The sequence below is a fragment of the Streptomyces sp. NPDC020299 genome (genome assembly GCF_044387825.1).
GTDB lineage: Bacteria > Actinomycetota > Actinomycetes > Streptomycetales > Streptomycetaceae > Streptomyces.
Genome location: NZ_JBIRWL010000017.1, coordinates 191,048 through 244,211, shown reverse-complemented (window position 1 = coordinate 244,211; position 53,164 = coordinate 191,048). Strand labels below are relative to the sequence as shown.

51 protein-coding genes (1 of these 51 only partly in view) are annotated in these 53,164 nt (G+C 71.4%); 24 read left to right on the top strand and 27 right to left on the bottom strand.

Features of this window, described 5'->3' with window-relative positions:
- Positions 1-222 precede the first annotated feature (222 nt).
- The 3 genes from ACH45E_RS35485 to ACH45E_RS35475 all read right to left on the bottom strand — a co-directional run bounded on the left by ACH45E_RS35485 (position 223) and on the right by ACH45E_RS35475 (position 1,936).
- The gene (locus tag ACH45E_RS35485; protein ID WP_361447401.1) at positions 223-1,047 is read right to left on the bottom strand and encodes a purine-nucleoside phosphorylase; all 825 of its coding nucleotides are present in this window, start codon (positions 1,045-1,047) and stop codon (positions 223-225) included.
- 112 nt (positions 1,048-1,159) lie between these two features.
- Positions 1,160-1,444, bottom strand: coding sequence for a hypothetical protein (locus tag ACH45E_RS35480; RefSeq protein WP_361447403.1), 285 nt, complete (start codon positions 1,442-1,444; stop codon positions 1,160-1,162).
- A gap of 51 nt (positions 1,445-1,495) precedes the next feature.
- On the bottom strand, positions 1,496-1,936 hold the full coding sequence (locus ACH45E_RS35475; protein ID WP_361447405.1) for a gamma-glutamylcyclotransferase: 441 nt from the start codon (positions 1,934-1,936) through the stop codon (positions 1,496-1,498).
- Between the two features lie 107 nt (positions 1,937-2,043).
- Here ACH45E_RS35475 and ACH45E_RS35470 point away from each other — a divergent pair, with 107 nt between their 5' ends.
- Together ACH45E_RS35470 and ACH45E_RS35465 are read left to right on the top strand one after the other, a co-directional pair.
- Positions 2,044-3,492, top strand: a complete 1,449-nt coding sequence (locus ACH45E_RS35470) for an NAD(P)H-quinone dehydrogenase (RefSeq protein ID WP_361447406.1) — start codon at positions 2,044-2,046, stop codon at positions 3,490-3,492.
- A 202-nt stretch (positions 3,493-3,694) separates the two neighbouring features.
- The gene (locus tag ACH45E_RS35465) at positions 3,695-4,615 is read left to right on the top strand and encodes a DeoR/GlpR family DNA-binding transcription regulator (RefSeq protein ID WP_399042223.1); all 921 of its coding nucleotides are present in this window, start codon (positions 3,695-3,697) and stop codon (positions 4,613-4,615) included.
- A gap of 405 nt (positions 4,616-5,020) precedes the next feature.
- Here the strand turns inward: ACH45E_RS35465 and ACH45E_RS35460 are convergent, their stop codons facing one another.
- Together ACH45E_RS35460 and ACH45E_RS35455 are read right to left on the bottom strand one after the other, a co-directional pair.
- Positions 5,021-5,566: a helix-turn-helix domain-containing protein gene (locus ACH45E_RS35460; RefSeq protein WP_361447788.1), complete on the bottom strand. Its 546-nt coding sequence runs from the start codon at positions 5,564-5,566 to the stop codon at positions 5,021-5,023.
- 328 nt (positions 5,567-5,894) lie between these two features.
- On the bottom strand, positions 5,895-7,667 hold the full coding sequence (locus tag ACH45E_RS35455) for a biotin carboxylase N-terminal domain-containing protein (protein ID WP_361447410.1): 1,773 nt from the start codon (positions 7,665-7,667) through the stop codon (positions 5,895-5,897).
- A 374-nt stretch (positions 7,668-8,041) separates the two neighbouring features.
- Here ACH45E_RS35455 and ACH45E_RS35450 point away from each other — a divergent pair, with 374 nt between their 5' ends.
- Positions 8,042-8,599 carry a hypothetical protein gene (locus ACH45E_RS35450; RefSeq protein ID WP_361447412.1) on the top strand — a complete coding sequence of 186 codons (558 nt, stop codon included), beginning with the start codon at positions 8,042-8,044 and terminating at the stop codon, positions 8,597-8,599.
- Here ACH45E_RS35450 and ACH45E_RS35445 read toward each other — a convergent pair.
- The 4 genes from ACH45E_RS35445 to ACH45E_RS35430 all read right to left on the bottom strand — a co-directional run bounded on the left by ACH45E_RS35445 (position 8,571) and on the right by ACH45E_RS35430 (position 11,449).
- Positions 8,571-9,188 carry a nucleoside triphosphate pyrophosphatase gene (locus ACH45E_RS35445; RefSeq protein ID WP_361447414.1) on the bottom strand — a complete coding sequence of 206 codons (618 nt, stop codon included), beginning with the start codon at positions 9,186-9,188 and terminating at the stop codon, positions 8,571-8,573. The two genes, ACH45E_RS35450 and ACH45E_RS35445, sit on opposite strands and share 29 nt — an antisense overlap.
- A gap of 221 nt (positions 9,189-9,409) precedes the next feature.
- Positions 9,410-9,538: a morphogenic membrane protein MmpB gene (mmpB, locus tag ACH45E_RS35440; protein WP_361447416.1), complete on the bottom strand. Its 129-nt coding sequence runs from the start codon at positions 9,536-9,538 to the stop codon at positions 9,410-9,412.
- A gap of 81 nt (positions 9,539-9,619) precedes the next feature.
- Positions 9,620-9,829, bottom strand: a complete 210-nt coding sequence (locus ACH45E_RS35435) for an acyl-CoA carboxylase epsilon subunit (RefSeq protein ID WP_361447418.1) — start codon at positions 9,827-9,829, stop codon at positions 9,620-9,622.
- A 9-nt stretch (positions 9,830-9,838) separates the two neighbouring features.
- The gene (locus tag ACH45E_RS35430) at positions 9,839-11,449 is read right to left on the bottom strand and encodes an acyl-CoA carboxylase subunit beta (RefSeq protein ID WP_361447420.1); all 1,611 of its coding nucleotides are present in this window, start codon (positions 11,447-11,449) and stop codon (positions 9,839-9,841) included.
- 110 nt (positions 11,450-11,559) lie between these two features.
- Between ACH45E_RS35430 and ACH45E_RS35425 the strand changes: the two genes are divergently transcribed.
- Both ACH45E_RS35425 and ACH45E_RS35420 read left to right on the top strand, forming a co-directional pair.
- Complete coding sequence (locus ACH45E_RS35425) at positions 11,560-12,420, top strand: biotin--[acetyl-CoA-carboxylase] ligase (RefSeq protein WP_361447422.1); 861 nt, start codon at positions 11,560-11,562, stop codon at positions 12,418-12,420.
- A 220-nt stretch (positions 12,421-12,640) separates the two neighbouring features.
- A complete protein-coding gene (locus tag ACH45E_RS35420) occupies positions 12,641-13,768 on the top strand; it encodes an adenylate/guanylate cyclase domain-containing protein (protein ID WP_361447424.1) in 1,128 nt (375 codons plus the stop codon).
- A gap of 367 nt (positions 13,769-14,135) precedes the next feature.
- Here the strand turns inward: ACH45E_RS35420 and ACH45E_RS35415 are convergent, their stop codons facing one another.
- Positions 14,136-14,720 (bottom strand): hypothetical protein, encoded by a 585-nt coding sequence (locus ACH45E_RS35415; RefSeq protein WP_361447426.1) that lies wholly within the window; start codon positions 14,718-14,720, stop codon positions 14,136-14,138.
- Positions 14,721-14,917: 197 nt separating this feature from the next.
- Between ACH45E_RS35415 and ACH45E_RS35410 the strand changes: the two genes are divergently transcribed.
- The 3 genes from ACH45E_RS35410 (at position 14,918) to hutH (ending at position 18,683) form a co-directional block, all read left to right on the top strand.
- Positions 14,918-15,712, top strand: coding sequence for an enoyl-CoA hydratase-related protein (locus ACH45E_RS35410; RefSeq protein ID WP_361447428.1), 795 nt, complete (start codon positions 14,918-14,920; stop codon positions 15,710-15,712).
- A 38-nt stretch (positions 15,713-15,750) separates the two neighbouring features.
- A complete protein-coding gene (locus tag ACH45E_RS35405; protein WP_361447430.1) occupies positions 15,751-16,893 on the top strand; it encodes a GGDEF domain-containing protein in 1,143 nt (380 codons plus the stop codon).
- A 251-nt stretch (positions 16,894-17,144) separates the two neighbouring features.
- Positions 17,145-18,683, top strand: coding sequence for a histidine ammonia-lyase (hutH, locus tag ACH45E_RS35400; protein ID WP_361447791.1), 1,539 nt, complete (start codon positions 17,145-17,147; stop codon positions 18,681-18,683).
- A gap of 57 nt (positions 18,684-18,740) precedes the next feature.
- On the opposite strand, the gene ACH45E_RS35395 is transcribed toward hutH, so the two are convergent.
- Together ACH45E_RS35395 and ACH45E_RS35390 are read right to left on the bottom strand one after the other, a co-directional pair.
- Positions 18,741-19,541 carry a hypothetical protein gene (locus ACH45E_RS35395; protein ID WP_361447432.1) on the bottom strand — a complete coding sequence of 267 codons (801 nt, stop codon included), beginning with the start codon at positions 19,539-19,541 and terminating at the stop codon, positions 18,741-18,743.
- 41 nt (positions 19,542-19,582) lie between these two features.
- Positions 19,583-19,900, bottom strand: coding sequence for a hypothetical protein (locus ACH45E_RS35390; protein ID WP_361447434.1), 318 nt, complete (start codon positions 19,898-19,900; stop codon positions 19,583-19,585).
- 110 nt (positions 19,901-20,010) lie between these two features.
- Between ACH45E_RS35390 and ACH45E_RS35385 the strand changes: the two genes are divergently transcribed.
- The 6 genes from ACH45E_RS35385 (at position 20,011) to ACH45E_RS35360 (ending at position 28,689) form a co-directional block, all read left to right on the top strand.
- The gene (locus tag ACH45E_RS35385; RefSeq protein WP_361447436.1) at positions 20,011-20,397 is read left to right on the top strand and encodes a hypothetical protein; all 387 of its coding nucleotides are present in this window, start codon (positions 20,011-20,013) and stop codon (positions 20,395-20,397) included.
- 227 nt (positions 20,398-20,624) lie between these two features.
- The gene (locus ACH45E_RS35380) at positions 20,625-21,875 is read left to right on the top strand and encodes an Ig-like domain-containing protein (RefSeq protein WP_361447438.1); all 1,251 of its coding nucleotides are present in this window, start codon (positions 20,625-20,627) and stop codon (positions 21,873-21,875) included.
- Between the two features lie 196 nt (positions 21,876-22,071).
- Positions 22,072-23,547 carry an ABC transporter permease gene (locus ACH45E_RS35375; RefSeq protein WP_361447440.1) on the top strand — a complete coding sequence of 492 codons (1,476 nt, stop codon included), beginning with the start codon at positions 22,072-22,074 and terminating at the stop codon, positions 23,545-23,547.
- A gap of 40 nt (positions 23,548-23,587) precedes the next feature.
- Complete coding sequence (locus tag ACH45E_RS35370; protein ID WP_361447442.1) at positions 23,588-24,271, top strand: ABC transporter ATP-binding protein; 684 nt, start codon at positions 23,588-23,590, stop codon at positions 24,269-24,271.
- Positions 24,272-24,517: 246 nt separating this feature from the next.
- Positions 24,518-27,826, top strand: coding sequence for a S8 family peptidase (locus tag ACH45E_RS35365; protein WP_399042210.1), 3,309 nt, complete (start codon positions 24,518-24,520; stop codon positions 27,824-27,826).
- A gap of 92 nt (positions 27,827-27,918) precedes the next feature.
- Entirely contained in the window at positions 27,919-28,689 is a 771-nt protein-coding gene (locus ACH45E_RS35360) for an antibiotic biosynthesis monooxygenase (RefSeq protein ID WP_361447444.1), read from the top strand.
- Positions 28,690-28,712: 23 nt separating this feature from the next.
- Here the strand turns inward: ACH45E_RS35360 and ACH45E_RS35355 are convergent, their stop codons facing one another.
- A complete protein-coding gene (locus ACH45E_RS35355; RefSeq protein ID WP_361447446.1) occupies positions 28,713-29,624 on the bottom strand; it encodes a helix-turn-helix transcriptional regulator in 912 nt (303 codons plus the stop codon).
- A gap of 117 nt (positions 29,625-29,741) precedes the next feature.
- On the opposite strand from ACH45E_RS35355, the gene ACH45E_RS35350 reads away from it, so the two are divergent.
- Entirely contained in the window at positions 29,742-30,782 is a 1,041-nt protein-coding gene (locus tag ACH45E_RS35350; protein WP_361447448.1) for an NAD(P)-dependent alcohol dehydrogenase, read from the top strand.
- Positions 30,783-30,816: 34 nt separating this feature from the next.
- Here ACH45E_RS35350 and ACH45E_RS35345 read toward each other — a convergent pair whose 3' ends face one another.
- Positions 30,817-32,094, bottom strand: a complete 1,278-nt coding sequence (locus tag ACH45E_RS35345) for a GNAT family N-acetyltransferase (protein ID WP_361447450.1) — start codon at positions 32,092-32,094, stop codon at positions 30,817-30,819.
- Positions 32,095-32,253: 159 nt separating this feature from the next.
- Here ACH45E_RS35345 and ACH45E_RS35340 point away from each other — a divergent pair, with 159 nt between their 5' ends.
- Complete coding sequence (locus tag ACH45E_RS35340) at positions 32,254-32,448, top strand: hypothetical protein (protein ID WP_361447452.1); 195 nt, start codon at positions 32,254-32,256, stop codon at positions 32,446-32,448.
- Here ACH45E_RS35340 and ACH45E_RS35335 read toward each other — a convergent pair.
- From ACH45E_RS35335 to ACH45E_RS35325, 3 genes are all read right to left on the bottom strand, one after another.
- Entirely contained in the window at positions 32,418-33,524 is a 1,107-nt protein-coding gene (locus ACH45E_RS35335; RefSeq protein WP_361447454.1) for a serine hydrolase domain-containing protein, read from the bottom strand. The two genes, ACH45E_RS35340 and ACH45E_RS35335, sit on opposite strands and share 31 nt — an antisense overlap.
- Positions 33,525-33,579: 55 nt before the next feature.
- The gene (msrA, locus tag ACH45E_RS35330) at positions 33,580-34,245 is read right to left on the bottom strand and encodes a peptide-methionine (S)-S-oxide reductase MsrA (protein ID WP_361447456.1); all 666 of its coding nucleotides are present in this window, start codon (positions 34,243-34,245) and stop codon (positions 33,580-33,582) included.
- A gap of 94 nt (positions 34,246-34,339) precedes the next feature.
- Positions 34,340-35,458, bottom strand: a complete 1,119-nt coding sequence (locus tag ACH45E_RS35325; RefSeq protein ID WP_361447458.1) for a hypothetical protein — start codon at positions 35,456-35,458, stop codon at positions 34,340-34,342.
- A 130-nt stretch (positions 35,459-35,588) separates the two neighbouring features.
- Here ACH45E_RS35325 and ACH45E_RS35320 point away from each other — a divergent pair, with 130 nt between their 5' ends.
- On the top strand, positions 35,589-36,743 hold the full coding sequence (locus ACH45E_RS35320) for a cystathionine gamma-synthase (protein ID WP_361447460.1): 1,155 nt from the start codon (positions 35,589-35,591) through the stop codon (positions 36,741-36,743).
- A 33-nt stretch (positions 36,744-36,776) separates the two neighbouring features.
- On the opposite strand, the gene ACH45E_RS35315 is transcribed toward ACH45E_RS35320, so the two are convergent.
- The 3 genes from ACH45E_RS35315 to ACH45E_RS35305 form a co-directional block, all read right to left on the bottom strand.
- Positions 36,777-37,025 (bottom strand): hypothetical protein, encoded by a 249-nt coding sequence (locus ACH45E_RS35315; protein ID WP_361447462.1) that lies wholly within the window; start codon positions 37,023-37,025, stop codon positions 36,777-36,779.
- Entirely contained in the window at positions 37,022-37,525 is a 504-nt protein-coding gene (locus ACH45E_RS35310; RefSeq protein ID WP_361447464.1) for a sigma factor-like helix-turn-helix DNA-binding protein, read from the bottom strand. Before ACH45E_RS35310 ends, ACH45E_RS35315 begins: the two co-directional genes overlap by 4 nt.
- A gap of 116 nt (positions 37,526-37,641) precedes the next feature.
- Positions 37,642-38,142 (bottom strand): MarR family transcriptional regulator, encoded by a 501-nt coding sequence (locus ACH45E_RS35305; protein WP_361447466.1) that lies wholly within the window; start codon positions 38,140-38,142, stop codon positions 37,642-37,644.
- A gap of 163 nt (positions 38,143-38,305) precedes the next feature.
- Between ACH45E_RS35305 and ilvA the strand changes: the two genes are divergently transcribed.
- The 3 genes from ilvA (at position 38,306) to ACH45E_RS35290 (ending at position 41,539) form a co-directional block, all read left to right on the top strand.
- On the top strand, positions 38,306-39,535 hold the full coding sequence (gene ilvA, locus ACH45E_RS35300; protein WP_361447468.1) for a threonine ammonia-lyase: 1,230 nt from the start codon (positions 38,306-38,308) through the stop codon (positions 39,533-39,535).
- 112 nt (positions 39,536-39,647) lie between these two features.
- Positions 39,648-40,685 (top strand): ATP-binding cassette domain-containing protein, encoded by a 1,038-nt coding sequence (locus tag ACH45E_RS35295; protein ID WP_361447470.1) that lies wholly within the window; start codon positions 39,648-39,650, stop codon positions 40,683-40,685.
- Positions 40,682-41,539: an ABC transporter permease gene (locus ACH45E_RS35290; RefSeq protein WP_361447473.1), complete on the top strand. Its 858-nt coding sequence runs from the start codon at positions 40,682-40,684 to the stop codon at positions 41,537-41,539. Before ACH45E_RS35295 ends, ACH45E_RS35290 begins: the two co-directional genes overlap by 4 nt.
- Before the next feature lie 85 nt (positions 41,540-41,624).
- On the opposite strand, the gene greA is transcribed toward ACH45E_RS35290, so the two are convergent.
- Both greA and ACH45E_RS35280 read right to left on the bottom strand, forming a co-directional pair.
- Positions 41,625-42,125 carry a transcription elongation factor GreA gene (gene greA / locus ACH45E_RS35285; RefSeq protein WP_361447475.1) on the bottom strand — a complete coding sequence of 167 codons (501 nt, stop codon included), beginning with the start codon at positions 42,123-42,125 and terminating at the stop codon, positions 41,625-41,627.
- 169 nt (positions 42,126-42,294) lie between these two features.
- Entirely contained in the window at positions 42,295-42,693 is a 399-nt protein-coding gene (locus tag ACH45E_RS35280; protein ID WP_361447477.1) for a DUF4307 domain-containing protein, read from the bottom strand.
- 158 nt (positions 42,694-42,851) lie between these two features.
- Between ACH45E_RS35280 and mca the strand changes: the two genes are divergently transcribed.
- Together mca and ACH45E_RS35270 are read left to right on the top strand one after the other, a co-directional pair.
- Positions 42,852-43,733 (top strand): mycothiol conjugate amidase Mca, encoded by an 882-nt coding sequence (mca, locus tag ACH45E_RS35275; protein ID WP_361447479.1) that lies wholly within the window; start codon positions 42,852-42,854, stop codon positions 43,731-43,733.
- 1 nt (position 43,734) lies between these two features.
- Positions 43,735-43,989, top strand: coding sequence for a hypothetical protein (locus tag ACH45E_RS35270; RefSeq protein ID WP_361447481.1), 255 nt, complete (start codon positions 43,735-43,737; stop codon positions 43,987-43,989).
- A 6-nt stretch (positions 43,990-43,995) separates the two neighbouring features.
- On the opposite strand, the gene ACH45E_RS35265 is transcribed toward ACH45E_RS35270, so the two are convergent.
- Positions 43,996-47,193: a tetratricopeptide repeat protein gene (locus ACH45E_RS35265; RefSeq protein ID WP_361447483.1), complete on the bottom strand. Its 3,198-nt coding sequence runs from the start codon at positions 47,191-47,193 to the stop codon at positions 43,996-43,998.
- 32 nt (positions 47,194-47,225) lie between these two features.
- Positions 47,226-47,624, bottom strand: a complete 399-nt coding sequence (locus tag ACH45E_RS35260) for a hypothetical protein (protein WP_361447485.1) — start codon at positions 47,622-47,624, stop codon at positions 47,226-47,228.
- A 98-nt stretch (positions 47,625-47,722) separates the two neighbouring features.
- Here ACH45E_RS35260 and ACH45E_RS35255 point away from each other — a divergent pair, with 98 nt between their 5' ends.
- Together ACH45E_RS35255 and ACH45E_RS35250 are read left to right on the top strand one after the other, a co-directional pair.
- Positions 47,723-48,301, top strand: coding sequence for a helix-turn-helix domain-containing protein (locus tag ACH45E_RS35255; protein ID WP_361447487.1), 579 nt, complete (start codon positions 47,723-47,725; stop codon positions 48,299-48,301).
- Positions 48,282-50,330, top strand: a complete 2,049-nt coding sequence (locus ACH45E_RS35250) for a thioredoxin domain-containing protein (protein ID WP_361447489.1) — start codon at positions 48,282-48,284, stop codon at positions 50,328-50,330. Before ACH45E_RS35255 ends, ACH45E_RS35250 begins: the two co-directional genes overlap by 20 nt.
- On the opposite strand, the gene ACH45E_RS35245 is transcribed toward ACH45E_RS35250, so the two are convergent.
- The 3 genes in view from ACH45E_RS35245 to ACH45E_RS35235 are tightly spaced (at most 33 nt apart) and all read right to left on the bottom strand, a layout consistent with a single transcriptional unit that may run on beyond the window.
- Entirely contained in the window at positions 50,327-51,058 is a 732-nt protein-coding gene (locus ACH45E_RS35245) for a Mut7-C RNAse domain-containing protein (RefSeq protein ID WP_361447491.1), read from the bottom strand. The genes ACH45E_RS35250 and ACH45E_RS35245 overlap by 4 nt on opposite strands.
- A gap of 33 nt (positions 51,059-51,091) precedes the next feature.
- Complete coding sequence (locus ACH45E_RS35240; protein WP_361447493.1) at positions 51,092-51,727, bottom strand: TetR family transcriptional regulator; 636 nt, start codon at positions 51,725-51,727, stop codon at positions 51,092-51,094.
- Between the two features lie 2 nt (positions 51,728-51,729).
- Positions 51,730-53,164, bottom strand: the 3' portion of a protein-coding gene (locus tag ACH45E_RS35235) for an MFS transporter (RefSeq protein ID WP_399042199.1). 395 nt of this gene lie beyond the right edge of the window; only the last 1,435 of its 1,830 coding nucleotides appear in the window; the start codon falls outside the window, past its right edge; it ends in the stop codon at positions 51,730-51,732.

The following is a 53,164-nucleotide window of genomic DNA, read 5'->3' as shown; positions in this document are numbered from 1 at the left end:
GCGAAGCCCCCGCCGGGGTGCGGGGGCGGAGCCCCGCGAGGGGTGCAGGGGACGCAGTCCCCGCCGGGGTCTGGGGCGGAGCCCCAGGGTGGGGCGACCTTCCAGTTGGCCGTCATGGGTGGGTGGGTGGGAAACCCCGGGGTCCAGGGGCGCAGGCCCCTGGCGGGGTCTGGGGCGGAGCCCCAGGGCAAGCCCCCGCCCCGCAGGCCACTCCGCCCCCGCTTACAACCGGCCAAGCACGCGCGCGAGCAACGCTCCCATCCGAGAAGCCGAATCCCGCCCCGCCTGCAGAACCTCCTCATGGTTCAGCGGCTCCCCGGTCATACCGGCGGCGAGATTCGTCACCAGGGAGATCCCGAGCACCTCCGCCCCGGCCTCCCGCGCCGCGATGGCCTCCAGCACCGTGGACATACCCACGAGGTCCGCCCCGATCACCCGGGCCATCCGGATCTCGGCCGGCGTCTCGTAGTGCGGGCCGGGGAACTGCGCGTAGACGCCCTCCTCCAGCGAGGGGTCGATCTCCTTGCACAGCGCCCGCAGCCGCGGCGAGTACAGATCGGTCAGGTCCACGAAGTTCGCCCCGACGATCGGCGAGGTCGCCGTCAGGTTGATGTGGTCGCTGATCAGCACCGGCTGCCCGGGCCGCATGCCCTCGCGCAGACCCCCGCATCCGTTGGTGAGCACCACGGTCTTGCAGCCCGCGGCCACCGCCGTACGTACGCCGTGCGCCACGGCGGCGACACCGCGGCCCTCGTAGTAGTGCGTACGTCCCAGGAAGACCAGCGCGCGCTTGTCACCGATGACGTACGAGCGGACCTTGCCGCCGTGGCCCTCGACGGCCGGCGCCGGGAACCCGGGCAGCTCGGTGACCTGGAACTCGGCGTCGGGAGCCCCCAGGGCGTCGACGGCCGGTGCCCAGCCGGAGCCCATCACGAGGGCGACGTCGTGGGTCTCGGCGCCGGTGAGCTCGCGCAGGCGGGCGGCAGCCGTGTCGGCGGCGGCGTACGGGTCGCCCTGGATGTCGTCCGGAAGAAGAGATGCGTTCACGCGGACGAGCGTAGCCGGTCTCGGCCTACGCGCGTAGATGACGGAGCTCACGGGAACGCGATCGTTGTCTTGTCGTTTCCGTCGGGTCCAGGCGCAGGGAAGTCGAGCCGGGTCAGCCCTCGCCCGGGATGAGGACGTCCTTGTCGTTGAATACCTCGACGATGAAGATCAGCAGACGGCCGCGGCTGACCGTGTACTCCACCAGGATGTTCTGGGTGAGCCGGATCGTCCGGTCGTCGCCGGTGGAGCTTATGGGGCGGGACACCGAGAGGAAGGGGTCACGGGCCAGGAGCGCGATGCCCTTGTCGAACGCGACGCGCTGCTGGTCGTCGAGCCGGTCGCGGGCCGCGGCGGCCTGCTCGGTGTAGTACACGTCGTACTGGGCGATGGGGGCCATGGCGCCCTCCCGTTCCTGCTTCGATCGGCCCAATTTTAGAGGCGAACCGCCTCAGCAGGGCCGTTTCCGCAGCTCCATCACGTAATCGTGGGGCGCTCCCGCCGACTCCGCCGCGTCCGCGAGCTCGCCGAGGTAGCGCGCCGACGGCAGCCCGCCCTCGTACCCGTTGAGCACGTACACCCAGGCCGGCTCCGAGCCGTCCAGCGTGTGCACCCGTACCCGCATCCGCCGGTAGATGCCGAGGCCGACGCCCTCCCAGCGGTCCATGGACTCCTCGTCCATCGGCGCGATGTCGTACAGCGCGACGAAGACCTGCGAGAGGGGGTCCTCGACGAGCGTCGCGAGCGCGCCCTCCCAGCCCAGCTGCTCGCCGCCGAAGGTCAGCCGCCATCCGTTCAGCCAGCCGGTGGCGCGCAGCGGCGAGTGCGGGGCGCGGCGGGACATCAGCCGTGCGTCGAGATTGCCGGCGTACGCGGCGTAGAGCGACGACATGGATCGAGGGTACGGCAGCGGGAACTCCCGTCCCTGCCACCCCGGCAGTAACCTCGAAATGGTGGGCCTGCGCCCCCGGGCGGAAGCACATTGAGGCGTGCGGGACAATGGAGTACGTGACTCGGATCGTGATCATCGGTGGCGGACCCGGCGGATACGAAGCGGCGCTGGTGGCCGCGCAGCTCGGTGCGGAGGTGACCGTCGTCGACTGCGACGGTCTGGGCGGGGCGTCGGTGCTGACCGACTGCGTGCCGTCGAAGACGCTCATCGCGACGGCCGAGGTGATGACCACCTTCGACTCGTCGTACGAGGAGCTGGGCATCATCGTCGCGGACGACACCCCGCCGCTGGAGCAGGCGGCCCGGGTCGTCGGGGTGGACCTGGGGAAGGTCAACCGCCGTGTGAAGCGGCTCGCCCTCGCCCAGTCGCACGACATCACCGCCTCCGTCACGCGCGCCGGCGCCCGGGTCGTGCGGGGCCGCGGCCGGCTGGAGGGCATGCAGGCCCTCGACGGCTCCCGGAAGGTCGTCGTGCGTGCCGCCGACGGCACCGAGGAGACGCTCGTCGCCGACGCCGTCCTCATCGCCACCGGCGGTCACCCGCGCGAGCTGCCCGACGCCCAGCCCGACGGCGAGCGCATCCTGAACTGGACCCAGGTCTACGACCTCGACGAGCTCCCCGAGGAGCTCATCGTGGTCGGCTCCGGTGTCACGGGCGCGGAGTTCGCCGGCGCCTACCAGGCCCTCGGCTCCAAGGTCACCCTCGTCTCCTCCCGCGACCGCGTGCTGCCCGGTGAGGACCCGGACGCCGCCGCCGTCCTCGAGGACGTCTTCCGCCGCCGTGGCATGAACGTCATGGCCCGCTCCCGTGCGGAGTCCGCCAAGCGCGTGGGCGACCGGGTCGAGGTCACCCTCGCCGACGGCCGGGTCATCACCGGCTCGCACTGCCTGATGGCCGTCGGCGCCATCCCGAACAGCGCCGGCCTCGGTCTGGAGGAGGCCGGCGTGCGGCTGCGCGACTCCGGGCACATCTGGACCGACCGGGTGTCCCGGACCAGCGCGCCCGGCGTGTACGCGGCCGGAGACGTCACCGGCGTCTTCGCCCTCGCCTCCGTCGCGGCGATGCAGGGACGTATCGCCATGTACCACTTCCTGGGCGACGCGGTGACCCCGCTGAACCTCAAGACGGTCTCGTCGAACGTGTTCACCGACCCCGAGATCGCCACCGTCGGCTTCTCCCAGGCCGACATCGACGCCGGCAAGATCGAGGCCCGGGCCGTCAAGCTCCCCCTCCTGCGCAACCCGCGCGCGAAGATGCAGGGCATCCGCGACGGCTTCGTGAAGATCTTCTGCCGTCCGGGCACCGGAATCGTCGTCGGTGGTGTGGTGGTCGCGCCGCGCGCCTCGGAACTCATCCACCCCATCTCGATCGCCGTCGACAACAATCTGACGGTCGAACAGATCGCGAACGCCTTCACCGTGTACCCGTCCCTTTCGGGCTCGATCGCCGAAGTGGCACGGCAGTTGCACACTCGTAAGACGGGCGCCGAGGTCTGACGGCCGGATCCAAGTCCCCGCTGGTCACGGGGAGTTGTCGACCATGTGTGCGGCATAGGCGGGACGGGCAGGTCCTATACCACTTCCGACCCTGCTGTGCGAACAACTTCTGTTATTCGGCGCAAAGCGCTGAAAGCAGACGGTCACCCGCGTTACTGTCAGTTTCGTGTTCGCTGCAGAACGTCGCCAATTGATCCTCGAAATGGTGCGAGCGAACGGGGCCGTGTCGCTCCGTGAGCTCGCCCGTGTCGTCCAGACCTCCGAAGTGACCGTACGACGGGACGTGCGGGCGCTGGAGGCAGAAGGACTCCTCGACCGCCGGCACGGCGGTGCGGTATTGCCGGGCGGGTTCACGCGGGAGTCCGGCTTTCCGCAGAAATCCCATCTCGCGACCGCCGAGAAGACGGCCATCGCCGATCTCGCGGCGGGGCTCGTCGAAGAGGGCGAAGCCATCGTGGTGGGGGCGGGGACCACCACGCAGGAGCTGGCCCGCCGGCTCGCCCGGGTGCCCGGCCTGACCGTCGTCACCAACTCCCTCCTCGTCGCCCAGGCGCTGGCGCACGCCAACCGTGTGGAGGTCGTGATGACCGGGGGGACCCTGCGGGGCTCCAACTACGCCCTGGTGGGCTCCGGCGCCGAGCAGTCCCTCCAGGGGCTCAGAGTCTCCAAGGCCTTCCTCTCCGGAAGCGGTCTGACCGCCGAGCGCGGGCTGTCCACGTCCAACATGCTGTCGGCTTCCGTCGACCGCGCGCTGGTGCAGGCGGCCGCGGAGGTCGTGGTCCTCGCCGACCACACCAAGCTGGGCACGGACACGATGTTCCAGACGGTCCCCACGGACCTCATCACCCGTCTGGTCACCGACGAGCCCCCCGCCCACGACGACCGTGCCGCCACCGAACTCCAGGCCCTCGCCGACCAGGGGGTGCAGATCGCCGTGGCCGGGGCGTCGGGAAGCCCGGGGGGTGACCAGGTCCCGGCGCGCCAGCAGCGCCGGGACGTCCCCCTCCCCGGCCCCCGCCGCAGCCAGGTCCCCGGCCCGGGCCTCCGCTCCGCCACCGTCCTGGGCGCCGAACAGCCCACACCCACGGACCGCCCCCGAGTGGCGGACATGCGCCGCCGCTGACCGCTCCACGGGGGAGGGCGGTGGGGGTGCGCTGCCCAGGGGGGGGCGTGCGGGTGTGCGGCGCGAGTACCAGGCTCCCGCGCCGCGAGCCAGGCGCGCTCCACCCCGCCACCGCGTGAGGCCGCGCCATGACGCCCTTGAGGCTGCCTGCCTCCGCCGTGCCGTGAAGGCCGCCCCACCGCCTTGGGGACCGCGCCTGCGCGACGGCTGGGGCCTGGGGCCGTGCCCCACCACCATGGGGCCTGCGTCCGCGCGTCGCTGGGCGAGGTACGTGCTGCGTTGTCGCGGTGTGCCGCGGGACCGGCGGGGGAGGGCGCCGTGGGACGGGGCTCCGTGTGCCGCCGTGTGAGCCGCGCGCTGCCCGTGCCAAACCCCGGGTCTGCGACATGATCCGCCGGACAGGCCCTAGCCCTTCAGGCCCCTGAGGGTCAGTCGTAGCAGCCGGTCCGCCACGTCGGGGTCGGTCGGGGACTCCTCGGCCGCCAGGGCGATGGCGTGGGTCAGCTGGAGGAGGTCGCCGATGGGGACGTCGGCGCGGACGGCGCCGGACTCCTGGGCGCGGGCCAGCAGGGCGCCGCCCGCCTCGCGGATCGGGGTGCTGCACCGGGCCAGGGCGGAGGAGGGCTCGGCGGTCACCGACATCAGCGCCCGCGCCAGGCCGCGGTACTCACCGGCGTGCGTGACCATCTCGCGCAGCCACGTGACCAGGGCGGAGCAGGGTTCGGGGGAGTCGAGGAGCTCGCGGGCGCGGGTGAGGAGTTCGCTCACCGCGTCCTCGAAGACCGCGCTCATCAGCGCGTGCCGGTTCGGGAAGTGCCGGTACAGCGTGCCGATGCCGACGCCCGCGCGACGGGCCACGTCCTCCAGGGAGGCGTCGGTGCCGTGCTCGGCGAACGCGGCACGGGCTTCGGCGAGCAGCCGCTCGTGGTTCCGCCGGGCGTCCGCGCGCATGGCCCGCGGGACGACGGGCGCCGTCGCCGCGTCCCCGGCCCCGGCGGTCTCCCCCACGGTCGCGCCCCCCATGGCCTCCACCTGTCCTCTCGCGCCCCGACCAGGGCCTGTCCGGCAGATCATCTCGCAGACGCGGGGCTCGGCACGCCCATCTGCGGCGCTCACCAGCGTCGATGAGGCACCGCCCGTTTCCTGCGACCTGATCCGCCGGGCAGGCCCCAGCCCCGACTCGCCTCCAGGATGCCACCGGGCCGGCAAAAGGCGGGGCGCCCGGCGGACGAGTGGTTCGTCCGCCGGGCGCCCTGAAGCCCGTACACCTGCCCGCGGATCAGTCCTTGATCTCGCAGATGGCCGCGCCGGAGCTGATGGACGCGCCGATGTCGGCGCTGAGGCCCTTGATGGTGCCCGCCTTGTGGGCGTTGAGCGGCTGTTCCATCTTCATGGCCTCGAGTACGACGATCAGGTCGCCCTCCTTGACCTCCTGGCCCTCCTCGACCGCGACCTTCACGATCGTGCCCTGCATCGGGGAGGCGAGGGTGTCGCCCGAGGCGACCGGGCCGGACTTCTTCGCCGCGCGGCGCTTGGGCTTGGCACCCGCGGCCAGGCCGGTGCGGGCCAGCGACATGCCCAGCGACGACGGCAGGGAGACCTCCAGCCGCTTGCCGCCCACCTCGACGACGACCGTCTCACGGCCCGTCTCCTCCTCCGCCTCGGCGTCGGCCGGAGCGGTGAAGGGCTTGATCTCGTTGACGAACTCGGTCTCGATCCACCGCGTGTGGACCTGGAAGGGCTCGTCGGATCCGGTCAGCTCGGGGGCGAACGCCGGGTCGGTGACGACCGCGCGGTGGAAGGGGATGGCCGTGGCCATGCCCTCGACCTGGAACTCCTCCAGGGCGCGGGCCGCCCGCTCCAGGGCCTCCTTGCGGGTGCGGCCGGTGACGATCAGCTTGGCCAGCAGCGAGTCCCAGGCCGGGCCGATCACACTGCCGGCTTCCACGCCCGCGTCCAGGCGCACGCCCGGGCCGGAGGGTGCGTCGAAACGGGTGACCGTGCCGGGCGCGGGCAGGAAGTTGCGGCCCGGGTCCTCGCCGTTGATGCGGAACTCGAAGGAGTGTCCGCGCAGCGCCGGGTCGTCGTAGCCGAGTGCCTCGCCGTCGGCGACGCGGAACATCTCCCGCACCAGGTCGATGCCGGCGACCTCCTCGGTGACCGGGTGCTCGACCTGGAGGCGGGTGTTGACCTCCAGGAAGGAGATCGTGCCGTCCTGGCCGACCAGGAACTCGCACGTGCCGGCACCGACGTACCCGGCCTCCTTCAGGATGGCCTTCGACGCGGAGTACAGCTCGGCGACCTGCGCCTCGGACAGGAACGGCGCCGGAGCCTCCTCCACCAGCTTCTGGTGGCGGCGCTGCAGCGAGCAGTCACGCGTGGAGACCACGACCACGTTGCCGTGGGTGTCGGCCAGGCACTGGGTCTCGACGTGGCGGGGCCGGTCGAGGTAGCGCTCGACGAAGCACTCGCCGCGGCCGAAGGCGGCGACCGCCTCGCGCACCGCCGACTCGTACAGCTCGGGCACTTCCTCCAGGGTCCGGGCGACCTTCAGACCGCGGCCGCCGCCACCGAAGGCGGCCTTGATCGCGATGGGCAGGCCGTGCTGCTCCGCGAACGCCACGACCTCCTCCGCGCCGCTGACGGGGTCGGGGGTGCCGGCCACCAGGGGGGCGCCGGCGCGCTGGGCGATGTGACGGGCCGCCACCTTGTCGCCGAGGTCGCGGATGGCCTGCGGGGGCGGGCCGATCCAGATCAGGCCCGCGTCCAGGACCGCCTGGGCGAACTCGGCGTTCTCCGACAGAAAGCCGTAGCCCGGATGGATGGCGTCCGCGCCGGACTCACGGGCGGCCCCGAGGACCTTGGCGATGTCGAGGTAGCTGGTGGCCGGGGTGTCACCGCCCAGAGCGAACGCCTCATCCGCGGCGCGGACATGCAGAGCGTCCCGGTCCGGATCTGCGTAGACGGCCACGCTCGCGATCCCGGCGTCCCGGCAGGCCCGGGCCACGCGGACAGCGATTTCGCCACGGTTGGCGATGAGCACCTTGCGCACGATTGAGGCTCCCTCCTTGAAACAAGCCGAGTTTAGGGACTGCCGACACGGCACTTCGACCCGTCCCCAATGGTGAGCTTGCCCACACGGAGCGTGATTCGAGGCTCGCTCGACCCGCGAAAGCCCATGTCGCACCGAGGTACGCAAGGCTCCACCGGGCAACCCTAGTCCTGCCATGTGGTCAAGGTCTCTGTGAGAGCGTGCCGCGCCCCACTCGGTTTCTTTGTTGAGTCCCTACGAATGGCCCAACGATTCTTTGCTCCCGACCGGACCCTTGTCCCGGGGTTTACCCGTTAGTAGCGTTCGCGATGTCTTGAACGTACTTCAGGGAACGGCAGCTCCGGTCGGGCTGCGGTCGAAAGTGGGTGGGACCGGTGGTGCGCAGACCGGTGGCGTGTGTGGTGGCGGTAATACTCCTCGCCGAGGCACTCGGCATCGCGGCGCTGAACTGGTTCCTCGGAGTGGTGGTGGACCGTCAGGACATGTCCCTGGCCGGTCTCGACCCGGACAAGATGGCACTGTCCTCGAAGATCGGCGGAGTGCTCTTCGGTCTCTACTTCGCGCTGTGCGCCCTGGTCGCGCTGCTGGTCGCCGTCCGCGACCGCGCCCCGGCCGGCTTCGGGCGCGTCCTGCTGATCAGCGTGGCGGTGGTGCACGGGCTGCTGGGCGCGTTCGCCTGGGGGCTGGTGGGCTGGACCGCGTTCCTGTTCATGGTGGCGGTGCTGGCGCTGATCGTGCTGCTCCTGATGACGTACGACCGTCAGGGGGGCCCGGCCCCGGCGATGGCCGGTGGCACGCCCGGCGACGGCGACGGCGGCGGCCCGGGCAAAGACCCCGCTCCGGCTCCGGTTCCGGCGCCGGACCAAGCCCCCGAGCCGCAGGACGACGTGCCCCCTGCCCCGGTCACTCCGCCGGCGCCCACAACTCCGTGATGCCGACGCCCAGTTCCTTCAGCAGCCGCCGCACCAGGGGCAGGCTGATGCCGATCACGTTGCCGTGGTCACCGTCGATGCCCTCGATGAAGGGCGCGGAACGGCCGTCCAGGGTGAACGCCCCGGCGACGTAGAGGGGCTCGCCCGAGGCGACGTACGCGGCGATCTCCTCGTCGGTCGGCTCGCCGAAGCGGACCACGGTGGAGGCGGTGGCGGACACGTACCGCTTGGCCGCCGTGTCCCACACGCAGTGCCCCGTCTGGAGGATCCCGGCCCGCCCGCGCATCGCCTTCCAGCGGGCGGTGGCCTCCTCGGCGTCCGCGGGCTTGCCCAGCGCCTGTCCGTCCAGCTCCAGCACCGAGTCACAGCCGATCACGAGCGCGCCCTGCACCTCCGGCCGGGCGGCGACCACGGAGGCCTTCGCCTCGGCCAGGGCCAGCGCCAGCTCGGCGGGGGTGGGCGCGGTGACGGCGTCCTCGTCGAACCCGCTCACGATCACCTCTGGCTCCAGCCCGGCCTGCCGGAGCAGACCGAGCCGGGCGGGGGACTGGGAGGCGAGCACGAGTCGCCTGCGCGGCTTGGCAGTCATGCGGTCAGGTTATAGGCCCTGCCCGGCGGATCATGCCGCAGACGCGGGGCCTGGCACGCCCTCCCCTACTCTCGGCTTCGCTCGAGCGGGGGACCCCCATCGCGTCGACTCCCCCTCCGCCTTGCAGCTGCACGCGCCCCGCTCGGGTCGGCCGGAAGGTGCCGAGGCCTACGGCCGGCCTGATCCACACGACAGGACCTGGCCAAGCGGCCGCGCCGTCCTCACCTCAGCCCGATCACGATCATCGTGAGCACCATGGCCAGCGCCATGAGAAGGCCGAGCCGCCGAAGCATGTCCTGCATGTCGCGCAGTTCCTTCGGCGGCTCGTTCTCAGGGTCGGACCACAGCATCTCCCCATGGTCCGGCGGGGTGCCGGAGCGGCGCCTGAGTACGCGTACTCAACTTGGCCGCGAGGATTCCGCTTGTCCGGCTCACCCCGGCCAGTAGGTGCGGCTCCACGCCGCCGGACCCGGCTTCGGGAGCCGGTGGGCGGCGATACGGGCCGGGTCGGCCCAGGAGTCCCGGGGTCCTTCCGCGCCGGACGGCGAGTCGGCTGCCGCCGCGGCGCGGACCCGGACCACCGCCAGGGCGGCGGCCAGCTCCTCGGGGGTCGGATTACCCCGTACGACCTTGATCGTCACAGCGGCTCCTTAGAGGGGGATGTTGCCGTGCTTCTTCGGAGGAAGGGATTCCCGCTTCGTACGCAGCTGACGCAGGCCCCGCACCACGTGCCCGCGCGTGTCGGACGGCATGATCACCGCGTCGATGTAGCCGCGCTCGGCCGCGACATAGGGGTTGAGCAGGGCGTCCTCGTACTCCTGGATGAGCCGCGCCCGGGTGGCGTCCGCGTCCCCGGCGGCCTCCGCCTCGGCGATGGTGCGGCGGTGCAGGATGTTGACCGCGCCCTGCGCGCCCATCACGGCGATCTGGGCGGTGGGCCAGGCCAGGTTGAGGTCCGCGCCCAGGTGCTTGGACCCCATGACGTCGTACGCCCCGCCGAACGCCTTCCGGGTGATCACGGTGATCAGCGGGACGGTGGCCTCGGCGTAGGCGTAGATCAGCTTGGCGCCGCGCCGGATGATGCCGTCGTGCTCCTGGTCGACGCCCGGCAGGAAGCCCGGCACGTCGACGAAGGTGATGACCGGGACGTTGAAGGCGTCGCAGGTCCGCACGAACCGCGCGGCCTTCTCGCTCGCGGTGATGTCGAGGCAGCCCGCGAACTGCAGCGGCTGGTTGGCGACGATGCCCACGGGTTGGCCCTCGACCCGCCCGAAGCCGGTGAGGATGTTCGGCGCGAACAGCGGCTGCGTCTCGAAGAACTCCGCGTCGTCGAGGATGTGCTCGATCACCGTGTGCATGTCGTACGGCTGGTTGGCGCTGTCCGGCACCAGCGTGTCCAGCTCGCGGTCCTCGTCGGTGACGGTGAGGTCCGCCTCCTCGGGGAACACCGGGGCCTCGCTGAGGTTGTTGGACGGCAGGTACGACAGCAGCTGCTTGACGTACTCGATGGCGTCCTTCTCGTCGCCCGCCATGTGGTGGGCCACCCCGGAGGCGGTGTTGTGGGTCCGGGCCCCGCCCAGCTCCTCGAAGCCGACGTCCTCGCCGGTGACGGTCTTGATGACGTCCGGGCCGGTGATGAACATGTGCGAGGTCTGGTCGACCATGACCGTGAAGTCGGTGATGGCGGGGGAGTACACGGCACCACCCGCGCACGGACCCACGACGAGCGAGATCTGCGGGATGACACCGCTGGCGTGGGTGTTGCGCCGGAAGATCTCCCCGTACGCGCCCAGCGAGGCCACGCCCTCCTGGATCCGGGCGCCACCGGAGTCGTTGATCCCGATGACCGGGCAACCGGTCTTCAGGGCGAAGTCCATGACCTTGACGATCTTCTGCCCGTAGACCTCGCCCAGCGCTCCGCCGAAGACGGTGAAGTCCTGCGAGAACACCGCGACGGGACGTCCGTCGACGGTTCCGTATCCCGTCACGACGCCGTCCCCGTAGGGCCGGTTCTTCTCCAGTCCGAAGTTGGTGGACCGGTGCCGGGCGAACTCGTCCAGCTCGACGAAGGAATCCTCGTCGAGCAGTAGTTCGATCCGCTCACGGGCCGTCAGCTTGCCCTTGGCGTGCTGCTTTTCGACCGCGCGTGCGGAGCCGGCGTGCGTCGCTTCCTCGATGCGGCGCTGGAGATCCGCGAGTTTGCCCGCGGTCGTGTGGATGTCGATCCCTTGGATCTCTGGACGCTCTTCCGGCTCGGACATCGGGATGCGGCTCCCTGCCTGCTCAAAAGGGGGGACGGTTACTCATCCGTAGCGTAGTGGCGGCCCCATCAATCGGCAGTGCGGTGTTTGCCACACCTAGGGTGGCTTGCATGACGCCACGAGATGCAGCAGACGACAGTCGTTGGTCGGACCTGGAGCGCCCGCCCCTGAACGCCGCGGCGCTGCGGGGGGCGCTGGTACGGGAGGGCGGGCTGTGGTCCGGGGTGGAGGTGGTGCGGCGCACCGGTTCCACCAACAGCGACCTGGTGGCCCGGGCCGAGGCGGGCAAGGCCACCGAGGGCGCCGTACTCGTCGCGGAGGAGCAGACCTCCGGCAAGGGCCGTCTCGACCGCCAGTGGACGGCCCCCGCCCGCTCCGGCCTGTTCTTCTCCGTCCTGCTGCACCCCACCGAGGTGCCCGTGGCCCGCTGGGGCTGGCTTCCCCTGCTGACCGGGGTCGCGGTGGCGACGGGAGTGTCGCGGGTGGCGGGCGTGGACACGGCACTCAAATGGCCCAACGACCTGCTGGTGACCGTGAACGGCGAGGAACGCAAGGCCGGCGGCATCCTCGCGGAGCGGGCCGGGGACGACGGGGTCGTCATCGGCGTCGGCATCAACGTCTCGCTGTGCGCCGAGGAACTGCCGGTCCCCCAGGCCGGTTCGCTGGCGCTGGCCGGGGCGGTGAGCACGGACCGGGATCCGCTGCTGCGGGCGGTGCTGCGCTCGCTGGCCGACTGGTACGAGCGCTGGCGCTCGGCCGGGGGCGACCCGGCGGCCAGCGGACTCCAGGAGACCTACGCGGCCGGCTGCGCCACCCTCGGCCGGCATGTACGCGCCGAGCTGCCGGGCGACCGGTCGGTCGTCGGCGAGGCGGTGGCCGTCGACGGCGACGGGCGGCTGGTGCTGGCGACGGAGGAAGGGGTGCGGGAGCCGGTGGGGGCGGGGGACATCGTGCACTTGCGGCCGGCGTGAGCTTGGCGTTTTCAGCCCGTCCGGGGGTGCCCCCTCTGGGGGAGTTCGAGGACGAGGCCGTCCAGGCCGACAGCGGGGGCCTGGGGGCGGCAGCCCCCAGCACGGCGCGCCCACCCCAACGCCCCCATCCGCCAAACCCAACGGAGTGAGCTGGCGCACACCTACCGTAGAGTGAAGGCCGGTCGATACCTGACCGTGGCAGATCGGAAGGGCAGCAGGCGTGACCGTCGACGACACGGGCTCCGGCGCGGACTCGGACGGCCGGGTGGATCCCGACGCCGCCGACTCCGGCGAGGACAACCCGCTCGCCCTGCGCCTGGAACACCTCATCCTGGGCGCCGAGCGGCGCTACACCCCGTTTCAGGCGGCCCGGAGCGCCGGCGTCTCCATGGAGCTGGCCTCCCGCTTCTGGCGGGCCATGGGCTTCGCCGACATCGGCCAGGCCAAGGCGCTGACGGAGGCCGACGTCCTGGCCCTGCGGCGCCTGGCCGGTCTCGTGGAGGCTGGGCTGCTGAGCGAGGCGATGGCCGTACAAGTCGCGCGCTCCACCGGGCAGACCACCGCCCGGTTGGCGGAGTGGCAGATCGATTCCTTCCTGGAGGGGCTGACCGAGCCGCCCGAGCCGGGCATGACCCGCACCGAGGTGACGTACCCGATCGTCGAGCTGCTCCTGCCCGAGCTGGAGGAGTTCCTCGTCTACGTCTGGCGCCGCCAGCTCGCCGCCTCGGCGGGCCGGGTCGTGCAGGCCGCGGACGACGAGGAGATGGTCGACCGCAGGCTCGCCGTCGGCTTCGCGGACCTGGTCGGCTTCACGCGGCTGACCCGCCGTATGGAGGAGGAGGAGCTCGGCGAACTGGTCGAGGCGTTCGAGACGACCGCCGCCGACCTGGTGGCCGCGCGCGGCGGCCGGCTCATCAAGACCCTGGGCGACGAGGTCCTGTACGCCGCCGACGACGCGGGCACGGCCGCGGACATCGCGCTGCGGCTGGTCGAGACGATGGCGAACGACGAGACGATGCCCGAGCTGCGGGTCGGGATGGCGTTCGGCACGGTGACCACCCGGATGGGTGATGTCTTCGGTACGACGGTGAACCTCGCCTCCCGGCTGACCTCGATAGCCCCGCGCGACTCCGTGCTCGTCGACAGCGCCTTCGCCGAGGAGATCATCCGTACCGGCGAGGCACCCGCGTCGGAGGCGGAGGCGGCCGAGGCCGCGGCCGCCGCGGAGAAGGAGGGCGAGGAGCCGCCGACGTACCGCTTCGCGCTCCAGCCCATGTGGCAGCGCCCGGTCCGCGGCCTCGGCGTCGTCGAACCGTGGCTGCTCGCACGACGGGACGGCGACGCCTGATCCCGGCCCCGGCCCCGGCGCCGGCCCTCCGCCCTTGGCCTTCCGGCCCCTGGCTTGGTCATCGGCCCCGCGGCCCCTGGCTCCGGCCCTTTTGGCCACCGGCCACCGGCGCTGGTCCTTCGGCCTCTGCCCCCTGGCTTTGCCTCCTGGCTCCCGGCCCCTGGCTTGGCCACCAGCCGGCGGCGCGGGACCTGCGGCTGCGGGCTCGGCCCCGGCCCTTGGCTCTCCGGCCCCTGGCATTGCCTCCTGGCTCCTGGTCCTCCGGCCGCTGGCTTGACCCCCGGTCCCGGGCCCTTGGCCCTCCGGCCCTTGGTTCGGCCATCGGCCCCTCGCCCTGGGCCCCGTGTCCGCCCCTTGGCCCCCGCTTCTACCCCAAGACCCGGTTCACGCACAGCCCGATGACCGGCAGGCACACGCCCCCGTGCTGACTCGGTGTCGGAGTCGGGGTGCCGGTGTTTCGGGTCGGGGGCGGCTCGGGGGTGTGGGGTGGGGCCGAGGCGGGGGGCGTGGTCGGCGGCCTCGGTGTGGTTCCGGGGGTCGGCCCGTCCGCCGTCGTGGGGATGGAGGCCGGGGCGTGCACCGGAAGTGTCGTCGGGACGGCGGTGGCGGAGCCCAGGCGTGCCGTGGGGGACGGTGTCGGGCGCCCGCTGACCCCGCCCATGGTGGAGGTCGCCGAGGGCAGGGGTGCGGCGCCGACGGAGACGGCCGTGTTCGCGGACCTGTCCGTGGCGCCGCCGGCGCCGAGCCGGGGTTCGGCCTCCGCGGTGCCGGGGGCGCCGACGCCGGAGTCGGGTGCCATCCGTACGAGGCTCAGGGCGCCGGCGGCCAGGGCCAGGCCACCGGCGGCGAGCAGGACCTTGCGGGGGCGGGGCTTGCGGTGCCGGCCGCGCCGGACGAGCGGTTCGGTGTGCGGAGCCGCGCTCGTACTCGTGTGCGTTGCCGTGTCTGTCATCGCGTTCCCTCCCCGCCGCGCGCACCATGCGCCCCCGATGCGCCGCGCAGCGCACGCTATGCGCTCCCGTGGGCGGCCGGGCCGGGGTCGGGCGGGATATCACTCGAACGGGGGAGCGGGCCGGCTCTTCCCCGACCGGGTCACGACTGCGATGATCGGGAGGCAGGAAGTTAACCCGCGTTAACCGGAGGGGTGTCATGAGCGAGGAGCGGTTCGGGGAGTTCGTGCTGGTGCGGCGGCACGGGCACGTCGCGGAGCTCGTGCTGGACCGGCCCAAGGCCATGAACGCCGTCTCGACCGACATGGCCCGGTCCGTAGCGGGCGCGTGCGCCGCGCTCGCCGCCGACCCGGACGCGCGCGTGGTCGTACTGACGTCGTCGCACGAGCGGGCGTTCTGCGTCGGGGCCGATCTAAAGGAGCGCAACTCCTTCAGCGACGCCGACCTGCTGCGGCAGCGGCCGGTGACCCGGGGCGCCTACACCGGCGTGCTGGAGCTGCCGATGCCGACCGTCGCCGCCTTGCACGGGTTCGCGCTCGGCGGTGGCTTCGAACTGGCGCTGGCCTGCGATCTGATCGTGGCCGACCGCACGGCCGTGGTCGGACTGCCCGAGGTGTCGGTGGGCGTGATCCCGGGCGGCGGCGGTACGCAGTTGCTGCCCCGGCGGGTCGGGGCGGCGCGGGCGGCGGAGCTGATCTTCACCGCGCGGCGGCTGGAGGCGGCCGAGGCCCATGAGCTGGGGGTGGTGGACCAACTGGTGGAGGAGGGGCGGGACCGGGACGAGGCCCTTGCGCTGGCCTCCCGGATCGCCGGGAACTCGCCGGTCGGGCTGCGGGCGGCGAAGCGGGCGCTGCGGCTGGGGCAGGGGCTGGATCTGCGGGCCGGGCTGGAGGTGGAGGACGCGGCCTGGCGGGCGGTGGCGTTCTCGGGGGACCGGGCGGAGGGGGTGGCGGCGTTCAACGAGAAGCGCAAGCCCCAGTGGCCGGGGGAGTGACGGGGGCGGTTCCCCTGAAACGTCCCTAACCTGGAGTGATGGGTGAGGACAAGCGTCTCGCCGCCGTGGTCGCACTGGCGCAGGGCATGGCGGCGGCGCACACGCCCCGCGAGTCCTGGCGGGCCGCGGCGCTCGGAGCGTGCCGGGCGCTGGACGGGAGCTTCGCCGCGCTGTCCGTGTGGGAGCGGGACCGCGGGCGGCTGCGGGTGCTGGTGAACGCGGGGGAGCGGGCCCCGGACGAGGAGGAGTTCCCGGACCACGAGACCTATCCGGTGCACCAGTTCGCGGAGATCACCGAGTTCCTGCACGAGCGGTGGGCGGGCGGCCAGGGGCCCAGCGCCTGGGTCGAGACCTCCGAGGGGCCCGCCGCCGGACGCCCCGGCTACTTCCACCAGCGGGTCGCCGCCCTGCGCCGCCGCGGGCGGGGGTGCTGTGTGGTGGCGCCGGTGGTGCTGCACGGCAGGGCCTGGGGCGAGCTGTACGTGGCCCGCGCGGCCGGTGCGCCCGTCTTCGACCGGGGCGAGGCCGGCTTCGCCACCGTACTGGCGGCGGTCGTCGCCGCCGGGCTCGCGCAGACGGAACGGCTTCAGGAGGCCCGCCGGCTGGCGTTCACCGACCCGCTGACCGGGCTGGCCAACCGCCGTGCCGTCGACGTTCGTCTGGAGGAGGCCGTCGAGCGGCACCGGCGGGAGGGCGTGGTGGTCAGCCTGGCCGTGTGCGACCTCAACGGGCTCAAGCGGGTCAACGACACCCAGGGGCACGCCGTGGGGGACCGGCTCCTCGAACGTTTCGGTTCCGTGCTGTCGCTGTGCGGGGCGATGCTGCCGGGGACCCTCGCGGCGCGGCTGGGCGGGGACGAGTTCTGTCTGCTGGCGGTGGGGCCGCCGGCCGACGACGTGGTCAAGGCGGCGGACGAACTCTGCCGCCGAGCCGCGGAGTTGGAGCTGGGCGAGGGCGTGGCCTGCGGAGTCGCGTCCACGGCGGACCCCATCGGCGAGGTACGTTCCGCCCGCCGCCTGTTCCGGCTGGCCGACGCGGCGCAGTACCGTGCGAAGGCGCTCCGCGCGGACCGCCCGGTGGTGGCCGGCCGGCAGGGTCCCGACGACCCGGTGGTCCGCCTGGCCGACGAGCCGTCCCCGGAGCGGGCCGAGCGTCGTCGCTTCCGTGGCCGACGGCCGTGACCGGTGTCTGGACCGGCGCGTGGGTTGTTCCGGTTAGGTGATGCGGCGCAGTACCGTGCGAAGGCGCTCCGCGCGGACCGCCCGGTGGTGGCCGGCGGCAGGGTCCCGACCCGGTGATCCCGAGCGGGCCGCGCGTCGTCGCTTCCGTGGCCGTCGGCCGTGACCGGCCGCTTGTCCGGTGCGGTAAGGGGCGGAGCCGTCCCACACTAGTGACATCCATGCATTCAATGCGTACGCTCCTGAATATGGATATGCACACTGTGGTGGTGGGGACGACGGGTGTCACCGCGTCCGACGTTCTCGCCGTGGCGCGCGGCGGCGCTCGCGTCGAGCTGTCGGGGGAGGCGGTGGCGGCCCTCGCGGCGGCCCGGGAGATCGTGGACGCCCTGGCTGCCAAGCCGGAGCCGGTCTACGGCGTGAGCACCGGCTTCGGCGCCCTGGCGACCCGGCACATCAGCCAGGACCTGCGCACCCAGCTGCAGCGCAACATCGTCCGCTCGCACGCCGCCGGCATGGGCCCGAGGGTGGAGCGGGAGGTCGTACGGGCCCTGATGTTCCTGCGGCTCAAGACCGTCTGCTCCGGGCACACGGGTGTGCGGCCCGAGGTCGCGCAGACCATGGCTGACGTGCTGAACGCCGGTATCACCCCCGTCGTGCACGAGTACGGCTCCCTCGGCTGCTCCGGCGACCTCGCCCCGCTGTCCCACTGCGCCCTGACCCTGATGGGCGAGGGCGACGCCGAGGGCCCCGACGGGACCGTCCGCCCCGCCGGTGAGCTGCTCGCCGAGCACGGTATCCAGCCCGTCGAACTGCGCGAGAAGGAAGGCCTCGCCCTCCTCAACGGCACCGACGGCATGCTCGGCATGCTGTTCATGGCCCTCGCCGACCTCGATGTCCTCTACAAGTCCGCGGACGTCACCGCCGCCCTCAGCCTCGAGGGGCTGCTCGGCACGGACAAGGTACTCGCGCCCGAACTGCACGCCATCCGCCCGCACCCGGGACAGGGCGCCTCCGCCGCCAACATGCTGGCCGTGCTCAAGGGTTCCCAGCTCACCGGCCACCACCAGGACGACGCCCCCCGCGTCCAGGACGCCTACTCCGTACGCTGCGCCCCGCAGGTCGCCGGCGCCGGACGGGACACCCTCGCGCACGCCCGCCTGGTCGCCGAGCGCGAACTCGCCTCCGCCGTGGACAACCCGGTCGTGCTCCCCGAGGGCCGCGTCGAGTCCAACGGCAACTTCCACGGCGCCCCGGTCGCCTACGTGCTGGACTTCCTCGCCATCGCCGCCGCCGACCTCGGCTCCATCGCCGAGCGCCGCACCGACCGGCTGCTCGACAAGAACCGCAGCCACGGCCTCCCGCCGTTCCTCGCGGACGACCCCGGCGTGGACTCCGGGCTGATGATCGCCCAGTACACCCAGGCCGCCCTGGTCAGCGAGATGAAGCGGCTCGCCGTGCCGGCCTCCGCCGACTCCATCCCGTCCTCCGCCATGCAGGAGGACCACGTGTCGATGGGCTGGTCGGCCGCGCGCAAGCTGCGCACCGCCATCGACAACCTGACCCGGATCATCGCCGTCGAGCTGTACGCCGCCACGCGTGCCATAGAGCTGCGCGAGGGTCTCGCCCCGGCGCCCGCCTCCCAGGCGGTCATCGACGCCGTACGGGCCGCCGGCGTCCAGGGCCCCGGCCCGGACCGCTTCCTCGCGCCCGACCTGGCCGCCGCCGACGCGTTCGTGCGCAGCGGGGAGCTCGTCACCGCCGTCGAGACGGTCACCGGGCCGCTGCAGTAGGCAGCAGAAGCAAAAGGGGCCCTGTCCGCGGACAGGGCCCCTCTCACGTCCCGTACATCACTTCAGCTTGGCCGCCTGGGCCTTGATCACCGCGGCCGACACCGTGTAGGCCTTCTTGGACATACCCGCGCCGATGTTGATGGTGCTGTACGTCGCGACGCTGTTCCCGTGCCGCACGACCTCGCCATGGAGCGGAACGGCCCCGTCCGGCGTGTTGTTGGTCGCGGTGAAGGCCAGCGACTCGTCACCCGTGCCCGAGGACTTCTCCTGCGCGACCTTGCTGAACTTCCCCTTCTCGCCGTCCTGCTCGCCGGAGAAGCCGCCCGCGCACGCCTTCACCGCGTCGGAGACCGTCCGCACGGCCTTCTCGGCGCCGTCGCCGTCGTACGAGGCCAGGGTGACCACGGTGACGTCCAGGTCCAGGGACTTGTTGAGCGCGTCCTCGAACTTGCCGTCGGCCAGGTCGTCCAGGGACGTGGCGTCGTCCGTGGGGTCCTTCTTGTCCTCCGTGGCCATACGGCTGGTGTTCGTCGCCGGGTCACCGGGCGCGATGCCGGTCAGGACGTCGATCAGCGGGTCGCACTTGGCGTCGTCCGCCTTGACCTTGCTGTCGGCGGGGATGCCCCCCTCGACGGCGCCGACCTTGAAGCCGGGCACCTCGCCCTTGGCGATGATCAGCTTCTGCAACTCCGCGGCGCTCAGCGCCTTCACGTCCGACGAAGACGCGTTGGATCCCTTGGCATCCTTCGCGTTCCCGGAGTCCTTCGACCCGTCCTCGGAGCACCCCGTGACAAGGGCGAACGACAGCACGCTCACTGTGGCAGCGGCGCACAGACGCACGCCCGATGATCTCTTCATGAGCGGACTATGAAACGAGAGTCAAAGAAACGTCAAGTTCTTTAAAAGCCCAGGCGTTCCCGACGTACCGAATACACCACGAAACCGGCGCCCACGGCGAGGCAGAACGTGCCGCCGATGACGTACGGCGTGGTGTCGGGGCTTCCGGTGTCGGCGAGTTCGGTGCCGTCCGCCGAGGCCGAGGTGGTCTCGGTGGTCGCCTCGGACACCGCCCTGGCCTGCTGGGTGAGCTGCGTCGCCGAGGTCTCCGCTCTCGCCGGGGCGTCCTGCGACGCGTTCGCGGACGGGACGAACCACAGGGCGCCCAGAAGGGTGCCCGCGGCGGTGGCGGTCAGCAGCGGGCGGCGAACGGATGACACGGAATATCGATCCCCCTTGTGACGCTGGCGAATTGGCCGTGTGGGGCGATGTTAGTGAAAATCGCGGGTCACGGGAAAGTCACGGGAGATATCCGCCGTACTCTCCCGGCATGAGCACTCCAGAGACATCACGTTTTGTACGGCTTCGGGTGGAAGTGGTTCTCGAGGTCGAGGACGGCGAGGCCGTCACCGAGGCCGCGCTGCGCCGGCTCGCCGCGGATCCGGAACTGCCGGACGAGGAGCGCGTCCACGCCCAGGGGGCTGTGACGGAAGACACCGCGGAGGCCCTGGCCTACCTCGTCGACCCGTTCGACCTGGTCGGCGAGGTGCCCGGAGTGGAGCTCCAGCAGGCCTCCTGGTCCACCGAGCGGATCGACTACGACCCCGATTCGCCGGATTGGGAGCTCGACGAGGATGATGACGAGGAAGACGACGAGGACGACGTGGACGACGTGGACGACGTGGACGACGCACGCGAAAGCGGCGGCATCGGCTGAGCATCGGGGGGAACGCGTGACCCCGGACGGCAACCGCCGGCCGGGGTCACGTCGTCTCAGGGGGCGCGCGGCCAACTCCGGCCCCGCCCGCCGCATCCGCCTCGGCAAACGTGGCGTGGCCCACACCTGCCAGGGATGTGGAACGGGGCATGCCGGTCGTAGCGTTGAAGGTTCTCAACGGGGGACTCGGGGTTTTTGGGGATTCAGCAACCATGGAGAAGCGTGTGATGACGGACAGTAAGCGGCGCAAGGGCCTGATGGCCGCGTCCGCACTGCTCGGCGGTGTACTGGTGCTCTCGGCCTGTTCCGGCGGCGACGACAAGTCCTCCGGCAGCGGCGGCGGCGACAGCTCCCAGGCCCAGGCCGACGAGGCTGCGGCCAAGAAGTCCTCCGAGGCCCAGATCACGATCACACCCAAGGACGGCTCGAACGACGCGTCCATCAACAACTCCGCCGCCGTCAAGGTGGCCAAGGGCACGCTCACCGGCGTCACCATGACGACCGCCGACGGCAAGGCCGTCTCGGGCCAGCTGGCCGCCGACAAGAAGAGCTGGAAGCCCAGCACCCAGCTGGAGCGTTCCACCAGCTACAAGGTCGCCGCGGAGGCGAAGGACTCCAAGGGCCGCGTCGCCCACGAGAACGCCTCGTTCACCACGGTCTCCCCGGCCAACAGCTTCATAGCCAACTTCACGCCGGAGGACGGCTCCACGGTCGGCGTCGGCATGCCCGTCTCGATCAACTTCGACAAGGCGATCACCAACAAGGCCGCCGTCCAGAAGGCCATCACGGTCAGTTCCAGCGGCGGCCAGGAGGTCGCCTGCCACTGGTTCAGCGCCAACCGCATGGACTGCCGTCCGCAGGACTACTGGAAGGAGAACTCCACCGTCACGCTGAAGCTCGCGCTCGACGGCGTCGAGGGCGCCTCCGGGGTCACCGGCGTGCAGCAGAAGACGGTCACCTTCCACATCGGCCGCAACCAGGTCTCCTACGTCGACGCGAAGACCAAGCAGATGAAGATCACGCAGGACGGCAAGACCGTCAAGACCATCCCGATCTCCGCCGGCTCGCCCGACAACAAGACGTACGAAGGCGTCATGGTGATGTCGGAGAAGTTCAAGCAGACCCGCATGAACGGTGCGACCGTGGGCTTCACGGACGACGACGGCAAGGGCGAGTACGACATCAAGGACGTGCCGCACGCCATCCGCCTCACCAGCTCCGGCACCTTCCTGCACGGCAACTACTGGGGTGCGAAGTCCATCTTCGGCAGCGTCAACACCAGCCACGGCTGTGTGGGCCTGTCGGACACCAAGGGCGCCAACGACCCGAACACACCGGCCGCGTGGATGTACAGCCACTCGATCCTCGGTGACGTGGTCGTCGTGAAGAACACCGGCGACAAGACCGTCGCCCCCGACAACGGCCTCAACGGCTGGAACATGAACTGGGCGCAGTGGAAGGCCGGCTCGGCCGTCTGACGCCTTCCGACCTACTGCCACGCATGACCGGTGCCGCCCCCCAGGGGCGGCACCGGCATTTCCGGGGCCGCTCCGGGGCCGCTCCGGGGCCGCTCCGGGGTCTTTCTGGGGATTTTCTGGGACCGGCCACAGCCTTCTCATGCTTCTCTTATTTCGGCCTTATCGAGTCATCACGGTCCGTACCTAGCTTGCGGCCATGTTCTTCACCTACCTGAGGCGCGAACTGCGCCGCCGCAGAAAGGCGGCCCTCGTCGTCGCCTCCGGACTCGCGCTGGGCATCGCGCTGGTCATCGTGGTCAACTCCGTGTCCAGCGGCATGGGGAAGGCACAGGACAAGGTCCTCCAGTCGCTCTACGGCCTGGGCACGGACATGACGGTCACCAAGGCGGCGTCGGCGTCCACCGGCAACGCGCAGCGGCCGCGCTTCCAGTTCGACGCGCAGAACAAGGACGACTCCAAGTCGCAGAGCAGCGACCGGGTCATGGTGCAGGGCTTCACCACCCTGGCCTCGTCGACGGTCGGCAAGGTCGGCGGCCAGAACGGCGTCTCCTCCGCCGTCGGCGGGCTCAGCCTGAACGTGGTGAAGGTCAGCGGCCAGTTCACCCGCGGCCAGTTCCAGCAGAACCAGAACTCCGGCAGCAGCCGGCAGGGCGGCCCCGGCCAGGGCGGCGGCAACGGCCAGCCGCAGGGCGAGGTGCGGGGCGGTGGCGCCAACTTCGACATCAACCAGTACAGCGTCTTCGGCACCGACGTCACCAAGACCGCGCTGGGCCCGCTGACCTCCTCGAAGATCACCAGCGGCCGCGCCTTCAAGGCGACCGAGACCGACGCCAAGGTGGCCGTCGCCGACTCGGCCTACGCCAAGACGAAGAAGTACAAGGTCGGTTCCACCGTCACCATCAAGAGCGTCAAGTTCAAGGTGATCGGCATCGCCACGGCCAGCAGCGGTGACTCGGCGGCCAACCTGTACATCCCGCTCAAGCAGGCGCAGACCCTGGCGGACGAGAAGAACAAGGTCACCACGATCTACGTCAAGGCGACCGACTCCCAGCGGATCGACTCCGTCAAGAGCACCATCCAGAAGAACGTCTCCGGTACGACCGTCACGACCTCGGCCGACCTCGCCAAGACCGTCTCCGGTTCGCTGTCCACCGCCTCCAGCCTCGCCACCAACGTCGGCAAGTGGCTGTCCATCGCGGTGCTGGTGGCCGCGTTCCTGGTCGCCGGTCTGCTCACCTCCTCGGCGGTGTCCCGGCGGGTGCGGGAGTTCGGCACGCTCAAGGCGCTGGGCTGGAGGTCGGGCCGGGTGACCCGGCAGGTGATCGGCGAGGCCATGGTCAACGGCCTGGTCGGTGGCGCCCTCGGGATCGCGCTCGGCCTGGCGGGCGCGTACGCCGTCACCGCCATCAGCCCGTCGCTCCAGGCGCAGCTCGGCAACACCGGTGGCGGCACGGGCGGTCCGGGCGGCGGCCCCGGCGGCGGGGGCGGCTTCGGCGGCCCCGGGCGGCAGGCGGCCAAGACCCTCGAGGTCGCGCTCACCGCGCCGGTCAGCGTCACGACCATCGGCCTCGCCGTCGGGCTCGCGGTGGCCGGCGGACTGATCGCGGGCGCGTTCGGTGGCTGGCGGGCGTCGCGGCTGCGCCCGGCGGACGCGCTGCGGCGCGTCGAGTAACCCCCGACCCCACCACCGACCCGTAGGAGTTGCACCCACCATGTACGAACTCAGAGGCGTCACCAAGCGCTACACCCGGGGCAAGGACAGCGTCCACGCCCTCGACGGCGTCGACCTGACCATCGGCGACGGCGACCGGCTGGTCATCCAGGGCCCCACCGGCGGCGGCAAGTCCACCCTGCTCCAGATGCTCGGCGGTCTGGACCGGCCCACCTCCGGCGAAGTCGTCCTGGACGGCACCGACCTGGCCAAGCTGTCCGAGGCCCGGCTGACGAGGGTCCGCAGCGAGAACATCGGCTTCGTCTTCCAGTCCTTCAACCTCATCCCGACGCTCACCGCGCAGGAGAACGTCGAGACCGCCCTCGTACCGCTCGGCGTGAAGGTGAAGGAGCGCCGCGAACGGGCCGCCGAGGCACTGAAGTCGGTCGGGCTCGGCGAACGGCTCGGGCACCTGCCGTCCGAGATGTCCGGCGGTCAGCAGCAGCGCGTCGCCATCGCCCGGGCGCTGGTGAAGCAGCCGAAGGTGCTGCTCGCCGACGAGCCCACCGGCAACCTCGACGAGGGCATGCGCGACGAGATCATGGACGTGCTCGAAGGCCTGTGGAAGGAGCACGGGTTGACCTTCATCATGGTCACCCACGACTCCTCCATCGCGAAGAAGGCCCCGCGGCTGGTGACCATCCGCAAGGGAAAGATCACCGTGAAGGAGAACGCCGGCACCTGAGCGCCGCACTTATAACACCGATCACCCGCGCGTAACTTCCCGATTCTGTAACGGTGTTTCCCCCGGCGCGTAACAGTCGACGGTAGCGCTTTCTCACAACTCTCTCACCTATTGAGGCGTCTGATCGCCCCCCGGCATACTGCGTGTCCCGGGGGGTTGACGTGCATGCGTACGAGACTTCCCCCGGCCGGGTGAACGGGGAATTCGCCCGGTACTCCGTCTCCAGGGGGAGTCTTGCGCAGACAAGTGAAAAGAGCGGCTGCGGCCACCGTGGCCACCGCCGCAGCCGTCGCCCTCGCCGCGGGCATGACCAGCCCGGCGTCGGCGAAGCCCGAGCAGCGGTCGTCCACCGCTGCGGCATCGCTCACTTCCAAGCACCACGTCACCCTGATCACCGGCGACCGGGTCGCCGTCGACGCCAAAGGCCGGGTCGTCGGCCTGGAGCGGGCCAAGGGACGCGAGCACATCCCGTTCCAGATCCGCAAGGCCGACGGCCACACCCTCGTCATCCCCGCCGACGCGGCCCGCATGGTCGCCTCCGGCAAGCTGGACCAGCGGCTGTTCGACATCACCGAGCTCGGCAAGGCCGCCACCCGCAAGTCCCAGAAGCACGGCCTGAAGGTCATCGTCGGCTACAAGGGGGCCGCCACGGCCACCAAGTCCGACGTCCGCGACGCGGGCACCCTCCGCCACAGCCTCAAGACGCTGAACGCGGACGCCGTGCAGACCCCCGCCAAGGAGACGCCGGAACTGTGGGACGCCGTCACCAACGGCGACCAGACCGCCTCCGGCATCGCGCACGTCTGGCTCGACGGCGTCCGCAAGGCCAGCGACGACAAGTCCGGCCCGCAGATCGGTGCCCCGACCGCGTGGGCGGCCGGCTACACCGGCAAGGGCGTCAAGATCGCCGTCCTGGACACGGGCGTGGACACCACCCACCCCGACCTCAAGGACCAGGTGATCGAGTCCAAGAACTTCTCGACCGCCGCCGACGCCAAGGACCACTTCGGCCACGGCACGCACGTCGCGTCCATCGCGGCGGGCACCGGCGCCAAGTCGAACGGCAAGTACAAGGGTGTCGCGCCCGACGCGAAGATCCTCAACGGCAAGGTCCTGGACGACTCCGGCTCCGGTGACGACTCCGGCATCCTCGCCGGCATGGAGTGGGCGGCCTCGCAGGGCGCCTCCGTCGTCAACCTCAGCCTGGGCGGCTACGACACACCCGAGGTCGACCCGCTCGAGGCCGAGGTCAACAAGCTCTCCACCGAGAAGGGCATCCTGTTCGCGATCGCCGCGGGCAACGGCGGCCCCGAGTCGATCGGTTCGCCGGGCAGCGCGGACGACGCGCTCACCGTCGGCGCCGTCGACAAGTCGGACAAGCTGGCGGACTTCTCCTCCACCGGTCCGCGCGTCGGCGACGGCGCCATCAAGCCGGACGTCACCGCGCCGGGTGTGGACATCACCGCCGCCGCGGCGCCGGGCAGCGTCATCGACACGGACCCCGAGGTCCCGCACCCGGCGCCCGGCTACCTGACCATCTCCGGCACCTCGATGGCCACCCCGCACGTGGCGGGCGCCGCCGCGATCCTGAAGCAGGAGCACCCCGACTGGGGCTACGCCGAGCTCAAGGCCGCCCTGACCGGCTCCGCGAAGGGCGGCAACTACACGCCGTTCCAGCAGGGTTCGGGCCGGATCGCGGTCGACAAGGCCATCAAGCAGACCGTGGTCGCCGACCCGGCGTCGGTGAGCTTCGGCGTCCAGCAGTGGCCGCACACCGACGACACACCGGTCACCAAGCAGGTCACCTACCGCAACCTCGGCACCAAGGACGTCACGCTCAACCTGGCCGCCACCGGCACCGACCCCAAGGGCCACGCGGCTCCGGCGGGCTTCTTCAAGCTCGGCGCCACCAAGGTCACGGTCCCCGCGGGCGGCAAGGCCTCCGTCGGCCTGACCGTCAACACCAAGCTGGGCGGCACCCTCGACGGCGCGTACTCCGCGTACGTGACGGCGACGGGGGGCGGCCAGACCGTGCGTACGGCCGCGGCGGTGCAGCGGGAGGTGGAGTCGTACACCGTCACCTTCAAGCACACCGGCCGTGACGGGAGGCCGACCAGCGTCTACGACACCGAACTGTTCGGCTACACCGGCATCGGCAAGGACCACGCCTACGCGGCACAGCCCGCCGACTCCGGCACCACGACCCTGCGCCTGCCCAAGGGCACGTACCTGCTGAACTCCGAGATCGCCAAGAGCACCAGCTCCTTCGAGGGCGGCATCGACTGGCTGGTGCAGCCCAAGCTGAGCGTCACCAAGGACCTCACGGTGAACCTGGACGCCCGCACGGCCAAGGCAGCGGACATCACCGTGCCGGACGCGGGGGCCAAGCCGTTCACCGCGTCGATCGACTACATGTACGACCCGGCGTCGGTCGGCTTCGGTATCGAGGTGGGCAGCGGCTTCGGCGATCTGCGTATGGCGCACCTCGGCCCTGAGGTCGCGAACGGTCTGACCCAGACCTGGAGCGGCCAGTGGACCAAGGGCGACAACGCCGAGTACGACGTGGCCACCAGCGTGAAGGCCAAGAAGATCCAGGGCGACAAGGTCCGCCACTTCAAGACCAGTGAGCTGGCCACGGTGAAGAACACCGTCGGCGCCTCCGCCCCCAACAAGACCGGCTCGGTCGACGCCTGGGGCACCGTGGGCGACGACTTCGTCGTCGGCGAGTCCGTGGAGCAGAAGCTGCCCGGCACGCGCACGGCGTACGTCTCGACCGTCGACGGCGCCCAGTGGGGCTTCGACGTCAGCCAGTACTCCGGTCACGACGCCGACGGCTTCCCGATCGCGGACGCCTTCTACACGCTGGGCGACCCGCAGACCTTCAAGGCGCGGACGACCTACAAGAAGACGTTCAACACCGCGGTCTTCGGCCCGCACCTCAACTCCCAGTACGGCCTGTTCCGTGTGGACAACGAGATCTCCGGCGTCGTGCCGCTGTTCGCCGACAGCAACAAGCACGCCGGTTCCTCGGACTTCACCGCGGTGACCACCACCCTGTACCGCAACGGCACCAAGGTGGGCTCCAACGACGACCCGCTGTTCGGCGGCGAGTCCTTCAAGGTTCCCGCCGGCGACGCCGAGTACAAGCTGACCACCTCGGTGAAGCGGACCGTCAAGGTCGCGGCCGCCTCCACCCGGATCGACGCGAGCTGGACCTTCCACTCCAAGAAGCCGTCCGGCGGTTCCGCACAGCTCCCCGCGTCCACCGCCCACTTCGGCGCCACGACCGGACTGGACAGCCGCGTCGAAGCCGGCAAGACGGTCACCTTCCCGGTCACCGTGGAGGGCGCCGCCGCGGGCCGCAACCTGAAGTCCCTCGCGGTGTACGTGTCGTACGACTACGGCCAGACCTGGAAGAAGATCGAGGTCAGGAACGGCAAGATCACCGTGAAGAACCCGGCGAAGGGGAAGGCCATCTCCTTCCACGCCAAGATCGCCGACAGGCAGGGCAACAAGTCGACGATCTCGATCTACAACGCGTACTACGGCAAGTGAGCCGCTAGTCGCCGAGTGGGCCGGCTAGGCCCACAGCGAACGGCCCGCCGGAAGAGCAGCTTCCGGCGGGCCGTCCGTGTTTGTGTGGGTCCATGACGGCTCACACGGTCGAATACATCCGGTATCGCATCCCCGAGCAGCAGTCGGCGGAGTTCCTCGCCGCCTACACCCGCGCGGCCACCCACCTGGCGGCGTCCCCGCACTGCGTCGACTACGAACTGACGCGTTGCGAGGAGGACTTCGAGCACTACGTCCTCCGGATCACCTGGACCTCGACGCGGGACCACCTGGAGGGCTTCCGCAAGTCCGGCCTGTTCCCCTCCTTCCTCGCCGAGATCCGCCCCTACGTCGAGCACATCGAGGAGATGCGCCACTACCGGCCGACGGCGGTACACGGCACCGGTGCCGCGACCTCCACCCTCTACGACTGGGCGGGCGGCGCCGAGGCCTTCGCCCGGCTGACCGACGTCTTCTACGACAAGGTGGTGAAGGACGACCTCCTCGCCCCCCTCTTCGCCGACCTCGCCCCGGAGCATGCCGCGCACGTCGCCCTGTGGCTGGCCGAGGTCTTCGGCGGGCCGACCCGCTACTCGGAGACCCAGGGCGGGCACTCCCACATGGTCGCCAAGCACTTCGGCAAGCACATCACCGAGCCGCAGCGCCGCCGCTGGGTGAACCTGATCCAGGACGCGGCGGACGAGGCGGGCCTGCCCGCCGATGCCGAGTTCCGGTCGGCGTTCCTGGCCTACGTGGAGTGGGGCACCCGGCTCGCCGTGTACTTCTCCGGTCCGGACGCCAAGCCCCCGGCGGAGCAGCCGGTGCCGAAGTGGACGTGGGGAGCCGCGCCGCCGTACCAGGGGTGACGCGGGGCCCGCCCGGGCGCCGGTCAGCCGGAGGCGCCCGCGCGGGCCGCGTCCGCCCCCCAGCTGGCCAGCAGGCGGAGCGCCTCCGCCGACGGGGAACCCGGCTCGGCGTGATAGACGATCATGCTCTGGTCCGCGTCGCCCGCCATCTTGAACGACTCGAAGTTCAAGGACAGCGCGCCGACCAGCGGATGCCGCAGCCGCTTGAGGCCGTGGCTCTTCTCCTTGACGTCGTGCGTCGCCCACAGCCGCCGGAAGTCCTCGCTCTTCACGGAGAGCTCGCCCACCAGGGCGGACAGCCGCGGGTCGTCCGGGTAGCAGCCGGCGTCCATCCGCAGGGCGCAGACGATGTCGATCGCCTTCTGCTCCCAGTCCTCGTACAGGTCCCGGTACTCCGGCTTCAGGAACACCAGCCGCGCCCAGTTCCGCTCCGCCGCCGGCAGCTCGGCCCAGTCGCCGAAGACCGCCGCCGCCATCCGGTTCCATGCGAGGATCTCCGAGCGCCGCCCGACGACGTACGCGGGCACCGAGTCCAGCGTGTCCAGCAGCTGCCCGATCGCCACCCGCACCTGCTGCGGTCGCGCCGACGGCTTCTTCTTGTGCTGCTTGCCCTTGGCGAGGCGGGTGAGGTGGGCCTGTTCGGCGTCCGTCAGCCTGAGGGCGCGGGCGATGGAGTCGAGTACCTCCACCGACACGTTCTGCCCGTTGCCCTGCTCCAGACGGGTGTAGTACGCCACCGAGACCCCGGCCAGCTGCGCCAGCTCCTCGCGACGCAGCCCGGGCACCCGCCGGTGCCGCCCGAAGTCGGGCAGACCCACGTCCTCCGGCTTCAGCCGGGCGCGCCGGCTGCGCAGGAACTCGCTCAGTTCGGCACGCCGGTCCAGGGACGGTCCGGAGGGCTGGGGCTGTCCGGAGGGCTGGGGCTGTGCGTCCATACGGCCCAGTATTCCTGGTCGTACGCTCATGAGCCTGACCCCGCCAGTGGTAGGCACGGCAGTCGTACGCAGAAGCGTGATCTGGGTGAATGTGGGGCCATGGGGCAGGCTCGACGCATGACCACTGTTGCTGCATACGCCACCCCCGCCGGCAAGGCTCCGCTGGAGCGGACCACCATCGAGCGGCGGGCGGTCGGCGAGAACGACGTACTGATCGACATCAAGTTCGCCGGCATCTGCCACTCCGACATCCACCAGGCCCGGGAAGGCTGGGGCGAGGCGATCTTCCCGATGGTCCCCGGCCACGAGATCGCGGGCGTCGTCTCCGAGGTCGGCTCCGGCGTCACCAAGTTCGCCGTCGGCGACCGGGTGGGCGTCGGCTGCCTGGTCGACTCCTGCCGCGAGTGCGACAACTGCGAGGCCGGCCTGGAGCAGTACTGCACCGGCGGCGCCGTCGGGACGTACAACGCGGTCGGCAAGGACGGTGAGCCCACCTACGGCGGCTACTCGGAGAAGATCGTCGTGGACGAGCGCTTCGTCGTCCGCGTTCCCGACGGTCTCTCCCTGGACGTGGCCGCGCCCCTGCTGTGCGCCGGTATTACCACGTACTCGCCGCTCAGGCACTGGAACGCCGGCCCCGGCAAGAAGGTCGCCGTCGTCGGCCTCGGCGGCCTCGGCCACATGGGCGTCAAGATCGCGCACGCGCTCGGCGCGGAGGTCACCGTCCTCTCGCAGTCCCTGCGCAAGAAGGACGACGGCCTGGGGCTGGGCGCCGACCACTACTACGCCACCAGCGACCCGGCGACCTTCGAGGAGCTCAAGGGCACCTTCGACCTGATCCTCAACACGGTCTCGGCCCCGCTCGACTTCTCCGCCTACCTGTCCCTGCTGCGCACGGACGGCACGATGGTCAACGTGGGCCTGCCCGAGGAGCCGGTCCAGATCACCCTCCAGTCGATCTTCGGTAACCGCCGCAGCCTCAGCAGCTCGGGCATCGGCGGCCTCCCCGAGACCCAGGAGATGCTGGACTTCTGTGCCGAGCACGGCCTGGGCGCCGAGATCGAGCTGATCCGCGCGGACCAGATCAACGAGGCGTACGAGCGGGTGCTGGCCAGCGACGTCCGCTACCGGTTCGTGATCGACACGTCGACGATCTGAGCCGGGGGAGCGCCGACGATCTGAGCCGGGGAGTTCAGAGGCGGCTGTACTTCTCGATGTCCTCGGTGAACTCCTCGATCGCCCGCGAGGTGAGCGTCGGCCGGGTGTCGGCGACGGCTGCCATGTAGTCCTCGGTGGTGGCCGGCCGGCCCTCGCGGTGCGTGACCTCGCGTTCGAACGCCGCCTGCGCGCCCTTGCGGGCGGCGAACTCGATGTCGGCCGGGGTGAACAGCTCGGTGGCCTCGACCAGCCGGGCGAGGTCCACGGAGTCGGTGGCGGCCCGGAGATAGCGGGCCCAGATCGCCGTGCGGGCGGTCCGGTCCGGGGGTCCGATGGGCAGGACGTAGTCGAACCGGCCCGGCCGCAGAAAGGCCGCGTCGAGCGAGCGGACCGAGTTGGTGGCGCAGACCAGCAGCCGTGCGTCCGGCTCGCGGAAGACGGGGATGAGCTTGAGCAGCTCGTTGGTCACCCCGTGCCCGGGATCGACCGCCTTCCCGGACCGCGCGCCGGCGATCTCCTCGACCTCGTCGATGAAGAGCAGCACCGAGTCCAGGTCCGCCAGATCCGCGAACACCTCCCGCAGCGCCGCCGCCAGCCCCTCGCTCGTGTCGGCCGCCAGCCGGGACGGGAAGAGCTCCACGAACGGCCAGCCGAGCCGCGAGGCGACCGCCTTGGCGAAACTGGTCTTCCCGGTGCCGGGCGGGCCGAACAGGATGACCGCCTTGGGCGGCAGGACGCCGTAGCGGTCGGCCAGCGCCGGCTCCGTCAGCGGGAGCACGACACGGCGCTCGACGACCCGCTTCTCGCGTTCCATGCCGGCCATGGCCGCCCACAGCCCGTCGGGCAGCATGCGGCCGCCCAGCGCCGCGAGGACATCGGCGTCGGCCGCGCCGGGCGGTTCGAATTTCTCGAAGTAGGCCAGGTCGTCGCGGCACCGGAAAGCGGAGTTCTCCAGAGCCTTCGTCCCGGCGGCGCCCGCGGGCAGCAGCGCACTGATGTGGCGCACGCCCAGCGCCCGCAGGCGTCGCTCGAGCTCGCCGAGGAGCGCACTGCCGATCCCGCGCTCACGCCAGCGGGAGGCGAGCGCGACCTGGAGGACCCACCCTCGCTTGCCGTGCGCCTCGGCCACGGCCATGCCGACCAGTTCCTCACCGACCGCCGCGACCACCGCCGGCTGACCGGCCTTGGCCGCCGCCATCACCTCGGACACCGGAAACACCGGGTGCTCGTCGGCCAGGCGGCTCTGGTCCCAGATCTGGATGGCCTGGTCGAGATCGTCGTCGTGATAGTCACGCAGACGCCATGCGGGCATCGCCACCACCTCGCCCGGCTCGGGAGTCCCATTGTCTCCCGCTGGGGCGACGGGTGCCGGGGCGCGAGATACACGTGTGGCTACCTACGCACGTAGGTGACAGGTTCCCCTGGGCCGTGTGCATGGACCGCGCGGCTGGACCGTGCGGACGGGCACAGCATGGCCGTCGACCCCTGGGGAACCGTCCTCGGCGAGGCCCGCACCACCGAGGAAACGGTGACGGTGGACTTCGACATGGCGCAGGTCGCCCGAACCCGCGCCGAACTCCCCGTCCTGCGCGACCGCGTCCTCACCATCGAGGCCCCCGGCGGTGCCCCGTCGGCTCAGGCCCGCAGCCCTTTGAGCCCGTCGTAGGCGGCCATCACAAGCTCCAGTCCCCGGTTGTCGGCCGCGGGTTCGCGCATCTGATCGGTCACGTACGCCACCGCCATACGCTCCTCGGGATCGATCATGACGATGGAGCCGCCCCAGCCGCCCCACCCGAAGGTGTTGCCGAACAGTCCGTAGCCCAGTCCCCAGCGGACCTGCATGCCCAGGCGGCGGTCCTCGCCGCTGAACTGCTCCTCCCTCGCCCGGTCACAGCCCGCCCGCGACAGCAGCCGTACCCCGCCCACCGCGCCTGAGCAGGCCAGCACCGACTGCACGAGGGCGACCGAGCGGGCGTTGCCGAAGCCGCTCGCCGCGGGGATCTGCGCGCGGCGCCAGGCCACGCTGTTCCCGTCACGGAGCCGTACGACGGTGCCGACGCCGGGGGACGCGCTGCCGCCCGGCGCGCTCGCGGCGTAGTCCTCGTCCCGGGACGGCGGCGGGACGGTGAGCGCCACCCGGTGGTCGTGCTCGGCAGGCAGTCCGATGTGGAAGTCGGCGCCCAGCGGCCCGGCCACCTCCTGCGCGAAGAACTCGCCCAGGCTCCGGCCGGTGATCCGGCGTACGACCTCGCCCACGAGAAACCCCTGGGTGAGCGAGTGGTATCCGGCCGCGGTGCCCGGTTCCCACTGTGGGGCCTGCGCGGCCAGACGTGCCGTGGCGGACGGCCAGTCGTAGACCTCCTCGATCGGCCCGTCCCAGTCGGGCAGGCCCGCGGTGTGCGCGAGCAGGTGCCGCACCAGCACCTTCTCCTTGCCCGCCGCGGCGAACTCAGGCCAGTACCGGCCGACCGGCGCGGCCGGATCGAGGTCGCCGCGGTCGGCCAGGATCAGCGCGCACAGCGCCGTCATCGTCTTGGTGACGGAAAAGACATTGGCGATCGTGTCCCGCTGCCACGGAACCGTGCGGTCCGCGTCGGCGAACCCACCCCAGACGTCCACCACCGGCTCACCGTCCACGAAGACCGCGACCGAGGCCCCCGCGTCTCCCTCGTCCAGCAATCCGGCCAGCGCACTCGGCACCGCGGTGAACAGATCATCGTATGAGCCCTGAATGTCGGCCATACACCGCATTAGCGCGCACCGGCCCGCCAGGGGCAACCGAATTTCCGTCGCTACGTCATCCTGCCGCCGGCGCAACGCCGATGGGGCAGGACACCCCCGTCCCGCCGAGCCCGCAGTACCCCGCCGGGTTCTTGTCGAGGTACTGCTGGTGATACGCCTCGGCCGGGTAGAAGGGGCGGCCCTCGGCCGGGAGGATCTCGGTGGTGATCGTGCCGTGGCCGGAGGCGGTCAGGAGCTTTTGGTAGGCGGCGCGGGAGGCCTCGGCGGTGGCGGACTGTTCGGGGGTGTGGGTGTAGATCGCGGAGCGGTACTGGGTGCCCACGTCGTTGCCCTGGCGGAAGCCCTGGGTGGGGTTGTGTGATTCCCAGAAGGTCTTCAGGAGGCGGTCGTACGAGATCAGCTTCGGGTCGTAGACCACGCGGACGGCCTCCGTGTGGCCGGTCAGGCCCGAGCAGACCTCCTCGTACGCGGGGTTCTCGGTGTAGCCGCCCTGGTAGCCGACCAGGGTCGTCCACACCCCTGCCGGGAGCTGCCAGAACTTGCGCTCGGCGCCCCAGAAGCAGCCCAGACCAAAGTCGGCGACCTCCAGACCTCCGGGGTAGGGGCCCTGGAGTGGGTTGCCGAGGACCGTGTGACGGTCGGGGACCTCGGACACGGGCGCGGGGCGGCCCTTGAGCGCCTGCTCGGCGGTGGGCAGCTGGGGCGTACGGCCGAAGAGCATGAGGTCTCCCTGTCGGTCTGGGGTGAGCCGCCCGCACGGGGCGCCGGCGGCACCCCGCACAACGTTTCGGATACCGCCCGAATTCCGGTTCCGGTCAGCTGAGCAGCGTCGCCGGGCTGCCGCCGTTCGCCTCGTAGCCGGCCACCGCCAGGGCGCGGTGCAGGGCGAACTCGGCGGCCGGGTCGGCGGACAGGATCCAGGGGAGGGCACCGACATGGCCGTCGACGTGTATCAGCTGGTTCATGGCCTCGGCCCAGCGCTCGGCGCGTACCAGGAAGAAGACCAGCAGGTGTCGGACGTGCGCCTGCATCGGGTCGTCGGGGCGTGCCGCGTGCACCGCGTGGAGCGCGCCGTGGATGGCCTTGGTGACGACCTCGCTCTGGTAGAAGCTGCTGACCAGGTTCACCTCGGGGAGGTGCTCGAACACCGCGAACAGCGGCATCGCGGCCAGCAGGGAGCCCCGCGGGGCACGGGCCGCGGCGGCCTCCGCGAAGGAGTACGCCAGCTCACGGGAGCCGTGCCACTTCTCGCACCAGTAGTGCAGGGCCGCGAGATGGGCGCCCATGTGGGCGGGGTCGCGGTCCAGGATCTTCAGCCAGAGCTTCTCGAACTCCGGCTGGGAGTAGGCCAGTCCGCGCGCCACCGACAGCTCGACGATGTGCGGGACCGGGTCGCCGGGGGCCAGCAGGGCTGCCTGGGCGCAGGCTTCCCGGGCCTCCTCCATGATGATCCGGAACTCGTCCGAGCCGGGCGTCGACGTGCGCCACGCCTGCTGCACCAGGAACTCCGCGTGCACGGCGGCGCCGCCCGCGTCCTTGGGCTGCTCGGCCCGCCACACCCGCAGCCACTGCCCGCCGGGCGTCTCATGGACCCCGCCGGGCCGCTGCTGCAGCTCCAGCGCCGCCGCGCCCGCGAAGGCCTGCACGCGCTGCCAGCGCGGCTCACCCTCGGTCTCGGTGCCGGCCAGCAGCTGCGCCGCCGCGCGGTAGTCCTGGGTACGCTGCACCAGGTCCAGGACGTCCAGCAGGTCCTGGTCGGGGCCGGGCATCCGGATGTCCAGATCCTCCTGGCGCACGAAGCCGTAGTCCGCCGGGTCCGCGGCGTCCGGGTGGTCCGGAGACACCTGCTCGATCATCCCGCGCCTGCGCCGCAGCGTCGGGAGCAGCACGAAGCCCAGCATGAGCAGCGCCATCAGGACCCAGAGAATCGACATGCGTCAAGCGAACCAGACACCGCCGACAATTGGCCAACCGGTTCGCGGCACCTGTGGAAAACCCTCCCGCCCCACCGTCCGAGCCCCGCCGTCCGTCATCGGCCCCGCGAGCGCATTACGCTCGGTCCCCATGAGCGACAGGCACATCAGTCAGCATTTCGAGACTCTCGCGATCCACGCGGGCAACACCGCCGATCCCCTGACCGGCGCGGTCGTCCCGCCGATCTACCAGGTCTCGACCTACAAGCAGGACGGCGTCGGCGGCCTGCGCGGCGGCTACGAGTACAGCCGCAGCGCCAACCCGACCAGGACCGCCCTGGAGGAGAACCTCGCCGCCCTGGAGGGCGGCCGCCGGGGCCTGGCGTTCGCGTCCGGGCTGGCGGCCGAGGACACCCTGTTGCGTACGCTGCTCAGCCCCGGCGACCACGTCGTGATTCCCAACGACGCGTACGGCGGCACGTTCCGCCTGTTCGCGAAGGTGGTCACCCGGTGGGGGGTCGAGTGGTCCGTCGCCGACACCAGCGATCCGGCCGCCGTACGGGCCGCCATCACCCCGAAGACCAAGGCGGTCTGGGTGGAGACCCCCTCCAACCCGCTGCTCGGCATCACCGACATCGCCGCCGTCGCCCAGGTCGCCCACGACGCCGGCGCGAAGCTCGTCGTGGACAACACCTTCGCCACGCCCTACCTCCAGCAGCCGCTCTCGCTCGGCGCGGACGTCGTCGTGCACTCCCTCACCAAGTACATGGGCGGCCACTCGGACGTCGTCGGCGGCGCGCTGATCACGGCGGACGAGGGGCTGGGCGAGGAGCTGGCGTACCACCAGAACGCGATGGGCGCGGTCGCCGGGCCCTTCGACTCCTGGCTGGTGCTGCGCGGCACCAAGACGCTGTCGGTGCGCATGGACCGGCACAGCGAGAACGCCACGAAGATCGCCGACATGCTCACCCGGCACGCGCGCGTGACGAGCGTCCTGTACCCGGGCCTGCCCGAGCACCCCGGTCACGAGGTGGCCGCCAAGCAGATGAGGGCGTTCGGCGGCATGGTCTCCTTCCGGGTCGCGGGCGGCGAGGAGGCGGCCGTCGAGGTGTGCAACCGGGCGAAGGTCTTCACGCTCGGCGAGTCCCTGGGCGGTGTCGAGTCGCTGATCGAGCACCCGGGGCGCATGACCCACGCCTCCGCGGCCGGCTCGGCCCTGGAGGTACCCGCCGACCTGGTCCGCCTCTCCGTGGGCATCGAGAACGTCGAGGACCTTCTGGAGGACCTCCAGCAGGCCCTCGGCTAGGCCCGGCTCCCGGGGCTCCAAGGGCTCCCGGGGTCACCAGCCGGTCAGCGGTGGAGTCGTCTGGGACGGCGGCTCCACCCAGGGGTGTGCCGTCAGCGCCCAGACGGTGAAGGCGACGCACGCGGCGCACAGCAGCAGCCACATCAGGCGGCGGGCCGCGGCCCTGCGGCGCAGCAGGCGGCCGCCGCGCCGCACGGCGTCCGCGTACAGCTCCGGCGGCACCCGCGGCGACATCTGTTCCATCATGTGCCGCACGGTGGCCTCACGCGCGGACCGGTTCATGACGGCGCCACCTTCGCTCCCGCAACCGTCGGTCGCTGTCTGCGGGGCGGGTCCAGCACGGTGGCCGTCGCGCGGTCGCAGATGACGCAGACCCGCTCCAGGGACAGCCCGAGCAGCGCCGCCACCTGCTCCTCGGCCACTCCTTCGTACAGCCGCAGGACGACGATCAGGCGCTCCTGGGGCGTGAGGACGGCCAGGGCGCCGCGGGGGTGCGGGCGGGGCCGGGCGAAGCCGCCGTACTCGTGCCAGGCGCCGCGGGCGAACCGTGTGGCCAGGTACTGGCGGGCGCAGTCGTACGGGTCCTCCCCGCGCAGCCGGTCCCAGCACGCGTACGTGTGCGCGAGCGTCAGCGTCAGCAGGTGCCGCGCGCGCGGGTTGTCGTCCGGCGCCTCCCCGGTGAGCAGTGTGGCGGCATGCAGCAGCCGCCCGCCCGCACCCGCGACGAACGCCTCGAACTCCCGGGCACGGCGGGCGTGTCCTGACGCCTGCCGTTCTCGCACCACGCCTCCCCCTGGGGGGCCGTCTTGTCTCATCTGAGGCCAGTGGCGGGCCCGTGGTCAAGAGCCGTGCGGCACGCGCGTGTGCGGACCCGCCGCCCGGGGCGGCGCGGGGGAGCTCAGGAGGCCGACGGCGTCTCCGGCACGCCCTGGACCGTCATGCGCGCGGAGAGCGCGGTGTTGAAGCGCGTCAGGAGCGTGCAGAACGCCTCGCGCTCCCCCGGCGCCCAGTCGTGGGTCAGCTCGGCCATCAACTGCCGCCTGGACGAACGCACTTCCTCCAGCCGGGACAGCCCGCGCGGCGACAGCTGGAGCACCACCGCACGGCCGTCCTCGGGGTGCGAGGTGCGCTTGACGAGCCCTGTGTCCACGAGTGGAGCAACCTGCCGGGTGACCGTCGAGGAGTCGATCCCCATGCTCGCGGCGAGCGCCTTGACGCCCATCGGGCCTTCCTTGTCGAGGCGGTTGAGCAGCAGGTATGCGGCGCGGTCCATGGAGTTGCGCACCTGCCCGACGCCGCCGAGCCGGGTCTGTTCGGCACGGCGGGCGAACACCGCGACCTCGTGCTGCAGCGTGTCGAGGAGACCGGGGTCACCGACGGTCGTCATGTCCATCGACATTTCAGGTGTTGTGGGCATGGCCGGGGGCTCGCTTCATGAAGGGGGTGCTGGGTTGGGGGACAGAGTACGCGGCCGGGGGGTGGGCCGTACCGGGGCTGCGCAAACCGGTCTCGGAGCTTGGTCACACCAGTCGCTCGCGACTGTGAACTGCGAGACTGGAGTCATGAGCTACAGCACGGCTGACTCTTTCCTGCCCGTGACCCTCGACGACGTGCGCGGCGCGCAGAAGATGCTGTCGGGGGTGGCGCGGACGACCGCGATGGAGGGCAGCCGGCACCTGTCCCAGCTCGTCTCCGCGCCGGTGCACCTGAAGTGCGAGAACCTCCAGCGGACGGGTTCGTTCAAGCTGCGCGGCGCGTATGTGCGGATCGCGGGGCTGCTGCCCGAGGAACGGGCCGCGGGAGTGGTCGCCGCGAGCGCCGGCAACCACGCGCAGGGCGTGGCGCTGGCCTCCGCGCTGCTCGGGGTGCACGCCACCGTGTTCATGCCGAAGGGCGCACCGCTGCCCAAGATCAGCGCCACCCGTGACTACGGCGCCGAGGTGCGCCTGCACGGCCAGGTGGTCGACGAGACCCTGGCCGCGGCCCAGGAGTACGCGGCCGAGACCGGTGCGGTGTTCATCCACCCCTTCGACCACCCGGACATCATCGCGGGGCAGGGCACGGTCGGCCTGGAGATCCTGGAGCAGTGCCCGGAGGTGCGCACGATCGTCGTCGGCATCGGCGGCGGCGGGCTCGCGGCCGGCATCGCGGTGGCGGTCAAGGCGCTCCGGCCGGAGGTGCGGATCGTCGGTGTGCAGGCGGCGGGGTCGGCGGCCTACCCGCCCTCGCTCGCGGCCGGGCGTCCCGTGGCGATCGAGAACCCGGCGACGATGGCCGACGGCATCAAGGTCGGGCGGCCCGGCGACGTGCCGTTCCGCATCATCGGCGACCTCGTCGACGAGGTCCGCACGGTCAGCGAGGATGAGCTGTCCGCGGCGCTGCTGCTGTGTCTGGAGCGGGCCAAGCTGGTCGTCGAGCCGGCCGGTGCCAGTCCGGTCGCCGCGCTGCTGAGCGGTCCCGGCGCCTTTCCCGGGCCGGTCGTCGCGGTGCTCTCCGGCGGCAACGTCGATCCGGTGCTGCTCCAGCGCGTCCTGCGGCACGGCATGGCCGCGCAGGGCCGCTACCTGGCCGTTCGGCTGCGGCTGACCGACCGTCCCGGCGCCCTCGCCACGCTTCTCGGGGTGTTGTCAGTGGTGGACGCTAACGTCCTCGACGTGAGCCATGTACGGACCGACCCCCGGCTCGGGCTCACGGAGGCGGAGGTCGAGCTGCACCTCGAAACGAAGGGACCGGCGCACTGCGTCGAGGTCGGCCAGGCGTTGCGCGAGGCGGGTTACACGGTCATTGCCTGAGGCCGCGGCCTCGGGGTTCACTCGTTCGAGTATTTCCATTGAGGGACGCGATACATCGCGTTAGTCTGTGCCGCGGATCCTCCGAAGCATCCCCGAAGACGTGGAGACTCATATGCCAGGCGCCATCTATGCCGAAGGCCTGGTGAAGACCTTCGGCGACGTAAAGGCATTGGACGGCGTCGACCTCGACGTTCCCGAGGGCACGGTCCTCGGCCTGCTCGGGCCGAACGGCGCGGGCAAGACGACGACCGTCCGCTGTCTGACGACCCTGCTGCGCCCCGACCGCGGCCAGGCGGTCGTCGCGGGCATCGACGTGCTCAAACACCCCGACGCCGTACGCCGCTCCATCGGTCTCTCCGGCCAGTTCGCGGCCGTCGACGAGTACCTGACCGGCCGGGAGAACCTGCAGATGGTGGGCCGGCTGTACCAGATGAGGGCCAAGGCGGCGAAGACCCGCGCGGAGGAGCTGCTGGAGCAGTTCCACCTCACGGAGGCCGCCGACCGGCCCACCAAGACCTACTCCGGGGGCATGCGTCGCCGGCTCGACCTCGCGGCGGCCCTCGTGGTCTCCCCGCCCGTGATGTTCATGGACGAGCCGACGACCGGTCTCGACCCGCGCAACCGGCAGCAGCTCTGGGAGGTCATCAAGCAGCTGGTCTCGGGAGGGACGACCCTGCTGCTCACCACCCAGTACCTGGAAGAGGCCGACCACCTCGCCCACGACATCGCGGTCGTCGACCAGGGCCGGGTCATCGCCCAGGGCACCTCCGACCAGCTCAAGGCCCGCACCGGCGGCGAGCGTGTGGAGGTCGTGGTGCACGAGCGTGACCATATCGCCACCGCGGAAGAGGTGCTGCGCGGCTTCGGCAAGGGCGACACCACGGTCGAGGAGCACACCCGCAAGCTCACGGTGCCCGTCACCGGCGGCGCCAAGCTGCTCGCCGAGGTCATCCGCGAGCTGGACACCCGCGGCATCGAGATCGACGACATAGGGCTGCGCCGTCCCACCCTCGACGACGTCTTCCTGTCCCTGACGGGACACGTGGCCGAGGTGAAGGACGAGGAGAACGGCGCCGCGAAGTCCGACGCCAAGACCGCCGCGAAGGCTGGCGCGAAGACCGCCGCGAAGAACAAGGAGAGCGTGAAATGAGCGCCGTCACCGACACCGTGCCGGTCGCGGCACCCCGCAACGCCGTCAGCCAGTCCGTCCGGGACTCGCTGATCGTCGCCCAGCGGAATCTGATCCGCATGTCCAGGATTCCCGAAATGGTCATCTTCGGGCTCATCCAGCCGATCATGTTCGTGGTGCTGTTCACCTATGTCTTCGGCGGCTCCATGCAGATCGGCGGCAGCACGAGCCCGAGCGCCTACAAGAACTTCCTCATGGCCGGCATCTTCGCGCAGACCGTCACCTTCGCCACCGCCAGCTCCGGCGCCGGCATCGCCGACGACATGCACAAGGGCCTCATCGACCGCTTCCGCTCGCTGCCCATGGCACGCGGCGCGGTGCTCACCGGGCGCACGCTCGCCGACCTGGTCCAGACGGCACTGACCCTGCTCGTCCTGGCCGTGGTCGCGCTGCTGGTCGGCTGGCGCACGGGGACGGTGGGGGACACCAACGCCGGGAAGGTCCTGGCGGCCTTCGGTCTGCTGCTTCTGCTCGGGTACGCGTTCACCTGGATCGGCGCCCTGATCGGTCTGTCCGTGCGCACACCGGAGGCGGCCACCTCCGGCGGGCTGATCTGGCTCTTCCCGGTGACCTTCATCTCCAACGCGTTCGTCGACACCAGCAACATGACCCCGTGGCTGCGCCATGTCGCGGACTGGAACCCGTTCAGCGCCACCGTCCAGGCGGCCCGCGTCTTGTTCGCCAACGCGCCCAAGTCGGCGTCGGACGCCTGGCCCATGCAGCACCCGGTGTGGGCCTCGCTGATCTACTCGGTCCTGATCGTCGTCATATTCCGGACCCTCGCGGTGCGCAAGTACCGCTCGGCGACGGCATGACGGCGACCGCATGACAAGGCCCCCGGCGCCAGGTGGACGCCGGGGGCAGGTCAGGAAACGGTAGGCAGGGCCGGGCCGGAGCCTCTCAGCCCGAGTACGGCTCGGCCTTCAGGATCCGCACCGAGGCCCTCTTGCCGTTCGGCAGCTCGTACTCCGCGTCGTCGCCGACCTTGTGGCCGATCACGCCGGCGCCCAGCGGGGACTGCGGCGAGTACGTCTCGATGTCGGCACTCGCGTACTCGCGCGAGGCGAGCAGGAACGTCATGGTGTCGTCCTCGTCACCGTCGAAGGCGATCGTCACGACCATGCCCGGCGCGACCGCACCATCGGTCGAGGCCGGAGCCTCGCCGACCTGGGCGTTCTCCAGGAGCTGGGTCAACTGGCGCACACGGAGCTCCTGCTTGCCCTGCTCCTCCTTGGCCGCGTGGTACCCGCCGTTCTCGCGCAGGTCGCCCTCCTCGCGCGCGGCCGCGATCTTGGCGGCGATCTCCGTGCGCGCAGGACCAGTAAGGTACTCAAGCTCATCCTTGAGCTTGTTGTACGCCTCCTGGGTCAGCCAGGTGACGTTCTCGCTGGTCTGGGTCACAGGGTGCTCCTCGTCGGTACTGGGAATACAAAGCATCGCCCTACCCAGAAGAATGTTCCTCCATGGGAGGGCGAAACCACGAGCCTAACAATTCAACCGCCGAAGGGGGAGGACATAAGCCTCCAGATTCATGTCAACGCAGGTCAGCGCCTACGCATTCCAGATGACGTCAGTCGGCGTGGCACCCGAGCAGCTCGGCTGTGGTCCCCTTGGACGTCGTACGGAGCGTGACCACCTTGTCGATCCGTGTGGCGGATCCGGAGAAGCGGAAGTCCGCCCGGCCCACCACCTCACCGTCGGCGGCCTGGGAGCGCAGGGTGCAGTAGCCGGAGGCGCCGGAGTCCTTGTGGACCTCCAGATGCACCTTGACCGCGTCGTCCGAGGCGTCGAAGGTGATCACCTGCGCGCTGATCTCGTTCTCGGCGACGTAGTGGTAGGCGAAGTAGCCGATCAGCGCCAGCAGGGCCGCGCCGAAGACCACCGCGGCGACCTTGAGCTTGCGGTCCGCGCGCTCGTCCGATGAGCGGCCGTACCGGCCCTCAGGGAGCCGCGTGCTCGCCGTGCTCATGATCGTCCTCTCCGCGGAATTATTCGCCCGCCGTTTCGGTCACTATAGAAGCCTCCCGCCCGCCACCCGACCACCGCCCCTCAACGACGTCCCTGCGGGACGGCACCTTTTGCATCGCACCCGGAGACACGGGGGCGCCGACTTATGAGGATTGAGTCTTGACTGACCAACTGCGGCTGATGGCCGTCCACGCGCACCCCGACGACGAGTCGAGCAAGGGCGCGGCCACCATGGCGAAGTACGTGTCGGAGGGGGTGGACGTGCTGGTGGTGACCTGCACCGGCGGGGAGCGGGGCTCCATCCTCAATCCGAAGCTCCAGGGCGACAAGTACATCGAGGAGCACATCCACGAGGTCCGCAAGAAGGAGATGGACGAGGCCCGCGAGATCCTCGGGGTCACGCAGGAATGGCTCGGCTTCGTGGACTCCGGCCTGCCCGAGGGCGACCCGCTGCCCCCGCTGCCCGAGGGTTGCTTCGCCCTCGAGGACGTCGACAAGGCGGCCGGTGAGCTGGTCAAGCAGATCCGCTCCTTCCGTCCCCAGGTGATCACCACCTACGACGAGAACGGCGGCTACCCGCACCCCGACCACATCATGACCCACAAGATCTCGATGGTGGCGTTCGAGGGCGCGGCGGACACCGAGAAGTACCCGGAGAGCGAGTTCGGCCCGGCGTACCAGCCGCTGAAGCTGTACTACAACCAGGGCTTCAACCGCCCGCGCACCGAGGCCCTGCACAAGGCGATGCTCGACCGGGGCCTGGAGTCCCCCTACGGCGAGTGGCTCAAGCGCTGGAGCGAGATCGAGCGCAAGGAGCGCGTGCTCACCACGCACATCCCCTGCGCGGAGTTCTTCGAGATCCGTGACAAGGCGCTGATCGCGCACGCCACCCAGATCGACCCGGACGGCGGCTGGTTCCGCGTCCCGATGGACGTCCAGAAGGAGGTCTGGCCGACGGAGGAGTACGAGCTGGCGAAGTCCCTCGTCGATACCTCCCTCCCCGAGGACGACCTCTTTGCGGGCATCCGCGACAATGCCTGACATGAGCGCGAGCCTGGCACTGACGCACCTCGTCCCCCTCGCCAAGGAGGTCGACGAGAACAAGGTCACCCCCGGCGTCCTCGGTTTCATCGTCTTCGCGGTGATGGCCGTGGCCGTCTGGGCCCTGATGAAGTCCATGAACAAGCACATGCAGAAGGTCGACTTCAAGGAGGCCCCGGACCCCAAGGGCGAGTCCGGGGACCCCGAGGGGGAGTCCGAAGCCGCCCCCGCCGACGCCAAGTCCCAGCGGGGCTGAGCGGGGTCACTGCCCGGCCGGCACCGGGACGCCCATCACCTCCCGGGCATGCCGGTCCGGCACCATCCCCAGCCGCCATGCCTGCCAGCCCGCTTCCAGGCTGACACCCCGTTCCAGGAGCAGCTGGTACGCACCGACGTATTCGCCCAGCTTCTCGTCCCGGCCCGGGTGGCCGGCCCGGGCGAGCTGGGCCAGTTCCTCCTGGGCCACCGCCGTGCCGACCTCCACCCCGCCGGGGGCCGCGTACGGCAGCAGGGTGCAGCGCAGGAAGCGGGCCCAGTCCTCGCCCCTGCGGTCGCCGTACCCGGTGAACAGACCGAGGGCCTCGTCGCACAGGCTGAGGGCCTGCTGGGTGCGGGCGTTGCCCGCGTCGACGACCGCCAGTTCCAGGCAGGTCCAGGCCTCGCCGTGGCCGACGCCGATGCGCTGGAAGTCGGCGCGGGCGTCGACCAGGAGCTGACGGGCGAAACCGGAGTTGCGCAGCGAGCCGGTCTGGGCGGCGCGCTGGTCGCGGGTGACGCGGGCCGAGTGGTGACGGGCGCAGGCCAGGCCGTAGACGTCCCGCATCCGCGAGAACATCGTGCGGGAGCGCTCCAGCTCACGGACCGCCTGGTCCAGATCGCCGGTCTCCTCCAGCGCCAGGCCCAGGTAGAAGCCCGTCCAGGCCTCGCCGCGCACATCCTCGTTCTCCCGGTGCCGGGCGGCCGCCTGGCGCAGGCCCTCCACCGCCGGGGACGCGTCGCCGTCGACCAGCCGGGCCCGGGCCAGCTGCGTCAGGGCCCAGGCCTCGCCGCGGGCGTCGCGGGTGCGGCCGTAACGGTCGAGGGCGGCCCCCAGTTCCGTCTCCGCCCGGGGCACGTCGCCCATGCGCAGGGCCAGCTGGCCGAGCTGGAAGTGGGCCCAGGCCTCGCCGTGCACCGAACCGCCCTCGCGGTGCAGGACCAGGGAACGCGTCAGCAGGTCCAGGGCTTCCGGCAGGCGGGCGCGGTCGCGCTGCACCGCGGCCAGCGCATGCATCGTCCAGGCCCGGTCCGTGGCCAGCTCGGGCGCCGACTGAAGGTCCAGGGCCTCCTGCAGCTTGGCCGCCGCCTCCGTGAGGTTGCCCTGGTGGTGCAGGGTGATACCGAGCGAGCACAGGGCCCGCGCGGCGCCCGCGTCGTGATGGGCCTCCAGATAGAGGTCGACCACGGACGTCAGGGTGGTGCGTGCCTTGTCCAGCTCACCGAGCTGACGTGCCGCGATACCGGTGCGCCACTGCACGGAGCGCACCAGCAGACCCTGGTCCACCGCCTGGGCGAGCTCGCTGATCTCACCGAGGCGGTAGAGGTCGCCCCGCAGCAGGCAGTAGTCGCACAGGGCGCCGAGCAGGTTCAGCACCGCCGACTGGTTCACGCCTTCCGCATGGCGCAGCGCCGCCGTGATGAAGCTCGACTCGTCGTCCAGCCAGCGCAGCGCCTCGTCGAGGGAGGTGAAGCCGTGCGGGCCGAAGCGGTCCGAGCGGGTCGACATGTTGCCGTCGACCAGGCGGAGCACGGAGTCGGCGAGTTCCGCGTAGTTCACGATCAGGCGTTCCTGCGCGGCCGTCCGCTCGGCCGGTTCCTCCTCGTCCAGCAGACGGGCGTGGGCGAAGGCACGCACCAGGTCGTGCAGCCGGTAGCGGTTGCCGCGGACGTGGTCGATCAGGCCGGCCCGGGCGAGGGCGACGAGGTGACGGGTGGCTTCGGCCTCGTCGGTGGCGAGCAGCGCGGCCGCCGCGGCGGCGCCGAGGGAGGCGCGGCCGGCCAGCGCCAGCCGTCTCAGCAGCCGCCGGGCCGGCTCCGACTGGTCGGTGTAGCGCAGCCACAGCACGCGCTCCACCGGCTCGACCGGGCCGTATGCCGCCAGGTCCGAGGCCAGCTGAGGCGCTGATCGCGGGCCCAGGCAGGAACCCGCGACGCGCAGCGCCAGCGGCAGGCCGCCGCACAGCTCCCGGATCAGGTCGCTGGACTGGGCGTCGTAGGGCCCCGAGGTGTCCTGCGCGGCCGCGTCCAGCAGTTCCTCCGCACCCGCCGCCTCCAGGGGCTCGACCGGGAGCTGGTGCACCCAGGCCGGCAGGTCCGGCGGCAGGTCGAGCGGCCCCCGCGCGGTGACCAGCACCAGGCTGTCCGAGCGGTCGGGAACGAGGGCGCGGACCTGCTCGGCGTTCGAGGCGTCGTCCAGCACGATCGTCACCGGCAGGCCCGTCAGATGCTGGTGGTAGAGCTCGCTCAGCCGCTTGACCTGCTGGTCGGGGGAGGACCGCTCACGGAACAGCAGCTGCTCGCGGGGCGCGCCGAGCCGGTTGAGCAGATGCAGCAGCGCCTCCCGGGTGGACAGCGGCGGCTCCTGGCTGTCGCCGCGCAGATCGACGACGACCGCGCCGCGGAAATGGTCCTTCAGCTCGTGCGTGGCGCGGACCGCGAGGGTCGTCCGGCCCGAGCCGGGCGTCCCGTACAGGACGACCACCGTCGGCCGGGTCTCGGTCGTCGCCCGGGCCGACTGCACCCACTGCCTGATCCGGGCCATCTCCGTCCGCCGCCCCGCGAACGGGCCCTCGGGGTCCGGTAGTTGGGTGAAGGACTGCTCGAGCACGGAGCGCCTGCGGGCCGCCGCGCTCTTGTCCGAGCCGCGCAGCTGGGGCCCGTTCTTCTTCGGGCCGGTGGAGGCGCTGAGCACCCGCTGCTGGTCGAGGAACGGACGGATGCCCCGTACCTCCAGCGCGGTCAGCCACTGCAGACGCAGTTGCTCCGGGCCGCCCGGCTGGCCGGCCGCGCCGGCCCGGTGGTGGGCGGCGGGCAGATGGGAGCCGGCGACTTTGACGACGGTGGCCGCCGCGCCCACGACGCCGACGGCGACACCCGCGCCGAACGCGGTCGCCGCGCCGGTGCCGAGCGACAGGTCGGCCACGGTGGCCGCGACCGCCGCGACTCCCGCCACCAGCAGGGGAGTACCGGCGCCCTCGCGCGCGTACCGCTGGGCGAAGGTGAGCCGTCCCGCCTCCCCCTCGTCGAGGGCGCGCGTGTACGCCTCGTACTCCTCGGCGGCCGTCGTGGAGATCGAGTCCAGTGCGCCGCGCGCCCGCGACAGCAGCACCTGCCCGTCGGCCCGTCCGCCCGAGCGCCGTACCTCCTCTTCCACGGCCCGCGCCACCAGCCGCTCGGCCTCCGCCCGATGGCCGTCCCGCATGTTCCGTCCCCCTCCGGCGGTAACTCCTTTGCCTATGAGTGTCCTTCGGAGGGGGCGGGAGCGCGAGAGGGCCGACGATCACGGAGTGCCAGAAGCACGCAGGCGGTGGCGAGCGCGGCCTCCGCCATCGCGCAGGCGGCGGCCTGTAACAGGGCGGCGCCCGAGGGCGCCGTGGTGATGTCGAACCAGGCGTCGAGGACCGCGACGGCGGCCGTCGCGGAGGAGGTGAGGCGGGCTCGGTGGTCGCCGCGCAGGCCGAGGAAGGCCGTGGCGGCGCAGCCCGTGGCCATGAAGAGGTCGAGGCCGATCCAGGCGAGGGACCAGTGCCGGACCTCGGTGCTCGCCGGGAGGGTCAGACCGAGCACCACCATCCACGGCACCAGCAGGGCCGAGGCCGCGCCGAGCAGGATCAGGATCCGTTTCGTTCGCATGCCCCCACACTAGACCGCAGAGAAAATTCTGCAAAGAAAATTCTGCGGATATCGGGGACGACTCAGGGACGTCTCAGGGATAGGGATACCGTGACGGCATGACCGAGATGACCAGCCTCGAGCGCACCGCTCTGTACAAGTCCCTCGGCAATCCCCTGCGCCGCCGGATCCTCGACTACCTCGGCCGGCACGGCGAGGCGAACTCCACCGTGCTCGCCCGCGAACTCGGCGAGAGCTCCGGCACCACCAGCTACCACCTGCGCAAACTCGCCGAGCAGCGGCTCATCGAGGAGATCCCGGAGAAGTCCGGCGGCCGTGAACGCTGGTGGCGGGCCCTGCCCTTCAGCCACACCACGCCCGACCCGGCCACGATGTCCCCGGAGGAGTACGCGGCGGCCGAACACCTCGCCCTGCTCAAGATCGAGATCGACACCCGTCTCTTCCGCCGCGCCCACGAGGAGTACCGGGGCCCGCAGGGCTGGGCCCAGGTGCAGCGCACCGGCACCTGGATGACCAAGGAGGACCTGCTCGCCTTCGTCCGCGACTACCAGGAACTCCTCGACCGCTACGGCCACTCCGACGAGGACGTCCCGGAGGGGGCGCGCCGGGTGAACCTGCGCTTCTACGCCGCCCCCGACGCCGTGGGAGAGTGGAACGGTGAACCGACTGGCCCATGAGACGTCCCCGTACCTGCTCCAGCACGCCGACAACCCCGTCGACTGGTGGCCCTGGTCGGCCGAGGCCTTCGCAGAGGCCCGCGAGACCAACAAACCCGTGCTGCTCAGCGTCGGGTACAGCAGCTGCCACTGGTGCCATGTCATGGCGACGGAAAGCTTCGAGGACCAGGCCACCGCCGACTACCTCAACGACCACTTCGTCAACATCAAGGTCGACCGCGAGGAGCGCCCCGACGTCGACGCCGTCTACATGGAGGCCGTCCAGGCGGCCACCGGGCAGGGCGGCTGGCCCATGACGGTCTTTCTCACGCCGGACGCCGAGCCCTTCTACTTCGGCACCTACTTCCCGCCCGCCCCCCGGCACGGCATGCCCTCGTTCCGGCAGGTACTGGAAGGTGTGCGGCACGCCTGGAGCGAGCGCAACGACGAGGTGACCGAGGTCGCCGGGAAGATCGTGCGGGACCTCTCACAGCGGGAGATCGGCTACCAGACGGCGCAGGTCCCCGGCGAGGAGGAGCTCGCCCAGGGCCTCCTCGGTCTCACCCGCGAGTACGACCCGCAGCGCGGCGGCTTCGGCGGTGCGCCCAAGTTCCCGCCGTCGATGGTCCTCGAGTTCCTGCTGCGCCACCACGCCCGGACCGGCGCCGAGGGCGCCCTGCAGATGGCGCGGGACACCTGCGAGCGCATGGCGCGCGGCGGGATCTACGACCAGCTCGGCGGCGGCTTCGCCCGCTACTCCGTCGACCGTGACTGGATCGTGCCGCACTTCGAGAAGATGCTGTACGACAACGCCTTGCTCTGCCGTGCGTACGCCCACCTGTGGCGGGCCACGGGATCGGAGCTCGCCCGCCGGGTCGCCCTGGAGACCGCCGACTTCATGGTCCGCGAACTGCGCACGGCCGAGGGCGGGTTCGCCTCCGCGCTGGACGCCGACAGCGACGACGGGACGGGCCGGCACGTCGAGGGCGCGTACTACGTGTGGACGCCGCGGCAGTTGACTCAGGCGCTCGGTCCCGAGGACGCCGAACTCGCCGCCCGGTACTTCGGTGTGACCGAGGAGGGCACCTTCGAGGACGGGCAGTCGGTGCTGCAACTTCCGCAGCAGGACGGCGTGTTCGACGCCGAGAGGATCGAGTCCGTCCGGGAGCGCCTGCTGCGGGTGCGCGGCGAGCGTCCCGCCCCCGGGCGCGACGACAAGGTGGTCGCCGCCTGGAACGGCCTCGCGATCGCCGCCCTCGCCGAGACCGGCGCCTACTTCGACCGCCCCGACCTGGTCGAGGCCGCGGCCGGCGCCGCCGACCTCCTCGTACGGCTGCACCTGGACGAGCACGGCCACCTGGCCCGCACCAGCCGCGACGGCCGGGCCGGCGCCAACGCCGGTGTGCTGGAGGACTACGCCGATGTCGCCGAAGGGTTCCTGGCGCTGGCGTCCGTGACCGGTGAGGGGGTGTGGCTGGACTTCGCCGGGCTGCTCCTCGGCCATGTGCTCACCCGCTTCACCGACCCGGCCAGCGGCGCGCTCTACGACACCGCGGCCGACGCCGAGCGGCTGATCCGCCGGCCGCAGGACCCCACCGACAACGCCGCCCCCTCCGGCTGGACGGCCGCCGCGGGCGCCCTGCTGGGCTATGCCGCCCACACGGGTTCCGAAGCCCATCGGGCCGCCGCCGAGAAGGCGCTGGGCGTGGTGAAGGCGCTCGGCCCGCGCGTCCCGCGGTTCATCGGGTGGGGCCTGGCCGCCGCCGAAGCCCTCCTCGACGGGCCCCGCGAGGTCGCGGTCGTCGGACCCGGCCTCGACGACCCGGCCACAAGGGCCTTGCACCGTACGGCACTTCTGGGCACCGCCCCGGGCGTGGTCGTCGCCGTCGGCACCCCGGAGGGCGAGGAGTTCCCGCTCCTCGCCGACCGTCCCCTCGTGGACGGTGAACCGGCGGTGTACGTCTGCCGCAACTTCACCTGCGACGCCCCGACGACCGACCCGGAGCGCCTGCGCGCCGCCCTGAGCGGCTTGAGCGGAACGACTGGCTAGTCCCGGTCGGTGAACTCGGCCAGGGCGCGCTCCACGATGGCCTCCAACTGGTCGTGGTGCGCGCCCTTCCAGTAGGCGCGACCGCACTCGGCGCACTGGGCGAAGACGTCGTACGAGCGCTGGGTGCCGTGCTTGAGCTGGTCGGCGACCTCCTCCTTCGTGGCGTCCCGCAGCACGCCGTTGCACGCGGTGCAGCGGGTCCAGGGGCGCAGGTCGGGGTGGAAGCGGTCGAGGATGTCGCGGAGCTGGTCGTCGGGGCGGGTGCTGTAGACGTAGGCGCCCGCCCACAGTTCGCGGCGGCGCAGCAGGCCCCGGTCGCGGCTGAGCATGACCCGCTGCTCGGCGGCCGAGCGGGCGGCCAGCGCCGGGTCGCCGATGTCCGTCGACTCGTACGCCGTGTCCACGCCGAGCAGGCGGAGCCGGCGGGCCAGGGTGCCGAGGTGGACGTCGAGGAGGAACCTCAGGGGAGCGCCGGGGACGAGCTGGGGGCGCTCGACCGCCCGTACGTCCACCCGCTCGCCGGCCGCCGGGACGTGCGAGGTGGGCACCTCGCGGCCGTCCACGACGAGTGCGCCGACCTCGGTCAGCGGGACGCCGAGGGACTCGACGACGTGGCCGAGGGTCGAGACGCCGTCGGTGGGCAGTGCGGTGGCGCCCAGGCGGCGGGCGTGCGGCACGAACAGCCGCAGCTCGGGGGCGACTTCGACGTGGATCTCGGGACCGTTCACCTGGTCAGGATCGCACGGGGAGGGGGCCGGGCCTCAGCGGTTTTCGGTGGGCAGGCCGTGTTCCATGACGTCCAGGGCGCGGTCCATGAGGTCGCGGAGTTCGTCCTGGTAGCCGTTCTCCGCCCAGTACATGGAGACCTCCATCAGTCCTCCGACGAGGGACATCGCCTGGACCCGGACCTCCAGGGAGTCGGGTGCCAGGCCGGTGCGGTCCGCTATCGCCTCACGGAGCAGCCGGCCGGTGGCCGACATGCTCTCCAGCATCCGGGAGCGGACCGCCGGTACCTCGGCCCCGAGGCGGGCCCGCAGCCGGGCCACCACGGGGTCGTCCTGCATCCCGGCGTCGACGGCCTTGCGCATCACGTGCCGCAGGGATTCGGCCCACGGTTCGTCCGCGGGCCGGGCGCGCAGTTCCTCGAGGAGGACCGGGTCGTACTCGTCCGTGAGGACGATGTCCTCCTTGGTCGGGAAGTACCGGAAGACGGTCGACGGCGAGACCTCGGCCCGGTCGGCGATCTGCTCGATCGTGGTGGCGTCGTAACCCTGCTCCTCGACCAGGGCGTACGTCGCCGTGCGGATCGCCTCACGGGTCTTGATCTTCTTCCGCTCCCGCAGGCTCAGCTGCGGGCGGTCGGCCGGGGAGGAGGTGCGTGCCGTCATGCTGGTCATTGTCAGGCATCCAGCTCGGAGGCGGCCACGCCCGGGGCGGACACCGGGGGCTCCGCACCGGCGGCGGGCCCCTCCGGGGCGGGGGCGGGAAGTCTGCCGTTCGTGGTTGTGGCGGGGGCGGGGGCGGGGGCTTCGTCGGGTGTGGTCGGGGTGAGGTGCTTGCCGCCCGTGGCCGGTGTGGAGGTCCTTGTCCCCGGGGCGGGGGCGCGGAGCACGGTGTCCGCAGACGGTGCGGGGGCCTTGCCGGCGGCGGGGGCGGGGATCTTCGCGGGTCCCTCCGGGGTGGGGCCTTCGGCGGGTGTCGTCGGGGTGGGGCGGTTGCCGTCCGTGGTCGGTGCGGTGGGCAGGAAGGCTCCGGCGAGCAGGGCGGTGGCCAGGGAGGCGATGCCGCAGACCAGCAGGACCAGGCCCATGCCGTGTACGTAGGCGGCGTTCGCGGAGGCCGCCAGGTGGGCCGAACCCGCTTCCCCGGCGACGATGTGCGCGGCGACCACCGACTCCCCGGCGGTGTGCGCGGCCTCGCCGGGCAGCCCGGTGACGTCCAGCCGGTCGCGGAAGGTGCTCGCCAGCAGGCTGCCCAGCAGGGCGATACCGATCGCGCCGCCGACCTGGCGCAGCGTCATCAGCAGGCCCGAGCCGCTGCCGGCCCGGTCGGCGGGCAGGGCCGCCAGCGCCCCGGCCATCGCGGGCACCACCGAGAAGCCGAAGCCCAGACCGGCGATCGACAGCCACAGCGCGGTGAAGCCGTAGCCGGAGTCCACGCTCGTACGGCTGCCGAGCAGTGCGGCGAAGGCGAGCACCACCAGGCCCGCGCTGACCACGGCCCGCGCCCCGAACCGGGCCACGACCGGCTGTGCGCCCTTCGCGGCGACCATCAGCCCGCCCATCATCGGCAGCAGCCTCAGGCCGGTGCCGAAGGCGTCGTGGCCGAGGACGACCTGAAGGTACGGCGGCAGGACGAACATCAGGCCGGACAGGAAGAACATCACCAGGGTCGCGGCGATGGTGTTGAGCAGGAAGCCGCGCTGGCGGAGCAGCGTCATGTCGAGCATGGGCCGGGTCATCCGGCGCTCACGCAGCACCAGTCCGGCCAGGAGCACGGCGGCGGCGGCGAACATCCCGGCCACCAGCGGGTCGCCCCAGCCGCGGTCGGGCGCCTCGATGATCGCGTAGATGAGGGTGCCGAGGCCGGTCGCGGTGAGCGCGGTGGAGAGCACGTCGACCTTGGGGGAGGCGGGGTCGCGGGTCTCGGGGAGCAGGAAGACGCAGGCCGCGACGCCGATGCCGACCATGGGTACGTTGATCAGGAACACCGAGCCCCACCAGAAGTGGTTCAGCAGCCAGCCGCCGATGATCGGGCCGAGCGGCATGCCGAGCGCGGAGGCGGCGGAGATGATGCCGACGGCCTTGGTGCGCTCCTCCGGCCCGAACAGCGAG

Coding starts and splice junctions, on each gene's coding strand:
- ACH45E_RS35480 (WP_361447403.1), bottom strand. CDS start 1,444: ATGGCCCCCATCGCCCAGTACGACGTGTACTACACCGAGCAGGCCGCC.
- ACH45E_RS35475 (WP_361447405.1), bottom strand. CDS start 1,936: ATGTCGTCGCTCTACGCCGCGTACGCCGGCAATCTCGACGCACGGCTG.
- ACH45E_RS35470 (WP_361447406.1), top strand. CDS start 2,044: ATGGAGTACGTGACTCGGATCGTGATCATCGGTGGCGGACCCGGCGGA.
- ACH45E_RS35465 (WP_399042223.1), top strand. CDS start 3,695: ATGGTGCGAGCGAACGGGGCCGTGTCGCTCCGTGAGCTCGCCCGTGTC.
- ACH45E_RS35460 (WP_361447788.1), bottom strand. CDS start 5,566: ATGCGCGCGGACGCCCGGCGGAACCACGAGCGGCTGCTCGCCGAAGCC.
- ACH45E_RS35445 (WP_361447414.1), bottom strand. CDS start 9,188: ATGACTGCCAAGCCGCGCAGGCGACTCGTGCTCGCCTCCCAGTCCCCC.
- mmpB (WP_361447416.1), bottom strand. CDS start 9,538: ATGCTGTGGTCCGACCCTGAGAACGAGCCGCCGAAGGAACTGCGCGAC.
- ACH45E_RS35430 (WP_361447420.1), bottom strand. CDS start 11,449: ATGTCCGAGCCGGAAGAGCGTCCAGAGATCCAAGGGATCGACATCCAC.
- ACH45E_RS35425 (WP_361447422.1), top strand. CDS start 11,560: ATGACGCCACGAGATGCAGCAGACGACAGTCGTTGGTCGGACCTGGAG.
- ACH45E_RS35415 (WP_361447426.1), bottom strand. CDS start 14,720: ATGACAGACACGGCAACGCACACGAGTACGAGCGCGGCTCCGCACACC.
- ACH45E_RS35410 (WP_361447428.1), top strand. CDS start 14,918: ATGAGCGAGGAGCGGTTCGGGGAGTTCGTGCTGGTGCGGCGGCACGGG.
- ACH45E_RS35405 (WP_361447430.1), top strand. CDS start 15,751: ATGGGTGAGGACAAGCGTCTCGCCGCCGTGGTCGCACTGGCGCAGGGC.
- hutH (WP_361447791.1), top strand. CDS start 17,145: ATGCACACTGTGGTGGTGGGGACGACGGGTGTCACCGCGTCCGACGTT.
- ACH45E_RS35395 (WP_361447432.1), bottom strand. CDS start 19,541: ATGAAGAGATCATCGGGCGTGCGTCTGTGCGCCGCTGCCACAGTGAGC.
- ACH45E_RS35385 (WP_361447436.1), top strand. CDS start 20,011: ATGAGCACTCCAGAGACATCACGTTTTGTACGGCTTCGGGTGGAAGTG.
- ACH45E_RS35380 (WP_361447438.1), top strand. CDS start 20,625: ATGACGGACAGTAAGCGGCGCAAGGGCCTGATGGCCGCGTCCGCACTG.
- ACH45E_RS35375 (WP_361447440.1), top strand. CDS start 22,072: ATGTTCTTCACCTACCTGAGGCGCGAACTGCGCCGCCGCAGAAAGGCG.
- ACH45E_RS35370 (WP_361447442.1), top strand. CDS start 23,588: ATGTACGAACTCAGAGGCGTCACCAAGCGCTACACCCGGGGCAAGGAC.
- ACH45E_RS35360 (WP_361447444.1), top strand. CDS start 27,919: ATGACGGCTCACACGGTCGAATACATCCGGTATCGCATCCCCGAGCAG.
- ACH45E_RS35355 (WP_361447446.1), bottom strand. CDS start 29,624: ATGGACGCACAGCCCCAGCCCTCCGGACAGCCCCAGCCCTCCGGACCG.
- ACH45E_RS35350 (WP_361447448.1), top strand. CDS start 29,742: ATGACCACTGTTGCTGCATACGCCACCCCCGCCGGCAAGGCTCCGCTG.
- ACH45E_RS35345 (WP_361447450.1), bottom strand. CDS start 32,094: ATGCCCGCATGGCGTCTGCGTGACTATCACGACGACGATCTCGACCAG.
- ACH45E_RS35340 (WP_361447452.1), top strand. CDS start 32,254: ATGGCCGTCGACCCCTGGGGAACCGTCCTCGGCGAGGCCCGCACCACC.
- ACH45E_RS35335 (WP_361447454.1), bottom strand. CDS start 33,524: ATGGCCGACATTCAGGGCTCATACGATGATCTGTTCACCGCGGTGCCG.
- msrA (WP_361447456.1), bottom strand. CDS start 34,245: ATGCTCTTCGGCCGTACGCCCCAGCTGCCCACCGCCGAGCAGGCGCTC.
- ACH45E_RS35325 (WP_361447458.1), bottom strand. CDS start 35,458: ATGTCGATTCTCTGGGTCCTGATGGCGCTGCTCATGCTGGGCTTCGTG.
- ACH45E_RS35320 (WP_361447460.1), top strand. CDS start 35,589: ATGAGCGACAGGCACATCAGTCAGCATTTCGAGACTCTCGCGATCCAC.
- ACH45E_RS35315 (WP_361447462.1), bottom strand. CDS start 37,025: ATGAACCGGTCCGCGCGTGAGGCCACCGTGCGGCACATGATGGAACAG.
- ACH45E_RS35305 (WP_361447466.1), bottom strand. CDS start 38,142: ATGTCGATGGACATGACGACCGTCGGTGACCCCGGTCTCCTCGACACG.
- ilvA (WP_361447468.1), top strand. CDS start 38,306: ATGAGCTACAGCACGGCTGACTCTTTCCTGCCCGTGACCCTCGACGAC.
- ACH45E_RS35295 (WP_361447470.1), top strand. CDS start 39,648: ATGCCAGGCGCCATCTATGCCGAAGGCCTGGTGAAGACCTTCGGCGAC.
- ACH45E_RS35290 (WP_361447473.1), top strand. CDS start 40,682: ATGAGCGCCGTCACCGACACCGTGCCGGTCGCGGCACCCCGCAACGCC.
- ACH45E_RS35280 (WP_361447477.1), bottom strand. CDS start 42,693: ATGAGCACGGCGAGCACGCGGCTCCCTGAGGGCCGGTACGGCCGCTCA.
- ACH45E_RS35270 (WP_361447481.1), top strand. CDS start 43,735: ATGAGCGCGAGCCTGGCACTGACGCACCTCGTCCCCCTCGCCAAGGAG.
- ACH45E_RS35265 (WP_361447483.1), bottom strand. CDS start 47,193: ATGCGGGACGGCCATCGGGCGGAGGCCGAGCGGCTGGTGGCGCGGGCC.
- ACH45E_RS35260 (WP_361447485.1), bottom strand. CDS start 47,624: ATGCGAACGAAACGGATCCTGATCCTGCTCGGCGCGGCCTCGGCCCTG.
- ACH45E_RS35255 (WP_361447487.1), top strand. CDS start 47,723: ATGACCGAGATGACCAGCCTCGAGCGCACCGCTCTGTACAAGTCCCTC.
- ACH45E_RS35240 (WP_361447493.1), bottom strand. CDS start 51,727: ATGACCAGCATGACGGCACGCACCTCCTCCCCGGCCGACCGCCCGCAG.